This window comes from Mycobacterium alsense (assembly GCF_002086635.1).
GTDB lineage: Bacteria > Actinomycetota > Actinomycetes > Mycobacteriales > Mycobacteriaceae > Mycobacterium > Mycobacterium alsense.
Genome location: NZ_MVHD01000017.1, coordinates 1 through 56,289, shown reverse-complemented (window position 1 = coordinate 56,289; position 56,289 = coordinate 1). Strand labels below are relative to the sequence as shown.

The following is a 56,289-nucleotide window of genomic DNA, read 5'->3' as shown; positions in this document are numbered from 1 at the left end:
CGCGCTCGTTCCCGACGTGATGCTCGGCGTCGTCGAGATGCTGCGCCTGGTCACCGACCGCGGCGACGCCGTCGTCGTCAACCCGCCCGTGTACGCCCCGTTCTACGCGTTCGTGTCGCACGACGGGCGCCGCGTGGTCGAGGCGCCGCTGGGCCCCGACGGCCGAATCGACTTGGGCGCCTTGGAAGAGGCGTTCGCGCGCGCCGGCGCGCCGGGCGGCAGGGTCGCCTACCTGTTGTGCAACCCGCACAACCCGACGGGCGCGGTGCACACGGCCGACGAGCTGCGCGGGGTGGCCGGGCTGGCCCGGCGGTTCGGGGTGCGGGTGGTCTCCGACGAGATCCACGCGCCCGTCGTCCTGGCGGGCTCGCGGTTCGTCCCGTACCTGACCGTGCCCGGCGCGGAGGACGCCCTGGCGCTGACGTCGGGATCGAAGGCGTGGAACCTGTCCGGGCTGAAGGCGGCGTTGGCGATCGCCGGCCCGGACGCGGCCGCGGACCTGCGCCGGATGCCCGAGGAGGTCGGCCACGGCCCGAGTCACCTGGGCGTCATCGCGCACGCCGAGGCGTTCCGCGGCGGTGGCGACTGGCTCGACGCGCTGCTACGCGGCCTCGACGCCAACCGCGCCCTGCTGGGCGACCTGGTCGACGAGCACCTCCCCGGCGTGAAATACCTGTGGCCGCAGGGCACTTACCTGGCGTGGCTGGATTGCCGCGCGCTCGGTTTGGCAGAGGAGGCGGCCGACGGGCTGGCGGTGGTCGCCGACCTGGCCGGGCCGGCGCGCTGGTTCCTCGACCACGCCCGCGTCGCGCTCAGCTCCGGCCACGTCTTCGGCACCGGCGGGGCCGGGCACGTGCGGTTGAACTTCGCCACCTCGACGGCGATCCTCGGCGAGGCCGTCGCGCGCATGGGCCGAGCACTCGAGCGCGCCCGCTAGCGCAATTGCCCTCGAAAATCTCGCTTTTCGGCTAGGTGGAATTCAAGCGGGAATGTCCTCGGCGCCGCGGTCGAGGTTGCGGAAGCCCGCCGCGGGTTTCTTGAGGCCCAGCAGGAACGGCAGCGAGTTCAGCTCGAACTTCGCCGTCGCCCCGACCCGGCCGAGGAAGCCCCGCCCGGGCAGCACCGGGGGCACCTCCGACGTGGCCAGGTCGATGTAGTGGGTCGACGTTTCCCCGATGCCCTCGAAGTGGTGGGTCAGCGGCTTGCACATCCCGCGCACCGGGTCGTCCAGACACGCCGCGACCGGGTCGGTCATCAGCACGTATTCGGGCACCGGCACCGAATTCTTCAGCATCCGGTGCAGCAGGATGACGTCGAAACCGGCCAGTTCGGCGTGCCGCTTGACCCGTTGCTCCGCCACGTCGCCCAGGTGGACGACGAACTTGAGCGACAGGTTGTCCAGCTGCGAACAGCTGGCGCACTCGCAGGCGATGTCGCGCTTGAACCGCTCGCGCTTCGCGAGGAACGACTGCCGCATCCGTGACAGCCGGTCGCACACCAGCACTTTGGCGTTTCCGTCGGGCTCCCAGAAGAACGCGGCGTCGCCCTCGAGTTTGGCCAATTTCAGACCTTTGCCGGCGTCGATGACCGACTCCAGCAAGCCGGCCACCGTCTGCTGCGCGTGCGCCAGGTGGGTCCGGTTCCACTGCATGTAATGCGTGTATCCGCCGATGTCGGCGATGAGCAGAACGGCGCGCCGGATGGCCATGATGTGCGCAGTCTAGTGGTTGCCGATCAGCGTCTCAATGAATCTGCCTCTGGACGAAATCGTTCCGCCGCGAGAGGCTTGCAGGCGAGCCACCCCTGAGGAGCCGAATATGGATGTGCTGCGAACCCCGGACTCCCGATTCGAAAACCTGGAGGGCTATCCGTTCGTAGCGAATTACGTTGACGTGGCGGCAAGCGACACCCCGCCGTTGCGCATGCACTTCCTCGATGAGGGTCCGTTCGACGGCCCGCCGATCGTGCTGCTGCACGGGGAGCCCACGTGGAGCTACTTGTACCGCACGATGATTTCGCCGCTGACCGACGCCGGGCACCGCGTGCTGGCGCCCGACCTGATCGGCTTCGGCCGCTCCGACAAGCCCCGCCGGGTCGAGGATTACACCTACCAGCGCCACGTCGACTGGGTGACCTCGTGGTTCGAGCGCCTCAACCTGAAGGACGTCACGCTGGTCATGCAGGACTGGGGGTCGCTGATCGGCCTGCGCATCGCCGCCGAGCAGGGTGACCGCATCGCCCGGCTGGTGGTGGCGAACGGCTTTTTGCCCACGGCGTCGCGGCGCACGCCGCCGGCGTTCTACGCCTGGCGCGCCTTCGCGCGCTACTCCCCCGTGCTGCCCGCCGGACGCATCGTCTCGGTGGGCACGGTCCGCAGGGTCCCGGCCAAGGTGCGCGCCGGGTACGACGCCCCGTTCCCGGACAACACCTATCAGGCCGGTGCCCGCGCGTTCCCTCGGTTGGTGCCGACGTCGCCGTATGACCCGGCGATCCCGTCCAATCGGGCGGCCTGGAAGGCCTTGGGCGGCTGGGAAAAGCCCTTCCTGGCCATCTTCGGCGCGCGCGATCCCATCCTCGGGCACGCCGACCGCCCCCTGATCAAGCACATCCCCGGCGCGGCCGGCCAGCCGCACGCGCGCATCAACGCCAGCCACTTCATCCAGGAGGACGCCGGACCGGAGCTGGCCGAGCGCGTGCTGTCCTGGCAGCATTCCCACCACTAGCCCCGTTGCCCGGGCCGAGCGTCGAGTTGTTGTCGCGATCGCGGCCCGAACGGCACAACAACTCGACGTTGGGCGCTCAGCCGGTGACGGCGAGCACCGCCGCGGCCAGCTCCGGGCGGCACACCACCAGGTCGGGCAGCTTGGGGTCCGGCCGGTTGTAGGCCAGCGCCGACCCGTCGATGCGGGAGGTGTGCAGGCCGGCGGCCCGCGCCACGGCGACCGGGGCGGCCGAGTCCCACTCGAACTGGCCCCCGGCGTGGACGTAGACGTCCGACAGGCCCTGGACGATCGAGGCGACTTTGGCTCCGGCAGAACCCATTTCCACCAGGACGCCGTCCAGCGCGTCGCGGACGGAAAGCGCGATCGCGGGCGGGCGGGTGCGGGAGACCACGATGCGCGGCCGGTCGGGGGCGGCGGGCGGCGCGGCGACGACGGGCGTCGCCAGCGTGGCCCCCTGCGCCGGCAGCGCCACCGCACCGGCGACCAGCTCGCCGGCCTGCCAGAGCGCGACGTGCACGGCCCAGTCGTCGCGGCCGAGCTCGGAGAATTCGCGCGTCCCGTCCAGCGGATCGACGATCCACACCCGCTCCGAGCGCAGCCGCGCCGGGTCGTCGGCGCCCTCCTCCGACAGCACCGCGTCACCGGGCCGCTCCCGGGTCAGCGCCTCCATCAGGAAGTCGTGGGATCGCTTGTCGCCCGCCGCTTTTCGCTCGCCGGCGTCGGCGTCGGCGAATTCCTGCCGAACCGCCAGCAGCAGCCGCCCCGCCTCGGTGGCCAACCGCGCGGCCAGTTCGTGGTCGTCCATGAATCGTCAATCCTCAAGTCGGTAGTGTTGACCAAATTTACCGTGCTTGACTCGCGCGGCGACCCCCACCCGAGCACGCCGCTTCTGGCCTAATCTGGTGAATGTGAGCGGGGGCAGCGTCACATCGTCGAGTCGATTGCGGTTTCCGGGGGGAAACCGGGGAGTGGCCGGTGCCGTCGTCGTGGTGCTGCTGATCGGCGCGGCGGCGTTCGCGGGGTTCAAGCTGACCCACCGCAACGACGGCGCGGCCGCGCCGACGACCCCGCCTGCCCCGCCGACGTACTTCGCCATTCCGGGTTGTTACAACCCGTCGGTGCCGCCGGTCGAGCGCCCGAAGAAGCTCAACGTCCTGGGTTGCGCCAGCGTAGCCGTTGCGCTGCAAGACATGTCGTGGACGTCATGGGGCCCGGACGGCGCCGACGGCAGCGGTACGGCCGTCTTCAAGATCTGCGACCCGAATTGCGCGACCGGGTATCAACTGACCGACCCGGTCGTGGTGCACGCGTGGAATCCGCAGCCGCCGCGCCCCGACGCGATCTGCCCGAGCGGGCTGAAGATCTTCGCCGACATGGTCCTGGCGTTTCCCAAGGCGCTCCCGCCGCCGTCCGCGCAGAAGACGAACGCGCAGTACAACGGGATGCCCGCCGCGCACTACGTCGACTACTCGGGCGCCCGCGACGCCCAGTTCATCGGCTACACGTTCTGCAACTAGGCGGCCGTCAGACCTCGATCACGACGGCGCCGCCCTGACCGCCGCCCGCGCACATCGCGGCGACGCCGATGCCGCCGCCGCGGCGGGCCAGCTCGTAGGTCAGCGTGGTGACCATCCGCGCGCCCGATGCGGCGATGGGGTGGCCGAGGCTGCAGCCGCTGCCGGAGAAGTTCACCTTCTCCTCGTCGAGGCCGTGCTCGCGGCACGCGGCGATCGGCACGGAGGCGAACGCCTCGTTGATCTCCCACAGCGCAACGTCATTGACCGACAGCCCGGCCCGCTGCAGCACCTTGCCGATCACCTTGACCGCGCCCAGGCCGGTGTCCCTCGGCGGCACGCCCGCGGCGGCCCACGCCCTGACCGTGCCCATCACGTTCAGCTTCTCGGCCACGGCGTAGTCACGGTCGACGAGCGCGACGGCCGCGGCCGCGTCGTTGGTGCCGCTGCTGTTGCCCGCCGTGATCGAGAATCCCTCGATCTCGGGGTGCAGCACCTTGAGCGCGGCCAGCTTCTCGACGGTGGTGTCGCGGCGGGGATGCTCGTCGACGGAGAACTCGGTGACCGAACCGTCGGGCTGGGTGATCTTCAGCGGGACGATCTCGTCGAGGAACTTGCCGGCATCGATGGCCGCGATGGCGCGCTGGTGCGACCGGGCGGCCCAGGCGTCCAGCTCCTCGCGGGTGATGCCGACCTCCTGCGCGGTGTTCCACCCGACCGTGATCGACATGTCCTTGGTCGGGGCGTCCGGCGCCTCGACGTGGGTGGGCGGCAGCCAGCGTTCCTCGAACTTCAGCTCGGGGCCGGGGATGCGCTGGTTCATCAGCGGCGTCATCGACAGCGACTGGACCCCGCCGGCGATGAGGACGCGTTCCATCCCGGAGCCGATCTGGGCCGCGGCGTTGCCGATGGCGGTGAGGCTGCCCGCGCAGTGCCGGTTCACCGACTGACCGGGGATGTCCTCCAGTCCCGTCGCCGCGGCCGCGTAGCGGGCCAAATCCCCTCCGCCGTAGTGGGATTCGGCGAAGATCAGGTCGTCGATCGCGGCGGGGTCGATGCCGCTCCTGCGCACGACCTCGGGAAGCAACGTGGTGATCAGCGTCTCGGGCGGCGTGTTGACCAGGGTCCCCTTGAAGGAGCGGCCGATCGCCGTCCTGGCGGCTCCGACGATCACGGGTGTAGCCATGTTCTCAACCTCGCTGGGGTCTTGGGACTCGCGGTTTTGGGACTTCGTCGCTGCGAATCGTAACAAATACCGTATGGGCAATAGTAAATGCCCTAAGTTCACTCGGGAGGGCCGTGCGAGGAACGGGAGGCGGACCGTGAAAACCAAGGGCGCCCTGGTCTGGGAAGTGAACCGGCCGTGGTCGGTCGAGGAGATCGAGATCGGTGATCCCCGCCGTGGCGAGGTGACGGTCCAGCTGGAGACCGCCGGCCTGTGCCATTCCGACCACCACCTGCTGACCGGCGACTTCCCCATCCCCAGCTTTCCGGTCCTGGGCGGTCACGAGGGCGCGGGGATCGTCATCGAGGTCGGCGAGGGCGTCGAGCACCTCGCCGTCGGCGACCACGTGGTGATGTCGTTCATCCCGTCGTGCGGCACGTGCATTCCGTGCCAGACCGACCGGCGCAACCTCTGCGACCTCGGCATGGGCCTGCTGTCGGGTGCCTCGGTCTCCGACGGGTCGTTCCGGGTGACGGCCGGCGGCCGCGACGTCATTCCGATGTCGCTGCTGGGGACCTTCGCGCCCTATGTGGTGGTGCACCACACCTCGGTGGTCAAGGTCGACCCGGCGATCCCCTTCGAGGTGGCCTGCCTGGTGGGCTGCGGGGTGACGACGGGCTACGGCTCCGCGGTGCGCAGCGCGGGGGTGGCGCCCGGCCAGGACGTGGCCGTCATCGGCATCGGCGGCGTCGGCGTGGCCGCGCTGCAGGGCGCCCGGATCGCCGGAGCCCGGCGGGTGTTCGCCGTCGATCCGGTGGAATGGAAGCGCGAACAGGCGCTCAACTTCGGCGCCACGGAGGCGTTCGCGGATGTCGCCGGCGCCTTCGCCGGCATCGCCGAGGCCACCGCCGGCCGCATGTGCCACAAGGTGATCGTCACCGTCGGTCGTTGCGAGGGCGCCGAGGTCGAGTCGTGGCTGGGGCTGACCGCCAAGGGCGGGGTGTGCGTGCTCACCTCGATGGGCAGCGTGCTGGCCACCGACGTCACCCTCAACCTCGCGGGGCTGTCGCTGCTGCAGAAAAGCCTGCAGGGCAGCCTGTTTGGCGGTGGCAACCCGCAGTACGACATTCCCGAGATCCTCGAGCTCTACCAGCTGGGTCAGCTCGAGCTGGACGCCATGGTCACCCGCGAGTACACGCTCGAGCAGATCAACGACGGCTACCGCGACATGCTCGAGGGACGCAACATCCGCGGCGTCATCCGGTTCACCGACGCCGACCGCTGACGGGCCGCGGTCGATCCCGATGATCACCACCGCACTCAAAATCCGGCGCGACAGCTAGCGGCAGGTTCCGATGGGGAGGACGAGCCGGCCGCCGGTCAGCCGCGTCGTGAGCCGATGCGGTGTAGCGTCCCATCCGGATCGATATAGGCGAATTCCCTTAGACCGTAGGATGTCCCGTGCGGCGCGATCAAGCGCCCGCCCAGATCGTCCAGCGCTTGCCATTGCGCGTGGAGGGCGTCGGCGTCGCTGACGTAGAGGTACACGCTGGCGGCCGTGCGCTTGGGATCATGCTCGGCCCATTCGGTGAGGTGCATCGAAACGGATCCGCGGTCGACGAACCCGTAGCGCTCGGGACCGTCATAGCCGCGGGCGTCAAAGCCGAGCTTGCGGTACCGGTCCAGCGCGCTGTCCAGGTCTCGGACGGGAACGATCGGTGACACGGAGGCGAACTCGATTTCGGGCACACCAGAGTTTCTCAGGTGCCGGGCATCGGCGGAAAGGTCGACAAGCAGTAGGGGTTCAGCGCCGCAACGGACGGTGGCTGGCCGGGGCGGTGAAGCCTTCGGTGTCGTCGAAGAAGGCCCAGTGCCCGTCGTCGTCGACCTCCATGCGCCAGCCCAGTTCGGTGCTGCCGGCGCTGGCCTCGGTGAACCACGCGTGGGCGGCCTCCGCGCTGTCGAAATCCTGCGTCGCCACGACCTCGCCGTGGGGGTCGAGGATCCTGAACTTGGCCATTGCGTGTGGGTATCCCTTCCACCCGGCATCTAATCCCATTTCGCGCCGGCCGGCTAGGACTCAGACGGTGCGGGCCAGGCGGTCGGCGAGCAGCTCGGCGAACCGCGCCGGATCCTCGAGCGCGCCGCCCTCGGCGAGAAGCGCTGTGCCGTAAAGCAGCTCGGCGGTCTCGGCGACCGCCGCCAGCGCCGCATCGTCGGCCGCGTTCTTGTGCGCGTCCCGCAGGCGCGTGACGAGCGGATGGGTGGCGTTGAGTTCGAGGATCCGCTTGCCGACCGGAATGTCCTGACCCGACGCGCGATAAAGGCGCGCGAGCGCCGGGGTGATGCCGAAGGCGTCGGTGATCAGGCAGGCCGGCGAGTCGGTGAGCCGGGTCGACAGCCGCACCTCCTTGACGTGCTCGCTCAGCGTCTCGGTCAGCCAGGTCAGCAGGTCGGCGAACTCCTTCTGCCGCTCCTCGCGCTCGGCCTCGCTGGTGTCCTCGTCGGAGCCGAGGTCGACCTCCCCCTTGGCCACCGACTGCAGCGGCTTGCCGTCGAACTCGGTCACGGTCCCCACCCACACCTCGTCGACCGGGTCGGTGAGCAGCAGAACCTCGTAGCCCTTGGCCTTGAACGCCTCGAGGTGCGGTGACTTGAGCAGCTGCTGCCGGGTTTCGCCGGTGGCGTAGAAGATCTGCGTCTGGCCGTCCTTCATGCGTTCGACGTACTCGGCCAGGGTGGTGGGCTCCTCGTCGCTGTGCGTCGAGGCGAACGACGCCACCCGCAGCAGGGTGTCCTGGTTGTCGAAGTCGCTCAGCAGGCCCTCCTTGAGGACCCGGCCGAATTGGGTCCAGAACGTGCGGTAGTCGTCCGGGCGCTCGGCCTGCAGTTCCTTGATCGTGGACAGGACCTTCTTGGTCAGCCGGCGGCGGATCGCCTTGATCTGCCGGTCCTGTTGCAGCATCTCCCGAGACACGTTGAGCGACAAGTCTTGCGCGTCGACGACACCCTTGATGAAGCGCAGGTACTCGGGGATCAGCTCGTCGCAGTCGCCCATGATGAACACGCGCTTGACGTAGAGCTGGATTCCGGTCGCGGCGTCGCGGTTGAACAGGTCGAACGGGGCGCGCGACGGGATGAACAGCAGGGCCTGGTATTCGAAGGTGCCCTCGGCCTTCATCGCGATGACCTCGAGGGGGTCGTCCCAGGCGTGCGCGATGTGCTTGTAGAACTCCTTGTACTCCTCGTCGGAGACCTCGTCCTTGGGCCGGGCCCACAGCGCCTTCATCGAGTTGAGGGTCTCGATTTCGGTGGTGACCGTCTCCTCGCCACCCGCCCCTTCAGCATCCGAGCCGGCCGGTTCCCGCTTTTCGACCTCCATCCGGATGGGCCAGGCGATGAAGTCGGAGTACTTCTTGACCAGGTTCCGGATCTTCCACTCCGCGGTGTAGTCGTGCAGCTCGTCCTCGGCGTCTTCGGGCTTCAGGTGCAGGGTGACCGACGTTCCCTGCGGGGCGCCCTCGACGGATTCGATGGTGTAGGTGCCCTCGCCGCTGGATTCCCACCGGGTCGCCTCGCTCTCGCCGGCCTTGCGCGTCAGCAGCTCGACCTTGTCGGCGACCATGAAGCTCGAGTAGAAGCCGATGCCGAACTGGCCGATCAACTCCTCCGAGGCAGCAGCGTTCTTGGCCTCCCTGAGTTGCTGGCGCAGCTCGGCGGTGCCCGACTTGGCCAGCGTGCCGATCAGGTCGACCACCTCGTCGCGCGTCATGCCGATGCCGTTGTCGCGGACCGTCAGGGTGCGCGCGTCCTTGTCGGTCTCGATCTCGATGTGCAGATCGGACGTGTCGACGTCGAGGTCCTTGTTGCGGAACGCTTCCAGCCGCAGCTTGTCCAGCGCGTCGGAGGCGTTCGAGATCAGCTCCCGCAGAAACGAATCCTTGTTGGAGTAGACCGAGTGAACCATCAGATCCAGCAGTTGCCGGGCCTCCGCCTGGAACTCCAACTGCTCGACACGTGCGTTCATGACACTCCCTGCACTTTCCTTCCGGACACGACACCTCAAATTTACCGAGATGCCCGTGGCCCACGTCCCGGGGCTGGCCCTACGCTGAACGCATGTCCGTTGCGCAACGCGAACGCGCCGCCCTGGTCGAGACCCTGCGCGCGGTCGGGCCGGACGCCCCCACCCTCTGCGAGGGCTGGACGGCGCGAGACCTGGCCGCCCACCTGGTGATCCGCGAGTACCGCCCCGACGCCGCGCCGGGCATCCTGGTCCCGTTCCTCGCCGCCCACACCGAAAGGGTGCAGAACGAGGTGGCCGGGAACGACTGGGACGCGCTGGTCGACAAGGTCGGGTCCGGGCCCCCGGTCTACTCGCCGCTCAAGCTGCTCGACTCGGTGGCCAACGTCGCCGAGATGTTCATCCACCACGAGGACCTGCGCCGCGCCCAGCCGGGCTGGCAGCCGCGCGTGCTCGAACGCGCGCTGGCCTCCTCGCTGCGCCGCACGCTGTCGCTGATGGCGCGGATGACGCTCCGCAAAGCCCCCGGCCGGGTGGCGCTGCGCACCCCGGAGGGCAAGACGGTGCTGACCGCGGGCAAGGGGCCGGCGGTGGTGGTGACCGGTCCCCCCGAGGAGCTGCTGCTGTTCGCCGTCGGGCGGCAGGCGCGCGTCGAGTTCGACGGCGACGCGGCGGCGGTGCAGGCGGTCCGCGACGCCCCGAAGGCGCTGTAGGTCAGGACCGCCGGCCGAAGGCCTCGCGGAGGTCCTTCTTGACGACCTTGCCGAATTGGTTGCGCGGCAGCGCATCGACGACCACCAGGCGCTCGGGGTGCTTGTAGCGGCTCAGCCCGCGCGAGCGGCAATGCTGCACCAGCGATTCCAGTGAAACCACAGCGGCCGAGGCGGGGACGACCACGGCGCAGACGCGCTCGCCGGTGCGCGGATCGGGTACCCCGATCACCGCGACGTCGGCGACGGCGGGGTGGGTGGCCAGCGCGTTTTCGACCTCCAGGGCCGAGACGTTCTCCGCGTTGCGGATGATCGCGTCCTTGATCCGGCCCGTGACGCGGACGTTGCCGTCGGCGTCGACCGTGCCCAGGTCGCCGGTGCGCAGCCACCCGTCCTCGTCGAACCCGTCGGCGTCGAGGCTGGCGTCGGCGTAGCCGAGGAAGCACTGGGGTCCTTTGAGCCGCAGCTCCCCGTCGACCACCCGCACGCTGACCCCGGGTCCCGGCGCGCCGACGGTGTGGTCGAGCACCTCCGGCGCGGCGGTCAGCGAGGGCGAGGCCGCCACCGGAAACTCGGTGAGCCCCCACGCGTTGCAGATGCCGGGCAGGCCGAGGGTTTCGCGGACCTGCTGACCGAGCTCGGCGGTGATCGGGGCACCGCCCGCCAGGCAGCCCCGCACGCGCGGGAACAGCGGCGTATCCCGGTGTGCGCGTTGGGCTTCGAGAAACCCGACGAAGAACGGGGTCGCCGTGCCCAGGAACGTCGGGTCGTGCGCCGCGATGGCCAGCGGTGTCGTGGCCGGATCGAATACCTCGAACAGCGCCAGTCGCATGCCGGTCAGCAACGCGGTCGCCAGCATCACGGCCCCACCGATGTGCGCGATCGGAAAGGCGATCGGGTCCACGTCGCTGCTGGTGATGTCGATCATCTCGGCCAGCCCCGCTGCGGGGGCGATCACCGAGGCGTCGGTGTGGCGAATGCCCTTGGGCGCCGCGGTGGTTCCCGACGAGTAGTAGATCCACCGGGTGCCGGCCGCCGGTCCCGGCGGCGGCCCGAGCCCGGCGACGTCCCCGCGCGGCAGCCGGAGCTCGCCCGAGCGCGGCGGTGTCGCCAGGTCGACGGTGACGACCTCGAAGCTCGCTGCCGAAGACAGCCCACGCGCGAGCCCCTCGTAGTCGAACCCGTGCCAAAACCGCGGCACCACAAGGAATTCCGATGACAGCTGTGCGGTGATGAAGCCGACCTCGTGCTCTCGCAGGATCGGGATGATCGGGTTTTGCACCGCGCCCAGGCGCGCGAGCGCCGCCATGACGACCGTGGTTTCCAGCGTGGTCGGCAACTGCCACGACACGACGGTGCCCGCCGCGATCCCGCGCTGGGCGAACGCCGCGGCCGTCGCGCGGGCCGCATCGTGGAGCTGGCGCGCGGTCAGGGCGCGCCCGTACTCGTCGGCGAGCAACGGCCGGCCCGACCCCCGCCGGGCCGCGTCGGCGATCAGCCCCCAGTAGGTGACGTCGCTGCCGATCTTCATCCCGCCGGCGGCTTGGTGTGCGGCCGGAATCCGGAGTGGGCGATCGCGACGGACACCGCGCTGCCGATCGGGCCCATGCGGTCGACGAGCACCGCCGACCCGGTGGCCACGCCGTCGTGGCTGTGGTGCGTCAGCGAGGCCAGCCCGATGTGGGCCCCCTCGGGCAGCCGGGTCAGCGTGAGGGTGTAGTCGACGTTGATGAACTGCAATCCGTTTGTGCCCCAATTGGCCAGCGAGGCGGTGATGTCGGCGGACATCGCCGCGCGGGTGAACGCGCTGACCGGTTCGCCGTCGATCAGCGCGCGCGTGTCGTGCAGCCAGGTGTATTTCGGCCCGGGGGTATCGGCCCATCCGGGATCGGGGTTCTGCATCTCGGTGCCCCAGCCGTAGGTCCGCAGGAACAGCGAGGGCTCGGGACCCTCCCCGGCGGGCAGCGGCGGCATCCGCACCGGTGGTGACCACACCTTCCCGTCGGGCTGCGGGCCGCGCCGCAGAAACAGCGCGCTGGCCCGCGCGACCGGGGTGCCGCCCTGGGTGAGGACGGCCTCGACGAGCCGCAGCCGCTTGCGGTCGTGGTGCACCTGCGTGCGCACCTCGACCGGCTCGAGCGCGACCGGCGCGGGAAGGTCGACGGTCAGCCGCGTGGGCTGGAATTCGGGGTCGTCGACCGCGCGTTCGGCCGCCCAGCCCAACAGCCCGCCGACGACGTGACCGCTGAGCGACGGGCCCCACCCGCCGCGGCCGGTTTCGTTTGGCACGAAACGGCTTTCGTCGCGTCGGAAGTAGGGTGCGGGCGTCGCCGAATCGGCGTCCTCCGGCACGACGTTCGTTTGGGTCAAGGCACGGCTCTTTCCGGGTGAGGGCAGCAACAGTAGATATTACAGTTCCCGTTCCAGTCCCGACGCGGTCGGGCGATCTCAGGCGATCGCGACGCCCACGAGATGGCCGATTCCGTAGGTGACCGTCAACGCCAACCCGCCGCCGACGACGTTGCGGAGCACCGCCCGGCCCCGCGGCGCGCCGCCCACTCCCGCCGACACCGCGCCCGTGAGCACCAGGGCCAGCAGCACGGCCACGACGGTGGCCGGGATCCTCCACGTCGTCGGCGGCGCCAGGATCACGACCAACGGCAGCAGCGCGCCCAAGGTGAACGACAGCGCCGAGGACAACGCCGCCTGCCAGGGGTTGGTGAGCTCCTCGGGATCGATGCCGAGCTCGACCTCGGCGTGGGCCAGAAAAGGATTGTGGTCGGTGAGCTCCTCGGCCACCGTGCGCGCGGTCGCCGGCGACAGACCCTTGCCCTCGTACAGTTCGGCGAGCTCGTCCAGTTCCGCGGCAGGGTCGTCGCGCAGCTCCCGGCGCTCCTTGGCCAGCAGCGCTTCCTCGGTGTCGCGCTGGGTGCTGACGGAGACGTATTCGCCCAGCGCCATCGACACGGCCCCGGCGGTGAGCCCGGCGACGCCGGCGGTCAGGATCGGGCCGCGCTGCACCGTCGCCGCCGCGACGCCGACGACGATGCCCGCCACGGACACGATCCCGTCGTTGGCGCCCAGCACTCCGGCGCGCAACCAGTTCAGCTTCGACCACACCGACCCCGCATGGGGCTCGTGGGGATGAAAGGCAGTCGACACGGCCGCAACGATATACCCCAAAACCGCACGCGACCAGCAAATATGGCCTCTACCCGGGCGGAGGCCGGGTGGTCCGCAAAAGCTGCGCACGGGCCACACACAGCGGATCCATAGGTTTGCTAATTAGCTTGTAAGTCGTCGGGGGGTCGAGCTGACTGATGCAATCGATAGGTAAATAACCATGAATTTGAAGAAACTCATCGCGGGGGGAACCATCGCCGGCGCCCTGGGCGCCGCTGCACTAGGTGTGGGTTCCGGTTCGGCGTTCGCCGCGCCGGGGCCGGGTCCCGGCGGGAACCACGGCGGCCCCCACGCCCCGACCGGGCCCAACCATCCGGGCGGCCCGGGTGGTCCAGGTGGACCCGGCGGCCCGGGCGGGCCCGGACATCCCGGCGGACCCGGCGGCCCGGGCGGGCCCGGACATCCCGGCGGACCCGGCGGCCCGGGCGGAGCGCCGCACGGTCACCCGGGCGGACCCGGTGGACCCGGTGGTCCGGGCGGCCCGTGGCGCGGCGATCCGCACCGCGGCTACTTCCACGGCGCGCCGTGGGGCGACGGGCCCGGGCCGTGGGGGTACGGTCCACCGCCGCGGCCCGCGTGGAACAGGCCGCTGCCACCGCCCGGCGGACATTGGGGGTACGGCCCGATCAACTACTACGGCTACCACGAAACCCCGGTCTGGGATCCCGGCTTCCACCAGTGGGGCTTCTGGTTCTTCGGGGTCTGGATTCCGCTGTAAACCTCAACCGGAACGACGCCCGCCTCGTCATGCGACGGGCGGGCGTCGTCGCCGTGAGCGGAACCGGCCGACAACCCTTGTCCCGATGCGGCGAATGTCGTCTACTGAATTAGATCAATCGCTAGCCACGCCCGTACCTGGAACCTGGATGTCGATTACCGCACGACGACTGACGGAGTTGACGTCCGCGCCGTGGGTGCCGAATCTGGCGTTCCCCGAAGCGCTTCGCTGGCGAGACGGGCGACTGTGGTTCTCGGACATGGTCGCCAGGCGCGTGTGCACGACGGACGCCGACGGCGACGTCCGCTCCGTCGCAGACTTCGACGAGATGCCCGGCGGCCTCGGATTCCTGCCCGATGGCACGCCGCTGGTTGCCGGCATGACATCGTCACGCCTCTACGCGATCCGGAACGGACGGCCCGAGGTGTACGCCGACCTCGCCGGACACGGTGGCGGGCATCTCGACGACATGCTGGTGGCCGACGACGGCACCGCGTATGCCGGCTCGATCGGGGACATGGCAGCGAGCACGCAGGGTGCCGCGCCGACGGGCGCGATCATCCGCGTCACGCCCGCCGGGGCCGTCGTCCGCGACGCGGAAAATGTCGCGTTCCCCAATGGCATGGCCACGCTCGCCGCGAACACGTTGCTGGTCAATGAGACGTTCGGCGAAGGAATAACGGCTTTCGACGTCGCCGTCGACGGGGAGCTGACGAATCGGCGGACCTGGGCGGCGCTACCGGCCATGCACCCCGACGGGCTTGCGGTCGACGCGGCCGGTGCCGCCTGGGTCGGCTGCTACGCGGAGGAGAAGTTCGTCCGGGTGCTGGAGGGCGGTCAGATCACCGACGTGATCTCGACGCCGGGCCGCTGGGCGACGGGCGTCGCCCTCGGCGGCCCGGACGGCCGCACGCTTTATATGGCGACCGCGGTGACCGATGAACGAAACTTCCTCCGCGGGAACTCGAGCGGTCGACTCGACGCCGTGCGGGTCGATGTCGGCGCGCCGAAGGGCGCAACTTCGCGAGGCTGGATGTGCTGAGGTGGCGGCCCTAGGCCGGCACGGTGTTCCTGCCGAGCGCCGCGCCGAGTTCGTTGTACACCGCCCGCAAGGCATCGGGCTCGAACGGGTGCTGGGTCACTTGCATGCCCACCAGGGTCGCGATCGCGATCGTGGCGTAGACGTCGGCCTTCTGCTTTGAAACCCCATGCCGGCGAAGCGACTCCGCCAGCCCGTCATGCCGCAGCTGATCGACCCTGCGCTGCGCGGACGCCACCCGCGGATTGATGGTTCCCCACGCGCGAAGCGCCGCCTCGGCGGCGTGCGGCAATCCGATGGCGAAGTCGGCCTGCATCCGGATCTGGGCGCGCAGGTCGCGCGACCGCGACCTGGCGATGAGGTCGCGACTGTAGTGCTCTTCCCAGTAGACCAGCAGCTGATCGACGAAATCGTCGAAATTGCGGAAGTGGTGGTAGAACGACCCCCGGGTGACACCCAGCCTGCTGCACAACCCGGCCGCGGTCAGCGCGGGGAACCCCGACTCCTGCAGGACCGCCATCCCCTCGACGAAGAAATCCGTGGCTGCGCGTTTCCCGTTGGCCGGCACCGTCATTGGGACACCCCTAGGACGGCGGCGGGCACGGCGGGTTCGGACCCAATCCACACATCTGGTTGTGAATGTAGCTGGGAACGTTCGCCGGCATGGTGTCCGCGTGCTGGTTGACCATGTTGAAGCCCATGTTGAAGACGAGCATGACCAGGTTGAAGACCGCCGTCAAGGCCAAGATGCGCACGATGGTGACCGCGCGCTTGCTGCGCAGCCGGTCGATGCCGGCATCGGTGATCATGTGGCCATGCTTGTCGCGGAAGCAGTAGACGATGATCGTCAACACGCTGACGATGCCGCCGAAAACCACGCCCTCGTAGAGGGGGAACTGGTTCATCGTTCCCGTGAAGATCGACCAGGTGTGGTTGACCCGCGGGTAGGCCCACAGACCCAGATGGATGAGCAGCTCCTCGAGCACGATGTCGAGGGTGGTGAACATGACGAACAGCAGCGCGATCACTCCCGCGGTGTTGATCCGGGGAGAGCGGCTGCGGATGGTGCGGATGAGCTTGTCGAGGCCCATCACGGAGAGCGGCATGAACAAGAAGTACGTGGCAAGCCAGTACCAGATCGGCTGGGGATTTTCGGCACCCTTGAAGATCCAGCCGGGAATGAAGTCCGCCCACGTCCCGCGATTGAAGAACCCGCTGTTGTAGCCGAAGACCGGGCGGATCCAGTTGACTCCGGGGTCCTGCCAGGCGGCCAGCGACCATGCGACCACGAACACCCCCATCGCGGGAAACGCGCGGTCCCGTAAGGTCTTTCGGATGAACCAGGCGATATAGATCAGCCCGCCGACGATGCAGACCGCTTCCGATACCCGGATCCCAACCATCGTCCCGCCGGGGATCTTGTCGGGACCCGTCGGGGCGGCGACGAACTGGTCCGAAGTGATCCAGCGGATGTACACGTAGGCCTGCAACGCCACGAAGACGGCGCCCAGACGCGCCAGCCACACGATCGGCGGGGAATCGTTCGACCGGCCGACCGCGCCGCCGGCAATGACATCCTCTCCCGCTCGTACCTTCGTATCCTGCTCGGCCGTCATCGGGCTCCTCGCCTCCATTCACCATACAGGGGTGTTTGGGCGAACATACACCTATGTATGTTGGATGTGAACCCCGCCGCCCGAACGAAACCGGCCGTGCAGGAATCCCATCGCTCCCTCGACGTAGCGGGCTCGCCGGCGCTCGCTCACCAGAAACCCTGGCGGGGAAAAGAATCCGGTTTCCGGCAGCCGACGGCGGGCGGCCAGCATCTCCGCCGCCTGCGCGGTGTCCCCGCAAAGCGCCATCGACCACAGCATCTCGTCGGTGACATGCCTTCCCAGCGCGCGGGGGTCACCGCCGGCGAACTCCGCACGGATCGCGGCGACTTCGTCCTGCCAACCGTGCAGCGCGACCAACGAGTCGTAGGTCTTGACCGTGAGGTAGAAGGCGATCTGCAACTTGGCGTCCTCGACGGCGCGCACGGGATCGGCGTCATCGACGGCCGTGATCACCCATCCCCACCGCAGCAATTCGGAGGCGTGGCGGCCCGCTTGTGCGGCGCCGGCCTCTAGCTGCGGGTCGACGACTTCATCCCACCAGCGGTCGGTGAAGATCCCGTGGCCCAGCACACCGTCGGCGGTGCGGCCGACCGTGCGCAGCATGTGAACGTTGAAAGCGCCCACCAGGATCGGCACCTCGAGGCGGCCCAGCACCGGCGCGCGGATTCGTGCGTCGATGGAGTAGAACTCGCCGTTGAACGTCACCGCCTCGCCGTTCTCCGCGTGCAGAAACGCGCGGATGCTCTCGACCAGCTCGCCCATCCTGCGGGCCGGATGCGAGGAGTCGACGCCGAACCAGTCGCGGTTCATCCGGGCGGTTCCCGCCCCCAGCCCGAGGAAGACCCTGCCCGGCGCGCGGCGAGCCAGGTGGCGCACCGCGGCCGCGTGGACAAACGGTGACCGCGCGAAGGCGTACGCGATCCCCGGACCGATCATCGCCGACGAACTCGCCCGCGCCATGTCGGCCGCCGTGACATACGCGCTCGCATCGGCGAATTCGCCCGCACAGAAGGCGACCGCGCCCGCCTGCTCACACCGGCGCGCGAGGTCGGCACCCGGCCAGGGCGTGCCCCATCTCATGGCGTTAGAACTTCAGGCACGCGCCGGCATCGATCTTGAGTTGCAGCCCGGTGACGTAGCGCGATTCGTCGGACGCCAGATAGCACACGGCGTGGGACACGTCGTCGGGCTCGATGAAAGGTATCGGCATGCCCTGCATCATCGGGAAGGTCAGCAGGGCGTCGTCGAGGCCCGGATGCTCGAGGTCGGGGCGGAACATCTTGTACATCGGCTCGTTGTGCAGCATCGGGGTGTTGACATTGGTCGGGTGGATGACGTTGACCCGAATGGACAGCGGCGCCAACTGCGCGGCCAGCGCCATCGTGTAGCGGTCGATGAACTGCTTGGCGACGTTGTAGCCCGCGCCGCCCGCGCCGTTGGGCCCCATGCCCGAGCCGGGGCCGGCCTTCTCGGCCAGCAGCCCCGCCACCGATCCCACGGTGACGATCGACGCGCCCGCCGTCAGGTGCGGAAGCGCAACGTGGAGCGTGTTGACCACGCCGACGAAATCGACGTCAAAGGCGTTGGTAAAGGCGCCGATCGGCTGATCGGCGCCCAGCGGGCAGATGCCGGCGTTGGCGACGACGACGTCGAGCTTGCCGGCGTCGGCGACCGCCGACGCCAGCGCGGCCTCCAGGGCGGCCCGGTCGCGGACGTCGACCTGCGCGGCGATGGCCCGCCGCCCGGTCTTTTCCACCTCCCGGCGCGCGTCGTCGAGATCGTGCTCGCCGGCCAGCGGATAGTCGTTGTGCTCGATGTCATGACAGACGTCGAACATGATGACGTCGGCGCCCTCCTCCGCCAGTCTCACCGCGTGGCTGCGCCCCTGGCCGCGCGCGGCCCCGGTGACCAAGACGACCTTGTCTTGAACCCTTCCCACGTCAACGCCTTTCGCTCGAAATTGGTTATTGATCGGCACTCAACTGCTGACGCAGCAGATGTTTTTGGACCTTGCCGCTGGCCGTTCTGGGTAGTTCATCGACGACCACGATGCGCTCCGGGGTTTTCTGCCGCGCCAACCCGCACCGCTGGAAGTGGTCGGCCGCTTCGGCCACGTCGAACCGCTGCCCGGGTTTGACCACGACGAAGACGCAGACACGTTCGCCGTATCGGCGGTCGGGCGCGCCGAGGGCGGCGGCCTCGGCCACCGCCGGGTGGCTGCTGACGACGTCCTCGACCTCCTTGGAGGAGATGTTCTCGCCGCCGCGGACGATGATGTCCTTCTTGCGGTCGGTGACCGTCAGATAGCCCTCGCGGTCGAGCCGGCCGACGTCGCCGGTGGCGAACCAGCCGTCCACGACACTGGCCCGCGTGTCGCCGGCGTCCGTGTATCCGGTGAACAGTTCCGGTCCGCGGGTGAGGATTTCGCCGTCGTGGCCCGTCGGGACGTCGCGCCCGTCGTCGTCCACCACCCGGACCTGGGTGCCGGGGCAGACTCGGCCGTCGGTGTCGGCGCGCTTGTCCAGCGGATCGTCGGCGGTGCTCGAGCTGATCGTCGGGTGCTCGGTCGACCCGTAGCAGCGAAACGCGCCGATCCCCCGGGTGTCCGCGCGCCGGATCAGCGCGCCGGCGACGCCGGCCGCGCCGGTGACGTAGTCGCGCAGGCTGGACAGGTCGAGGCGCTCGCGCTCGGCCGCGTCGAGGATGCCGCTCAAATGAATCGGGGCTCCGGCGGAGGCCTCCACGTGGTGCTCGGCGATCAGGCGGGCCGCGACGTTCGGATCCCACGCGTCCATGGCGACGGTCGTGCCGGCCCGGGTCAGCATGCGCAGGATCCCCAACACCCCGGCGATGTGTCCGGAGGGAAACACCGCGAGGGTCGTGGGCGCGGAATCGGTTCCCCGCAGCCGCTCCATCGCGCGCAATTCGCCGAGTAGCCCGGCGTGGCTGTGCTGAACCCCTTTGGGTTCGGCGGTGGTGCCCGATGTGTACACCAGGAGGCACCGCTGCCCCGGTCCGGATGCCCGAGGGCCGGCGAAACCGTCTGCGCCGCCACCGTTTAACTCATCGAATCCGAGGGTCCCGGGAAGGGGGTTGCCGACGACGACGCGGTGGGACAGGCCCGGTATCCCGTCCAGTGCGGCGAGGGTGGCGGCGCTGTCGCGGTTGCGCAGGCAGCGCGCGATGATCAGCGCCCGGGCGCCCGAGCGCCGCACGATGAACGCGACCTCGTGCGGGCCGTAGATGGGCACGATGGGCAGCAGCACCGCCCCGCAGAGCCACACCGCCGCGTGGGCGACGAAGCACTCTCGCCAGTTGGGGAGCTGGACCGCCACCACGTCGCCGGGGCGGACGCCCATTTCGCTCAAGCTCGCGGCGACCCGCCGGCCCTCGTCGACCAACTCTCCGAGTGTGGTGGTCGCCGGGTTGTCGTTGCTGTGCACGATTACCGCGGTGTCGGGGTGCTCCCGGGCGGCCGCGGCGATCGCGTCCGGGATGGTCGGTGCCGCCCGGATGTCGGTCGTGCTCATTTGGCGAGCGGGTCGCGCGGCAGGCCCAGGATGCGCTCCGCGATCTGGTTTCGGGTGATCTCGGAGGTACCACCGGCGATGGACATGCCCCGTGCGGCGAGAATCATGAATCCGGCCATCTTGGCCGGGCCCGACAGCGTCGCGACATCGGGCCCGAGCAGTTCGGCCGACAGCGTGGCCCGCTCGCTGAGGTGTTCTGCGAGCAGCAGTTTGGTGACGTTGCCCTCCGGGCCGGGCTCGCCGCCGGCGATGCTGCGCGCCGCCCGGCGCAGGTTGAGCAGCCGCAGCGCGTGGTCGTCGGCCAGGTAGCGCCCGGTCCGCTCCGCGGCCCCGGCCACCCGCTCCCCGAACCTTTCGGTGAGGTTCACCAGGGTCGCGGCCGAGCCCTGGCCACCGGGCAGGCCGCCGCCGATGCTGACGCGTTCGTTACCCAGCGTGGCGCGGGCGACCGTCCATCCCTTGTTGGGTTCGCCCACCACGTCGTGGTCCGGGACGAACACGTCGGAGAAGAACACCTCGTTGAACTCCGATCCGCCGGTGATCTGCCGCAGCGGGCGCACCTCGACCCCGTCTGCCGTCATGTCGATGATCACGGTGGTGATGCCGGCGTGCTTGGGGGCGTCGGGATCGGTCCGCACGGTGGCCAGGCCGAGTTGGCACTTCTGCGCGTTGCTGGTCCACACCTTCTGCCCGTTGATGACCCAACCGCCCTCGGCGCGAGTCGCTTTGGTGGCGACGGCGGCGGCGTCCGATCCGGCGCCCGGTTCGGAGAACAGCTGGCACCAGACCTGCTCGCCACGCAGCGCAGGCGTGACGAACCGCTCTATCTGTTCGGGTGAGCCGTGCTGGATCAGCGTCAGCACGACCCAGCCGGTGATGCCGAACTCGGGGCGCTTGATTGCCGCGGCGCCGAATTCCTCTTCGATGACGAGTTGTTCGACGGCGTCGGCGGCGCGGCCCCAGGGCCTGGGCCAGTGCGGCATCACATAGCCGGTGTCGATCATCCGCTGCCGCAACGACTTGTCGTCCAGGCCGTCCCACGTGCTGAGCTCGGCGCGCACCCGCTCGCGCAGCTGGTCGGCCTCCGGCGGCAGGTCGATCGAGTTGGCCCGGGTGACGCCCTCGGCGGACAGGCCGTACACGTCGGCCGGTGCGCCGGACCCGCCGAGCAGGGCGCGCAGCGTCGTCGCCCGGCGCAGGTGCAGATGCGCGTCGTGCTCCCACGTGAAGCCGATGCCGCCGTGCACCTGGATGTTGAGTTCGGCGTTCTTGACGTAGGCGGGCAGCGCCAACGTCGTTGCGCAGGCGGCCATCAGCGCGAATTCCTGATCGTCGCCGCCGACGGCGCGGGCGGCGTCCCACACGGTGGCCAGCGCCGCCTCGGCGGCGACCAACATGTTGGCCAGGTGATGCTTGACGGCCTGGAACGTGCCGATGGTGCGGCCGAACTGTTCGCGCACCTTGGCGTAGCCGACGGCCGCGTCCAGGCAGTCCTGCGCTCCGCCCACCGCCTCGGCGGCCACGATCGTCCGGGCCAGCGACAACGCCGGCGCGGCGGCACCGGGCAGCGCCTCGACCGCGGCGACCGGCACGTCGCGCAGGGTGACCCGGCCGCACCGCCGGGTGGGGTCGAGGTTGCCCGCCACGTCGACGTCGACGCCGGCTTGGCCCGCATCCACCACCAGGACGTCCGCGCCGGCCGCCAGCAGCAGCACGTCCGCCAGGCCGGCGCCCAGCACCGCCCCGGCCTCGCCGGCGACGGCGGTGTCGGTGAGCGTGAGCGAGCCGGCGAAACCCACTCCGGCGACGCGACTCCCGTCGACCAGGCCGGGCAGCAGGCGCGACTTCTGCTCGGGGCTGCCGCAGGCGGCGAGGACGGCCGACGCGATCACGGTCGGGACGAACGGCCCGGGCGCCACCGCGCGCCCGAATTCCTCGACGACCACGACCAGCTCGGGCAGGCCGTAGCCGGCGCCGCCGTACTCCTCGGGAACATGCAGCCCCAGCCAACCGATCTCGGCCACCGGGGCCCAGAATTCCGGCCGCTCCTCGGTGTCGGCATCCAATAGTTCGCGCGCGTGCGCGCGGGCCTTGTGCGCCAGCAGGAACGAGCGCGCGACCTTCGCTAGTTCGCGGTGGTCTTCGGTGATTGCGATGCCCACTGGGGTTCATCTCCTCGCGTGCTCAGAGGTGGCCAGGTTCGATTGCGCAGGGCGCCGGACGCCGCCCGCATGAGATAGTCGTCGCGTTTGATGCCGCGCCACAGCTGCGTGACATAGGCGCGGTCGTCCAGCTCGCCGCGGCCCGCCCGCTCGGCGAGCGCCGACCGGCCCGCCTCGAGCGACGCCGGTGTGCTGCCCAACAACGCGGCGAGTTCGGCGATCTCCTGCCGGTCGATCACCGCGCCGATGCGATCCACCTCGGCGAGGTACTTCACCAGGCGGGCGGCGCCTTTGACGTAGCGTTGCGCCAGCGCGTCCCCGCTGCGCTCGGCGGCGGCCCTGAGGGCGGACGCGGTGGCGTCGTACACCGCCTGGTAGGGCGAGGACTGCTCCGCGCCGGGCATCTCGACGCTCACGTCGGGCAGGCCGATCACGTGCGCCAGCGCCTCCACGAGCAGTCGCCGGTGCAACATGCCGTAGATCAGGCGGTTGCCCGCGTCCGGCGAGTCGGCCGGCAGGGCGGCGCGCGCGTCGATGCCGCTGGGATTCATTGACGCCAAACGGGTTTCGGCGAACAGCCGGTAGTACCAGACCCGGCTTCCGTCGATCTGGTGCCCCGACAGCTTTTCGTATTCGGCCAGCCGGGATGCGAAATCGGTGAACGTATCCTGCACGGTGCGCAGCGACAGCCAGGCGATGTCGTCCATCGGATCGCCGTAGTGGGCGAGTTCCCAGTCCACGATCGCGGTGACGCGGCCGGCGTCGTACATGAAGTTGCCCGGCCCGGTGTCGCCCTGCACGAGCACCGTGGGTCCGTCGTAGTCGGGCACGTTGCGTTCCAGCCAGTCGGCGCAGTACAACAGCAGCGGCGCGGGGCGCCGATGCTTGTTGAGCCGCCGGCGAATCGCGGCGATCTCGTCGTGCACGTGCTCCCGCACCGCGCGGACGGGTCCCAGAGCGGGAATGGCGAAGTCGTGCGGGTCCAGCCGGTGCAGATAGGCCAGCTTGGCGATGAAGTCCTGGGCGGTGCGGACCTGCTCGTCGGGATCGGCGATGAGGCGAAACCACGTCGCGCCGCCCACCCTCTCCAGCAGGACCGCCTGCTGCTCGGGGTGCACCGCCACCACCGCCGGCACCGTGACGCCGTGGCGATGCAGCTCGGCCATGATCTGCGCTTCCACGTGCAGCGGGTGAAAGGCGCTGTACGGGTCGGGCGCGCGACGGTCGTAGCGCAGGAACAGTTGGCGCACTTCGCCGTCGGTGTGCGCGTCGACGAACCAGGCCTCGCGGCTGGCGCCACCGGCGACCTGCCTGACGTCGACCGCCCGCGCCCCGGTCACCGCGGCGATCCACTGCTGCAGGTCGGGCGCGATCTCGCGCCCCGCCTCGCTCATCTGTCGCCCTTCGCGGCGGCTCGTCGGGTGGCGGCGTCCAGCCAGGCGCGTACCGCGGCGCGATGCTCGTCCGACGTCGCGCACCGGACCATTCGCTCGCTTTCGCCGAGAAGGGCCTGTGCCAGCGGAAGTTCTTGCGCCTCCGCGATGTTGGCCTTCACCCCGGCCCAGGCACCGGTGGGGCCGGCGGCGATCTCGGCGGCCCACTCCAGGGCGGCCGACCTCAGGTCGGCGTCGTCGACGACCCGGTTGAGCAGGCCGAGCCGCATCGCCAGATCGGTGTCGATGGGGCTGCCGTCGACGAGCAGCTGCAGGGCGACGGACGGCCCGACCAGCCGGGTCAAAAACCACGCCCCGCCGAAGTCGCCCGAGAACGCCAGCCTGCCCCAGCCGGGAATCAGGCGCGCCGAGCGGGCCGCGATGCGCAGGTCCGCCGACAGCGCGATGCTCATGCCCGCGCCGACCGCGGCGCCGGGCAGCGCCGCGATCGTCACCTTCGGAATCTCGTGCAGCAACTGCACCATCCGCGCGTTGCGGGCCAGCGCCGCGGCCCGGCTGCGCACGTCCGCCTCGGCGTCTTCGCCCACCGGGTCGGCGGGCCGCGATCCCCCGTCGCGCACGTCGCCGCCGGCGCAGAATGCCGATCCCGCACCGGTGATCAGGACGCTGCCGACGGCGTCGTCGCCGGCGTACCGCTCCAGCAGCCGGGGCACCGCCTCGTACATCTCGGCGTGCAGGGCGTTGCGCCGCTCGGGCCGGTTGAGGGTGATGACACCGACCCCGTCGGCGATCTCGGCGGTAACCGTGTCGGTCCCGGTGTCGAGGACCCGCGGGGCGCCGGCGCTCACCGGCCAGACTTGCCTGACAACTCGTTGTGGCGCTGCATCATCGCGACGGCCTTGCGGGCCAGGTCCTCGTCCGGCGTGGGCAGGCGCACCGGCCCGAGCTCGCGGCTGGGCAGGGCGACCGTCGCGGTCGCCGGCGCGGTGACTTCGCCGCGCTGGTTGGTGGCCCGGAACTCCAAATCGACCACCGCGTTGCCGTTTTCGACGCGCTTGGCGACGACCTCGCCGGTGATGAAGGACGTGTCCCCGATGTAGTTGAACTTGCGCATCTCGTCGTGCTGGCGGATCAGCCAGCCGTCGTCGCCCATCCAGTCGGTGACGTAGTGGGTCAGCCAGCACTCCCGCATCACCCCGTAGTCGTAGGCCATCGGGTTGCCGATCGACTGCGACCATTCGTTCTCCCAGTGCAGGCGCTGCGCGACGTCGGGTATGCCCGCGGCGTTCTTGATGTAGAACTTGGGGACGCGCTGGCGGTTCTTGTAGCCGATCCGCGCACCGGCGATGCCGTAAGGGCCGAATCCGTAACCGCCGGCGTGAAAGCAGATCACGTCGGTCAGGGTCAGCGGGCCCTTGACCATCTTCGGCAGCTGTTCGCCGACCTGAACGTCCTCGTAGTAGCGCGGCGTGCTGCCGCGGGGGCCCTCGGCGGCGTAGATCGCGTCGATCTCGGCGATCTGCTCGTCGGTGTAGGTCGCCGGCTGAATCTTCATGTACTTGCCACGCTCGCGCGATTGCTTTCGCTCGGTGGCGATGAGGATGACGCGGGCGATCGCGACGATTTCGGCGTGCTGGTTGACCCGCACCGAGCGCAGGATGCGGATGATCGACCGGCCGGCGAATTCGCTGGTCTTCTCCTCGATCGATTCCAGGCCACCGAACCCGAACAGTTCGTCGCCCGGGCGCACCGGCCGGAACCACTCGGTGTGCTGCCCGGAGACGAACATGTGCACGCCGGAGAACAGCCCCCTGGTGGCCTTGCGGATGTCGTCGGGAATCGGATCGCCCAGCATCTTGCGCGACAGCGCCGACATGATCATCGGCGGTGCGATCTGCCCGCCCCATCGCGTGTGCACCCCGTAGTCGGGATCGGCGAACAAGGGATTGTCGTCGCCGTAACCCCAGGCGAAGTTGCGGATATTGTCCGGCGTTGCCTGGCGGAGGAACTCGTCGATGCTGGTCGGTGCGTCCAGGCCGAGCAACAATTTGGCCCGTTCGATGTCGTCATCCTTGATGGCGTGATCGAAGTCTCTGGCGGAATCGGTCTGTGTCATGTCAGTACATCCGTATCGGTAGTGCCGTCAGTCCTCGCAGGGACACCGTGGGCTTGTAGTGCAGGCTTTCCCGCGGTGCCGCCAGCTCCCAGTTGCCGAAGCGTTGCATCAATGTCGCAATGGCGGTGCGGCCTTCCAATCGGGCCAGCTGATGGCCGAGGCAGTAGTGGACGCCGAAGGCGAACGCCAAGTGCTTGTTGGGTTTACGGGTCAGATCCATTGCATCGGGGTTGTCGAACACCGCTTCGTCCCGGTTGGCCGAGGTGATCGCGCCGAGGAGCTGCGATCCCCGCGGAATCGGCATCCCGCCGATCTCCAGGTCCTCGGTGGCGAACCGCGCCGCGCCGTCGGCCACGGGTGAGGTGAAGCGCAACAGCTCCTCGATCGCGGTGGTCTCCAACAGTTCCGGCTGACGGCGCAGCAGCTCCAGCTGATCGGGGTTCTCGATGAGCGCGAGCACGCTGCTGCCGATCAGGTTGGCCGTGGTGTCATGGCCGGCCAGCAGCAGCAGGAACACCATCGACACCAGCTCGCGGTGCGTCAGCCGGTCGGCGCCCTCGCTGGCGCGGACCAGTTCGGCGATCAGGCCCTCGTCCGGGTGCAGCCGGCGGTCCTCGATCAACGCCTCGAAAAGCTTGGCGAGCTTGCGCGCGGTCAGGTAGCTGCGCACCAGGTTGCCCTGCTGGTTGCCCATCTTCTCCACGAGCGCGTGGAACATGTCGCGGTCCTCGTCGGCGACCCCGAGCATGGTGGCGATCACCGCGAGCGGGAGCCGGATCGCGAACTCGTGGACCAGATCGACCTGACGCTTGGCGGCCACCTCGTCGGCGAGTTGCTCGGCGATCTTGGTGATGTCGGTCGACATGGTGGCGACCAGCTTCGGGGTGAAGGCCTTGTGCACCAGCGTGCGTAACCGCTTGTGGTCCGGATCGTCCTTGAACACCATGGTTTGGGCCAGCATCCGCAGACTCGGCGGCAACAACCAGATGAACTTGCCCGCCGGGGAGTTCTTCATCACGTCGGTGGAGAACCGCTCGTCGCTGTGGATCAGCATGACGTCGTCGTACCGGGTCAGCAGGTAGCCGCCCTTGCCCTGCAGCAGTCCCCGGGCCGTCGCCCAGGACACCGGTGCGTTCGCTCGCAGGTAGGCGAACCGGGCGTGCGGATCGTCGAGCATCTGTTGGGCGTCGAGATCGGTGGACTCCAATGCGCCAACGGCTTTGGACATCGTTACTCTCATCGGTGCCTACTTCCGCGAAGCCGGTCGCACCCGCGAACACGGCGCCGCACCCGCGAGCGCGCGGCCGCGCCCGACACCGGTCACCACGATGACACGCCCGTCCAGACGGCCCATATCGAACTTCCTCGCATTCACGTATCAGCGGTTCCGATTTATTAGTACACTGATTTCTATGATTTCCGCTACCCCTCAACATGGCGCGAACGACGGAACCCACGACGCAATCGCGCTCGGGGACATCGAGTTCGAGGTCGCCGAGCACGTCGCGACCATCACCCTGAACCGTCCGGATGCGATGAACGCCGTCAGTGGCCGCATGGCATCCGAGTTGGCCTGGGCCTGGCAGACCGTGCGCGACACCGACGACATTTTCGCGGTCGTGCTGCGGGCCAACGGCGATCGGGCGTTTTGCACGGGCGTCGACGTCAAGGGCGACCCCGGCTGGTTTCTCAAGCCCAACGTCTGGAACAGCATCGACCCCGGCGTGATCATCGCGCCCAAGCTCCATCACCACTGCTGGAAGCCGGTGGTGACCGCGGTGCAGGGGATGGTCGCCGGTGGCGGGCAGTACCTGCTCAACGAGTCCGACATCATCATCTGCGCCGAGGAGGCCGAGTTCTTCGATCCGCACGCCAACGGCGGCATCGTGTCGGCCCTCGAGCCGATCGGCATGCTCAAGCGCGGCGTGCCCCTCGGCGAGGTGCTGCGCTGGGCCCTGATGGGCACCGAAGAGCGCATCAGTGCGGCCACCGCCCTGCGCATCGGGCTGGTCTCCGAGGTGGTGGCCCGCGACGAACTGCGGGATCGCGCCCACCGGATCGCCGCCGACATCGCCGCGCGCAACCCGACGGCAATCCAGGGCACCATCCGCGCGATATGGGAATCTCTAGACATGACCCGCTCGATGGCCCTGCAGAACGGCATGGCCTACACCCACATCGGCAACCCGCCCCTCGCCGAGCGCCGCGCCGCCCCGCGCCGCAACGGGCCACCGGTTTACCGGTAGCACGGTGAACCCGCTAGCGATCGCCCCGCCGATCGATTCCCGCCGGGCCAAGCTCGCCGGTCGCGCCGCGGAGCAGATCATCACCGACGTCGTCGAGTTGGGTTGGCCGGTGGGCCAAATCCTCGGATCCGAGGCCGAACTGCTCGAACGCTACGGGGTCAGCCGGGCCGTGCTGCGCGAGGCCATCCGGCTCGTCGAGCACCAGCGCGTCGCGCGCATGCGCCGGGGACCGGGCGGCGGGCTGGTCATCGACGAGCCCGATATCGACACCGTGATCGGCCCGGTGATCCTCTATCTGCTCCGGGTCGATGCCACGCTCGACGCGGTGTTCGACACCCGCGAGGTGCTCGAGGCGCTCGTCGCCGAGATCGCGGCGAAGCGGCTCGACGAGAGCGCGATGGCGGCGATCCGCCAGACCCTGCGCGAAGAGTCGGCGGGCGAGCCGATCCACTACCGGCTGTTGCACGCGCGCCTCGCGGCGATGACCCACAACCCGGTCCTCGAGCTGTTCGTCGAGATCCTCAACCGCGTCAGCAACTACTACTTCAGCGACCCATCCGCGCTGTCCCCCAAGGTTCGTCGTGAATCGCATCGCGCCCACGAAGGCATCGCCGCCGCGGTGCTCGCCGCGAATCCGGGATTGGCGCGCGACCGGATGCGGCGCCACCTGGCCGCCGAGGCCGACTTCATCCGCGACCAGCCGGCGACCGTTCAGCGGCTCGATGCCTCGACGGCGCTGGCGGGCGCGATCGGAGACAAGCGGGGAGAGGCGCTGGCGCGCGACCTGTTCGCCGACATCATCGGCTCGGGTATGCGGCCCGGCGAATTCGTCGGCGCCGAAGCCACTTTGATGGCACGACATTCGGCGAGCCGCGCGGTGCTGCGCGAGGCGGTGCGCATCCTCGAATACCACCAGATCGCGTTGATGCGCCGCGGCCCGGGCGGCGGGCTGTTCGTCGCCGCCCCCGACGCGTCGGCGCTGACCGACATCATGGCGATCTACCTGCGGCGCCGCGGTGTGGGCCCGCAGCACATCGGCGAGGTCCGCACCGGGCTGGAGCTGGCGATCGTGGAACGCGTCGCGGGCGGTTCGGTGCCGGCGTCGGCCGACGCGATCGAGCGCTCCCTGCGCACCGAGTCGGAGATCGGGTTCTATCGGGCCTTCCAGCAGCGCAACGACTTCCACTCGCTGCTGGCCACCCTGACCGCCAACCCGGCGCTCGAGTTGGTGCACCGGGTGACGATGCGGCTGAGCTGGTTGTTCTTTTCCCAACTGGCCGAGGCGGACCCCGCCGTGCGCGAGCTGTCCCGGCCGACCGACGTCGAGCCCGCGCATCGCGGCATCGCCGACGCGCTGCTCACCGGCGACAGGGAACTGGCGGTGATCCGGATGCGGTCGCACCTGGAGGCCACGGCGCCGTCGACGAGGTAGGAGGACGGGCCTTCGGGCGCCCCGACTTCCGGCGCCGGGCCAATTCAGGATACTGTTATAGCGGTTTTGCCGGAGCGGGAGGAGGACTGCGTGCGTCACCCCTGGGACCGAAGGCTCGGTGTCTGGTGGATCGCCGACGACCACCCCGACAGCCCCGCGATCGTCGACTCGCCCACCGGACGCACCTTCAGCTACGGCGAGCTGGCCGCCGCCGCCCATCGCGTCGCCAACGCGCTGCGCTCCCGCGGACTGCGCGACGGCGACGTGGTGGCCTACGCGCTGCCGAACGGCGTCGACGCCGTCATCTGGCAGCTGGCCACCACCGAGGTCGGGATGCGCTATCTGTCGTTGAACCCGGCGCTGTCGACGGCCGAGTTCGCCGCGATCGTCGAACATTCCGGCGCCGCAACGCTGGTCACCCACGTCGACTACCTGGACCGGTTCACCCCCGCCACGTGCCCCGCCGCCACGCTGCGCGTCGTCGTCGGCACGGGCAACGGGGCCACCCGCGGCTTCGTCGCCGACGCGGACCTGATCGCCGATCAGCCCTCCTCTCCCCCGCCCGATCGCCGGCTCGGCGACTCCATCCGCTATTCGTCGGGAACGACGGGCAAGCCCAAGGGCATCGTGCGGCCGCTCAGCGGGCAGGACCCGTCCGTCGCCGCCAACGACATGTCGATCTTCGGCCGCGCGTTCGATTTCCTGCCCTTCGACGGCGTCCATCTGGTCTCGACCGGCATGCACCACGCCGGCTGCCAGAGCTTCTATCTCGGCGCGCTCAACGTCGGCCAGCCGCTGGCCATCATGGGGCGCTTCGATGCCGAGCAGACGCTCGCGATGATCGAAAAGCACTCGGTGACAACAGCTTACATGGTTCCCACGCAGTTCGTCCGGATGCTCAGGCTGCCCCCCGACGTGCGCGGCAAATACGACCTGTCGAGCCTGAAATCGGTGGTCCATTCGGCCGCCCCGTGCCCCTTGCAGGTCAAGAAGGACATGATGGCGTGGTGGGGGCCGGTGATCTGGGAGACCTACGGCGGCACCGAGGGCGCCGCGACGATCGCCAAGCCCCATCGCTGGCTGGAAAAGCCCGGCACGGTGGGCCGCACGGTGCGCGGCATGCGGGTAAAGATCCTCGACGACGAGGGCAACGTGCTGCCCGCCAACCAGGTTGGCAACGTCTACATGGAGCGCACCGATGGCGAGCGGTTCGAGTATCGCAACGATCCCGACCTGACCGCCTCGGTGTTTCGCGGCGCGGCGTTCACCATCGGCGACGTCGGATACCTCGACGACGATGGCTATCTGTTCATCTGCGATCGGGCCAAGGACATGATCATCAGCGGTGGGGTGAACATCTACCCGGCCGAGGTCGAGGGCGTGTTGTCGGGCCATCCGTCGGTGGCCGACGTGGCCGTCGTGGGCATTCCCGACCCCGAGTGGGGCGAGCAGGTGAAGGCGGTCGTCGAGGTGGTCGACGGGATCGAGCCGACCCAGCGGCTGGCGGACGAACTCGTCGCCTTCTGCCGAGAACGCCTGGCCGGGTTCAAATGTCCGCGATCGGTGGATTTCGAGGCGCAACTCCCCCGCACCGAAACCGGCAAGCTGCTCAAGCGCGACATCCGTGACCGGTACTGGTCCGCCGCGGGCCGGCGGGTCTGAATTCGAAGGAGCAACGACAACAATGACGACGTCGGTTCCCATCGTCGAGTACCTGGTGCTCGGCGACGACGGCTCCAGTCCCCACCTGATCGCGCAGCGCTGCAAGCACTGCGGGGCGCACTTCTTCGACCGCAGGGACGCGTGCGCGGCGTGCTTCGGCACGGAGTTCACCACCACCGGGGTCAGCCCGACCGGGACGCTGGAGACGTTCACCATCGTCGCCGTCGCCGCCCCGGGGGTCGAGGTGCCCTTCGTCGCCGGGCTCGTCGACTGCGACGGAATCTCGGTGCGGGCCAACATCGTCAACGTGGAGCCGTCCGCCGAGGCGGTGCGGATGGGGATGCCGCTGCGGCTCACCACATTTCCCATCGGCACCGACGACGACGGGGTAACCGCGGTCGGCTTCGGCTTCGAGCCGGCCGCCACCGGGAAGGAAAAGTAGATGGACGGCGATATCTGGATCCTCGGCATCAACATGACCAAGTTCGGCAAGCGCCCCGACCGCGACGTCGTGGGCCTGGGCTTCGATGCCGCCCGCGCGGCCCTGCTCGACGCCGGCGTGTCCGTCGCCGACGTCGATGTGTTCGCCGCGGGGAATCTGCTCGGGCAGCCGGGATTCGGTCAGGCCGTGCAGAAACAGCTGGGCCAGACCGGCATCCCGGTCTACAACGTCACCAACGCCTGCGCCACCGGTGCCACGGCCCTGCGCACGGCGATCCTGGCGATCAAGGCCGGCGAAGCCGAGATCGGACTCGCCGTCGGCGCGGAAAAGCTTGCGGGAGCCGGGCTTATGGGGGCGGGAGGCAAACCCCGCTCGGGCCCCACGACCTGGACGCCACAGGGCCGCCTCGGCGCCGTCACCGGCCTGGAAGGGCAGGTCGGCACCGACCTGATGCCGGGGGTCTTCGCCCAGATCGGCATGCAGTACCTGCACCGCCACGACTACCGCGACGCCCCGCTGGACCTGTTCGCCAAGATCAGCGAAAAGAACCATTTCCACTCCACGCTCAATCCGCTGGCCGCTTATACCAAGCCGATGTCGGCCGAGCAGATCAAGGCCGACGTCATGATCGCCTACCCCAACACCCGCCCGATGTGCTCGGCGAACTGCGACGGGGCGGCGGCGGCGGTGGTCGTCAGCGACGCGCGGCTGAAGGCGCTCTCGGCCGAGCAACGGCGGCGCGCCGTCAAGGTCAGCGCGTCGGTGCTGACCACCGATCCGTGGGAAGAGGCCTGCCAGGTGCTGCCGAACGTCAACACGCTGACCCGCAACGCCGCGAAGCGCGCCTACGAGCAAGCCGGCATCGGGCCCGGCGACCTCGATCTCGTCGAGCTGCACGACTGCTTCGCCACCGCCGAACTCGTCCACTACGACAACCTCGGCCTGTGCGAACCCGGCGGCGCCGTCGACTTCTTTGCCAGCGGGGCGCCGTGGCGCGATGGCAGGCTGCCCGTCAACGTCTCCGGCGGCCTGCAGTCCAAGGGCCACCCGATCGCCGCCACCGGCATCGCCAACGTGTGGGAGATCTGTCAGCACCTGCGCGGGGAGGCCGGCGACCGTCAGATCGAGGGCGCGCGGGTCGGGTTGGCGCACGTCATCGGCCTGGGGTCGGCCTGCGGAATCCACGTGCTCGAGAGGGCAGCGTGAGCGGGCACCGAGCGCGCGACTGACGACTTCGCGCGGCACAGTGACGATCGAGGAAGAGTGCGACCGGCGCGCCGTCGCCGAGCTGCTGCGGCTGACTCCCGTGGCGGCCGACCGATTTCTCGCGCCCGCGCTCGGCGGGGCGGGAAGGCGCCCACTCTACGGCGGACAGGTCGCGGCGCAGGCGCTGCGCGCGGCCAGCCTGACGGTCCCCGACGGCCGCGTCGCCCACTCCATGCACGGCTACTTCCTGCAGCCGGGCGATGCGAGCCGGCCGGTCGCGCTGCGCGTCGAACGCGACCGCGACGGCGGCAGCTACTCGGCACGCCGGGTGACGGCGACGCAAGGTGACGCCGCGCTCTTTTCGATGGCGTGTTCGTTCGCCCGCGCCAAAAACGGTGCCGGCTTCCAGGCCACGACGATGCCGGCGGTACCGATGCCCGCGCGGCTGACGCCCTATCGACTCGACGTGGCAAGGGCTTTCGACGTGGAGGCGCGCGTCCCATCGGACGACCAACCCTGGTACCGATGGCCGGCGCGGCTGTGGCTTCGGATCCGCGAACCCCTCGACGACGACCCGAACGTTCAGGCCTGCGGCGTCGTCTTCTTGTCCGACCTGTGCACCGGGCTGTCGCGGGCACCGCGGGTGGAGCAGGCGGGGTTGCTGCCCAGCCTGGATCACGCCGTGTGGCTGCACCGCGGCGGGCGCGCGGACGACTGGCTATTGGTGGACCTGGCGCCACTGGCGACCGGCGGTGGCCGGGGCGTCTACACCGGCCGGATCTACGACCAGTCCGGGACGCTGGTGGCCAGCGTGGCCCAGGAATCGCTGTTCGACACCGAGCGCGGACGGGCGAAGGCGTTGCGGCGGCAGTGAATTCGCCTACCAAAGCCGCACGGCGCAAAGCCGGGGTGCCCACCGGACCGGGGGCGCCCCGCACCGGCCAATTCAGTAAATGAGTGTCCTTTATGTTAGCATGCGGCCTATGGCGACTCCCGCTACCGAACCCTCGGCGGGCATCACCGCCGACACGCCATTCGGCCCCGACGACGACTCGTTTCACACTCCCCGCGACGACAATCCGTACTGGGCCGAGACGACGTGGTGGTCGTTCAACGTCCCGGAACGCAAGATCGGTTGTTGGCTGCATGCCACCTGTCACACCAACCGCGCCGCGGTCACCTGGCGGGTGTACCTGTGGGATCCGACCGGCACCCGGCCGAACAACCTTGCCTACTACCGCATTTCGCCCGACACCCCGATGGACTTCGCGGATGCCGACCTGCGCGACATCACGTTCCCGGGTGGTGGCTTCAGCGTGCAGGCGCTTCGCCCGTTGACGGAATACCGCATCGGCTACGCCGACGCCGCCGCGGATTTCGCCGTACGGTTCGATTTTCGCGCCGTACACCCGCCACGCCGGTACACCCCCGGCGAGCCGCCGATCATGTTCAGCCCGCACCTCGACCAGTTGGGCCACATCGCCGGCGAGGTGGTCCTGCGCGGCGAGCGCATCCCGCTGGACTGCTATTCGGTCCGCGACCGCACCTGGGGCCCGCGCGGGGGCCCCGCCCCGGCTGGGGCCAAGCCGAACGGGCGCAGCGACTTCGAACGCGTCCGCGACCCGCACGGACCGCGCTGGCGGCAGGTCGAGCGGCAGCGCGGCCGCGGCCGCATCCAGTACATCTTCGGCCATTCCGGGCCGAGGACGGGCTTCCTGTCGTATGTCCGCCCGCAGGATGGCCACGCGAGCGGCTGGTCGCCGCTCAACCACGGTTGGCTGCTCAAGGACGGGCGCTTCGAGCGGCTGGACAAGTCGGCCAGCGCGATGAAGAACTTTCGCGACCCGGTCACCGGATGGAGCTCGCACATGGACGTTCGCCTCACCGACGTGACCGGGCGCAGCATGGATGCCGAGGGGTTCAGCGTCAGCCACGCCTGCGAGCACGGCGGGGGCAGCACCGCGCTCATGAGGTGGGAATTCGACGGCGAAATCGGTTGGGGCGAGGACCAAGACGTATGGCACCCCAAACACTTCGCCGAAATGCTCGACGCGCTACGCGCGGTCCGCGATGCGGGACCCGACTAGGCCGGAGGTGCAGATGGATCGACCGTTCGACGGTGTGCGCGTCATCGAGGTGGCGGCGTGGACCTTCGTCCCGGGCGCCGGCGCCATCATGGCCGACCTGGGGGCCGACGTGGTGAAAGTCGAGCCGCCGACGGGCGATCCGCAGCGCGGCCTGCGCAACGCGCTCAACGCCGACGACTCGTCCCCCAACCCGTTTTTGGAGGTTCCCAACCGCGGCAAGCGCAGCGTCACACTCGACCTCACGACGCCCGACGGGTTGGGCATCCTGCGCCGCCTGGTTGGAGGGGCCGACGTGTTTCTCACCAGCTACCTGCCCAAGGTGCGCGCCAAACTGGGCATCGACGTCGACGAACTGTGCGCTGCCAACCCGCAACTGGTCTATGTGCGCGGCTCCGGCTGGGGAAGCAAGGGACCGATGGCCGGGGTCGGCGGGTTCGACGCCGCGGCGGCGTGGTCGGCGGCGGGCACCCAGTACAAGCTGACCGCGCCGGGGGCGGCCGAACCCGTCCCCCAGCCGGCCGCCTTCTACGACCTGCAGGGCTCCAGCGCGATCGCGGGGGCGGTGGCGATGGCGCTGTTCCGCCGCGAACGAACGGGGCGCGGCGCGGTGGTCGACGTGTCCCTCCTCAACACGGGGATGTGGACGATGGGCCCCGACCTCGCCTCGTCGGCGACGGGCTCCGGCGAGCTGCCGCGCATGAATCGGCGCGATGCCCCCAACCCGATCGTCAACAGCTACCGCACCAAAGACGACCGCTGGGTCAACCTGGTCTGCCTGCAATCCGACCGGTTCTGGCCGGAGTTGTGCGGCCTCGTCGGGCGGGACGACCTCGCGCACGACCAGCGTTTCGCGGATGCGGTACGCCGGTTCGTCAACCGCGCGGAGTGCATCGGCGAGCTCGACGCCGTGTTCTCGTCACGCACCCTGTCCGAGTGGCAGGCGGCGCTGGCCGACTTCTCCGGGGTGTGGTCGGCGGCGGCGACGTTCGACGAGGTCCGCAACAGCGCGCAGGTAGCGGCCAACGGATACCTGCCCACGGTGGTCGGCGACGACGGCAGATCCTTCCAGTTGGTCGCCCCTCCCTACCAATTCGACGGTGCCGCAATGACTCCGCGCGGCCCGGCGCCGGAGGTGGGCCAGCACACCGAGGAGGTCCTCGTCGAGTACGGATATTCGTGGGACGAGGTCGGCGAGTACCGCGAGCGCGGCGCACTTGGCTGACGGGCCGCCCTAGACGAACAGGTCGATGACGGTCTCGGTGGCCAGGTCGCCCCAGAGCATCCCCTTGGTGGCGCGGGCCATGTGAGCGGACCAGAACTGTTCGGCCGCATCGGGATCGCCGGCCTCGATCAAGGAGGTCACCTTGGTGAACGCGCGGATGGTCCGGCGGAACTGGCTTTCGATTCCGGCGTGATCGGTGGCCGTGGCGACCGCGCGCGACATGTGGCGGGCGATGACCTCCCGCAGCACCGCGCCGATCAGGGCCATCGTGGTGTTACCGCAGCGCTCCATGATCACGTCATGGAACCGGAACGCGGCCGCCGACCACTCGCTGAAGTCGGCGCCCTCGGTGCCCTCGTCGACCAGCGCGGCCACCGCGCCAACCGCCGCGGTCAGATCGGACACGTCGTCGGCGGCCCGCCGCTCGGCGAGCATGCGCACCGCGGCGGGCTCCAGCACCTTGCGGGCCTCGTACACGTCGGCCAACGTCGCTCCGGACATCTGCAGCAAAAGACCGAAATCCCGTGCCGCCACCGATGTTTGCGGCGACGACACCAAAACGCCACCGCGCGAGCCACGCCGCACCACGATCAGCGATTCGCTTTCCAGAATCCGAAACGCCTCGCGCAGCGTGGGCCGCGAAACGCCGAACTGCTTGACGAGCTCCACCTCGGTGGGCAATGCGTCACCCTGCTTGAGCACACCGCGCACGATCTGACTGCGCAACTGCTCGGCGATCAACTCGGCGGTCTTCGGCGCGCGCACCAACCGGGTGGATCCGTGCGGTGGCGTCGGGTCGGTCATCTCGCTCCTCGCGCATTGTCGGGACCTTCGCCGGCCGCGGCGGCGGGTGGGTGGTCGGCAGGGATTCTCACCGCATCGGACGGATCGGCCCTTGCCTTGGTGACGCCATTACCTAAATAATAGTACTTTATTTCCCGGGCGGAGGGTGATGCGGTAATGGCGGACGTGACGACCCGAGGGCTCTACATCGACGGCGGCTGGGTCGGCGGCAGTGGCGATGCCACGCTGCAGGTGATCAATCCGGCCACCGAAGAACTCATCGCAACGGTCCCGCAGGCGACTCCGGCCGATATCGACCTCGCGGTGGGCGCGGCGCGCCGGGCGTTCGACGAGGGACCGTGGCCGACGACGTCGCCCGCGGAGCGCGCGGCGGTGCTGGGCCGGATGGCCGAGGAGTTCGACCGGCGGCGCGCCGAACTGGTCGAGCTCAACATCGCCGAGGCCGGTTCCACCCGGTTTCTGGCCGAGTTTCTTCAGGTCGGCACCCCGATCGACCATTTTTACAACATGGCGCGGCACGTGGTGCCGGGTTTCTGCTTCGAGCAACCGGTGCTTCCGGTGCTGGGCAACGGAATCGGGCAGGGCGTGGCCGTGCGCGAACCGTACGGCGTCGCCGCGCTCATCACCCCGTTCAACTTCCCGTTGCTGCTGAACTTGGCCAAACTGGGCCCGGCGCTGGCCGCCGGGTGCACGGCGGTGCTGAAGTGCTCGCCGTATACGCCGCTGGAGGCCCTGATCATCGGCGAGATCGCTGACGCCGCGGGGCTGCCGCCCGGGGTGCTCAACATCGTGACCGGGGACGTGGCGGCCGGTGAAGCGCTGACCCGGCATCCCGGCGTCGACATCATCAGCTTCACGGGGTCAGACACGGTGGGCCGCAAGGTTTATGCCCAGGGCGCGGAAACGTTGAAGAAGGTCGTGCTGGAGCTGGGTGGCAAGTCGGCCAACATCATCCTCGACGACACCAACCTCGACAACGTCATGGAAAGCGTGCTCGGTGGATTCATCACGCACGCCGGCCAGGGGTGCGCGCTGCTCACCCGGATCCTGGTGCACCAGTCGTTGCACGACGAATTGGTCGCCCGGATCACCGCCGCCCTGGGTTTCATCACCATTGGCGATCCCGCCGACCCGGGCACCGTCATGGGCCCGCTGATCCGTGACGCCCAGCGCCAGCGCGTGGAGTCGTTGATTCAGCTCGGCGTCGGCGAAGGCGCCCAGATCGCCTACGGGGGTGGCCGTCCCGCGCATCTGGACAAGGGGTTCTTCCTGGAGCCGACACTGTTTGTGGGGGTCGACAATTCGATGAAGATCGCCCGCACCGAGTTCTTCGGGCCGGTGGGTGTCGTGATCCCGTTCGCCGACGACGACGAAGCGGTGCGCATCGCCAACGACAGCGAGTACGGGCTGTCGGGAGGGGTCTGGTCGGCCGACCCGGTGCGCGCGGCCGGCGTCGCACGCCGGCTGCGCACCGGGACGGTCGTGATCAACGGGGGCGGCGGCGGCCTCAATCCCAACGCCCCGTTCGGCGGGTACAAAGCCAGCGGCATCGGACGTGAGTTCGGCGAGTTCGGGCTGTCGGAATTCCTGCAGCACAAAGCACTTCAGTGGCCGGTGCGCTAGGCACGGCGCCCCGATGCGCGTAGTGGTGGACCACCAGCGGTGCGAAGGCCATGGCCGGTGCTTCGCGGTCGCGCCGTCGGTTTACGACGTCGACGACGACGGCTACAGCACCATCGACGAGGTCACGGTCGCGGCGGGCGTGGAGGAGGCGGCGCGCGAGGGGGCGGCGGCGTGTCCGCGTCAGGCGATCGCCGTCATCGAATGACCATCCGTCGCCCGCTGACCGCGGTTGCATCGGTCGCCGCGGTGGCGGCGGTGCTGGCGCCCGCGCCCGCCCGCGCCGATCCCCCCGCGCGCCCGCCCGACGCCCCGCGCTACATCGACCACGTGCAGTGGGTGCGCCAGGGCGACAGGTCGACGTTGCGGATTTTCCCGACGCCGTGGGGGTGGGCGGGCGCCGGGATGTTCACCAACGGCGCACAGAGTTACGACGCCTGGAACGAGCTGCTCGAAAACGCGCCCGAGGCCGACTCCCAGACCATGCTCAATCAGTTCCTGTGCTATTGGCAACTGGCCTCGTTCACCAACCCGGCGAAGGTCGGCACCTGGAATCTCGAGCCGTGGCGGCCGGTCGTCAGCAACACCATCATGATCAATTCGGGCTGCAACCCCGGCGGCCCCGACGAAGCGTTCGACTGACGGCGCGCCGCCTCACTGCGTGATCGGAAGGAACTCCGGCGCGAAAAGGTCGCTCACCTGTCCCCACGGAATGGTGATCACCTTCAGCCCGCGCCCGAATTGATAGTCGGGGAAGTGCAATTCGATGCCTTTGGCGGTCGGCATCCAGTATTTGAAGTTGATTTCCAGCGGCGCCATCGCGTAGCCGTACTCCGCCCACCCGCCCGGAGGTGCCGGGTAGGCAGCCGGCAGGATGGTCTTGGTCAGGTCCGAAAGTCGCGTCAGGCCCGCACGCTTGTCGCGAAAAAGGTTTTCCCACACGATCTGACCGCCGCTGCGGGCATCGAACACTCGGGTCGCCACCGTGTCGAACGGCATGTTCGGCAACTCGGGGGCGTCGTATTGACCCACGAAGATCTCCGAAATCGTCAGCGGCCGAAACTGCAGGGTGCCGTCGGTCTGAAAGGTCCAGTTCTTCGTCTTGCTCGCGCTTGCCGCGTTCAACCAGACCTGGCCGTTGGCCTCATCGTCGAGGATGTGGTTGATCTGATCCGTGACGGCCGGATCGCCCCCGGAGAGCTTCTGATACTGCACCGTCCAGTCCCCCAGCCCATTGGGGCTGGGGCCGGCGACTTCGGCGGGCACGACCGCATAGGCGACGCCGTTGGAGACCGAGTCCGCCCGCGCGAGGAGCGGGAAACTCAGCAACAGGATCGCGGCGAGACCCGGTGCGAACGCGGCGCTACGAAACATGCTCAGTGCCATGGCATTCCCGATCAGGGTAGGTCGACCTTGCTGGCCAGCCAGCGCCCGTTGACCCGTTCCATGGTGACGATGATCCGGCTGCGGTCCATTCGGGGTTGGGGGTTGAGCGTGTTGGTGACGGATTGGTCGACGAACAGCATGACCTCGACCTTGTCCTTGGTGGCCGACTTGATGCCCGCCGCGACGACCGTACCGTGGCTGTTGGCCTTGTTGTCGAGCAAGAGTTGCTTCAACTGGGCGCTTGACTGGCTGTACATGTCCTTGAACTCGCCCGTCGCACCGTTGAGGACGGCGGCGAAGTTTTCGTCGAGCTTGCTGGAATCCACACTGGTCAGGGCCACGGCGTACTGCTGGGCCGCCACGAGGGCTTGTTGACCGGCATCGGCAACCGCCTGTTGGGTTTTCAGCTTCCACCCCAGCACCACGGCGGCGGTGGCCGACAGCGCCACCACCACGACCACGCCGGCCACCGCGAGCCACCGCACCACGGCGCGGCGGGTCCAGCGCCGTCCGCGCGCGGTCGGATCGTCGGATGTGGCTTCGGTTTTGGGCTCCGCGGTGTCGCCGTCGCCGGTGGGCTTGGCCTCGGCCGGGGTGTCACCGGAAACGCCGTCGGTGCGGTCGTCGGCCTTGTCGTCCGCGTCGGCCTCGCCGACCAGTTGCAGGGCTCGGTTGAGTTTCGTCATGGCGCGTTCTCCTTTTCGACGGTCAGGGTCCGCTCGGTGGTGGCGGCATCGGGAAGTCCGGTCCGGCGTAGGGTGTCGGGATCGTGAAGGGCCCCTTGGGGGTCGGGTCGGTCCGCTGCAGCGGGTTGGCTCCCGGCGGGGGCCCCGCGGTGTCGTCGCCGGGCGGGCGTGGCGCGTTGCGGGCGCCGCGGACCAGGTACCTGGGGTCGGGGTTGGGGCAGTAGGTGTACAGGTACGGCTCGGGGAAGTCGGCCACCGAGGGCGGCTGGTGCGGGAGGTTGTAGTCGCAGGAGTAGCGCTGGTAGAGGCTCACCGCGCCCCACACCCCCCCGTCGTGGAACGTGGCGCCCACCGCGTCGAGGGCCGATCCCGCGCGGTTCAGCGGAAAGAACAGCTCCTGCAGGGCGGGCACGCGCAGATAGGTGAGCTGGGAGACGGTCGCCAGGTCGCCCAGCAGTTGCACCATGGTGGGCGAGTTGTCGTCGACCAGGTTGTCCAGGCCGTGCAGGGTGGCCGGGGCTCGATCGAGCAGGGTGCGATAGCCCCGGTCCATCTTCTGCGCCCCGCCGAGGATCGCCGACATGTTGTTCGAGGTGTGTTGCAGCCCGGGGCTGATATCGCGGGCGGTCGCGAGGACGACCTTGCTGTTGTGCAGGAGGCTGACCGTCTGCGGGAGCACGGAGTCCAGCGTCGATGCCAAAAACGTGCCGCTGTCGAGCAGCGTCCGGAGTTTGGTCGGCCCGTTGGGACCGACGCCCAGTTCGGTGATGACCGTGTGCAGTTTGGCGGGGTCGATCTGCGCCAGCGTGCCGTCGAGGTCCGAAAGCAGCGTCCCCAGCGTGACCGGGGTTTTCGTTCGGCGGCTAGAGATTTCGGCCCCGTCACGCAAGTAGGGGCCGGCATTGGCGCCGGCATAGAAGTTCAGGTATTGCTCGCCGGCCGGTGACAGCGCCGACACCTGCACGTCGCTGTCGACGGGGATCGCGTGGTCGGAGTTCAGCGCCGCCACCGCGACCACCCCGTCGCGGGTGAGCTCGATCGAGCGCACCCGGCCCACCGAAACACCGCGCAGCGTCACGTCTTGCCCGGGCAGCAGCCCCCCGGACTGCGCGAGGTGCACCCGGACGAGTTTCACGGAATCCGTCGGATCCACCCGCAGCGTGCCGAACAGAAGATAGGCGATGCCCACCACGAGGATGGCGCCCAGCGCGCCCGCGGACAACCAGAGCCGCCTTTCGCGCACGGCGGCGACGGTGGTGACGATCCGCCGCGCGGCCCGCTCGATCATCGGGCCGTTCACGGCGGCCCCCCTTCGGGCGGGCCCGGCGCGAAGGCGGGCGGCGCGTCCGGCGGCGGTGGCGTCCCTGGCGGCGGCTGGGGTGGCCCCAAGAACTTGTCGCGCAGCTTGATCAGCTCGTAGGTGAGGCTGCCGACGAAGTTGCGGAAGTCGGTCCAGTTGGGTCCGCGGCTGCCGGGATCCGCCGGATGGTGCAAATCGGCAAACGCCCCGATCGCCACGTCCTGCAGGTCGATGTCGACGTGTGCGGAGGTGGCGTTGGTGAGCTTGAGCATCGGCCCCAACATCGAGTTGAGCGCCGGCAACGAGGCCCCGGGGTTGTTGGCGGCGTCGTTCAACTCGGCCGACAGCCGATTGAGGTCCGCCATCATGCTGCGCGATTGGACGCCGCGCACCGACGGAAACTTGACCAGCTGCAACGTGATCCGGTTGACCTGCACGATGAGGTCGATGATGTGGTTCGTGTTGGCGGCGATGGTGCCCATCGCGGGACCGGCGGCGGCGATCGCGTCGTCGATCGCGCGTTGCTGGGCGGCCAGAGTGCCCGCAAGATCCCCCGTTTGGGTCAGCGCCCTCTTGATCGCCACCGACCGCGCCGACAGGTTGCCGAGCAACCGGTTGGACTCGTCGAGCAGGTTGCCGAGTTTCTCGCCCTTGCCGCCCAGCGCCGCACCCAGCCCGTTGACGATTTTGGTCAGGTTGCGCACCGCGCCGCCGTTGACGAGCAGCGACGACGTCGACAGCACCTCCTCGATGGTCGCGGCCGACTTGGTGGACTGCAGCGGTATCCTGTCGCCGGCCCGCAGCACCGCACCGCCGGGAGCGCCGACGGCGGGCGGTTTGAGGGACACGAACACGTCGCCCAGCGGTGTGGCCGAACGCAATTCGGCGGTGGTGCCCACCGGGATGCGGACCGCGGAATCGATGCGCATGGTGACCACGGCGGTGTAGTTCTCGGCGGTCATGGATTCGACTTCGCCGACGTCGGCGCCGGATACCCGCACCTTGGCCTTGGCGGGGAGGTTGAGCGCGTTGGCGAACGTCGCGGTCAGCGGGTAGGTGTCCGTTCCGGCCGTCGGCGCGGGCAGCGGCAGGCTGTCCAGGCCGGCCGAACACGAGGTGGCAAGGCAGGTCGTGGCCGCCGCGGCGACGACCGCGAGCGCGGCGCGATTCGGCTTCCGGTTCGGCACCCTCACGGTTTCAGTCCCGCCAGACCCTGGAGCATGCTCGTCACGCCGAAATCGGGACCGAAGTCCTGGATCGTGCCGGTGGCGCAGCCCAGTTGGCGCATCCCCATCAGGTTGCACACCTCCTTCGTCAGCTGGCCGTTGAGAGTGATCTTGTCCAGCGTCGGGTGTGACCGGATGGCGCCCTTGCCGAAGTCGATCATGTTGTAGACGTTGTCCAGCAGCAGCGGCGCCAGGTCGAGCACCTCGGCGACCTCCCGGCGGTAGTCCGCGATCGCCTTGGTCACCGTTTCGGTGTTGGCAACCGCCGACCTGAGGTTGTCGCGGTTCTTGTCCAGCAGATCGGTTGTCGCGGAGAGTATCTGGTTCATGTTGGCGCCGGTCGAACCGCTACCCAGACGCTCGTCGGCCAGCACGTCGCTCACTTGGCGTACGGCGGTGCCCAGTTCGCGGATGGTCTTGTCGTTGTCCACCGCCGCCTGACTCAGGCTGTCCAGGCTCTTGACGATGGTGGTGATGGCATCCTTCGTCGGCGCCCCGCGCTCCTGGCTCAGCTTCAGCGCTTCGGAGAGCTTGCCGAGGGCGGACTTGATGGTCGCGCCGCGCCCGCTCGTCATCGCCGCGCCGGCATCCAGCAGCTCGGCGATGGGGCCCTGTCCGGCTCCGTCGCCCTGCAGCTGCACCGACAGCTTGTCGGCCATCGCCAGCACCCGGTCGAACTCGACCGGGGTCCTGGTCCGCGCCAGGCTCAGCGTGTCGTGGTCGGCCAGCGTCGGCCCGCCCTTGTACACGGGGGTGAACTCGATGTGCCGATCGGTCAGGATCGACGTGGACACCGTGACCGCCTGCGCGTTCGCGGGAATCTTGACCCCGCCGTCGATGTGCATGCTGACCTCGACGTAGGCGCCCTTCGGATCGATGCCGGTGACCTTCCCGACCGGCATGCCCAAAACCGCGACGGCGTTGCCGCTGTAAAGCCCGTTGGCGTTGTCGAATTGGGCCGTGATCGTCATCCCCCGATCGGCCAGCGTCGCGATCGGACCGCTCGAGCAGCCCGCCGCCGCCACGGCCAGGCCGACGATCGTCGCGGCTTTCAGCAGGCGCGCGAGGTTGGTCATTCGCAATCCTTGAAGTACTGGGGCAGGTTGAACTGCGGGGCCCGCGCGCTGATGCCGCACATGAACTCGTCCAGCAGGTCGCCGCCCGTGGAGGTGAAGTCGAACTCGTCGCCGTTGCCCGTGGCGTTGGTGAAGTTGCGCAGCGGCAACGGCATCACCTGCAAGATGTTGCGGAACAGGGCGTCGTTCTTGCCCAGCGACTGCACCATGCCGTTGACGTTGGCGATCAACTGGTCGATCTGATGCCTGTCGCCGATGAGGACGGGGCGCAATTGACTGACCAGCTTCGTGGTGGCGCCCAGCAGCCTGACGATGAGCTGACGTCGCGCGGCGAGGTCCCCCATCAGCAGGTGGCCCTGCTTGACCAGCACTCCGAGGCTCTGCTGCTGGCGCCCGATCAGACCCGTCACCTGTTGGGCATTCGTCAGCAGCGATCCGACCTGGTCACGCCGTTCGGCGATGACCGAGGACAGGCGCTCGACGTTGCGCAACGCCTCCGGCAGAATCTCCGGGGCGCCCCGCACCTGATCGGCGAGCGTCGTCAGGGACTGGGCGATCTTCTCGGCGTCGACGGCCTCGAATGTCGCGGTCGCGTCCTGCAGCGCCTGCTGCAGATCGTAGGGAACCTCGGTGTGGGACAACGCGATCCGGCGCTGCGGCAGGTCCCCCACGCCGCCGGGGCGCAATTCGACGTAGTGGGACCCGAGCAGGGTGGTCAACTTGATCGAGGCCTGCGTGCCCGGGCCGAGGTGGACGTTGCTGTCGACGTCCATCGTCACCTTGACGTGATCGCCCTCGAGCGCGAGCCCCGTGACGGTGCCGACGTGAACGCCCGCGACGGTCACCAGATCCCCCCGACTGAGCCCCGCCGCCTGCGCGAATTGCGCTTCGTAGGAGGTCTTTCCGATCCCGAGCGACGACAGTCCGAGCGCCGCGGCCAGCACGGCGACGATGGCGGTGATGGCCACCGCGCCGAGCCGCGCCTTGCCGTAGTTCTCGATCGGCCGGCGCAGAATGCGCGTGATCGTCTGCATATCCGTCCTCATCGGCATATCGGGCTGTGCATGATCCGGTTGCCCGGGGTGAGATGGCGGACCAGCCAGGGAATGAGGTTGGTCAGCCTCGGGAACAAGGTGATTCGCGCGTCGCAGGCGTAGACGTCGAGGTAGGAGCCGTTCTGGCTGAACCGCGCCATCCCCTTCAGCAGCAGCGGAATGTTGTAGCCCAGGTAGGCGAAGTCCTGCTTGTTCTCGGTGAAGTGCTGGGCGAACCCGGGTTCGCGTTGCAGCCACTGGTCGAGGTCCGGTTGCACGTCGCCCACGACGCCCGCAATGCGGCTCGCGACTATCGAGGCCTGGTCGAGCGAATTGACCAATTCCTCGCGGCGCTGCCCCAGCCCGGCGAACACCGCCCTGGTCTGGGTGATGGTGCTTTCCAGGTCGCCGTGGTTGGCGGCCATCGAGCGCAGCACCGTGTCGAGGTTGCCCAGCACCGCGTCGAGGATCTGATCGGTGCCCTCGAAAGACTCTGCCAGTTGGGTGGTTTCGGCGATCAGGGTGGTGATCGATCCGGTGTCCCCCTGCAGGGCCCGCACGATCGCGGTCGTGACGTTGTCGACCTGCTGCGGGTCGAGCAAGGTGAACAGCGGCTCGAAGCCGTTGAGCAGATGGGAGATGTCGAATGACGGTTCGGTGTGCTCGACGGGGATCTCCGCGCCCGCCCGCAACGTCTTCGGGTCACCGAAGTCGCCCAGCGACAAACCCACGTAGCGTTGGCCGATGATGTTCTGGTAGACGATCGAGGCTTTGGTATTTCCGTACAGCACCTGGCTGGACTGCACCCGGAAGCCGACGCGCGCCCGCGTTCCATCGAGTTTCACCGAGTCGACCCGGCCCACCCGCACCCCCGCCATGCGCACCTCGTCACCGGCTTTGAGGCCCGACGCGTCGGTGAACAACGCGGTGTACGACGTGGTGGCGCCGTTGACGGTGCGTTGCAGCGTGACGAACACCGTCCACGTCAGCGCGAAGCACACGGCCACGAAGGCGCACACGCCGATCAGCGGTTTGCGGTATCGCCTCATCTCTGCCCCTGTCCTGGGTCCGGTGGGCCCGCCTCGGCGGGCGGCGGTGGCGCGTCGGGCGCGGGCGCCGGGTCGGGAAGGACCTGTACCGTGGTGCCGCGCGCGAGCGGGCCGATCAGCAGTTCGGATGCGGGATTGGTGTCCGGCCCAAGGATTTTCGATAGTTGTTCGCGCTCCTGCGGGCTGCCGACGGGGCCGACGTTGCCGCCGGTCAGCTCCGGGGGCATCGGGTAGTTGCGCGGGTCGAGCGCCTGCGGCAGGGCCGGGGGGTCCGCGGTCTCGGGTGCGGTCCGGCAACTGGGACCCTCCATCTGGCCGTAGCGGGGGCAATCCTGGCGGGTGTACATGCGGTTGGGCGTGAACACCACCATGAACTTGCCGACGGCCCGGTGCGTCTCGGGTTTCCAGACCTCGCCGAGGAACTTATCGGTGACGTTCTTCATCCGGGTCCCTATGGCCGCGAACTGATTTCCGCCATCGGCGAACACCCCGATCACGGGGGACAGCTGCGTGGTGATCACGATCATCCGGTCGGTGTTGTTCTCGAACGCGGTTCCCAGGGTCGAGAAGGTCGTCAGCCCCGCCGACAGGAAACCGTTGAGCCCCAGTTGTTTTTCGGCGACCGTGCGCATCGGCGTCACGGCCTGATGCACGCTGTCGAGCAGGTCCGGCGCCGCGGTCTGCAGGCCTTGCAGCGCCTGAGACAGCGTCGACAGGGTGGTCAGCGTGGATTGCGTGTCGTCAGGGGCCATGACGGCGTTCAGTTCGTGTGCGATGCGGTTGGCGCCGGCCCCGGCGTCGGCGATCGAGTCACCGCGCCGGTCGGTCGCCTCGGCGACGGCCGCGAGGATGCCCAGGGTGTGGTTGTCCGCCGGGCGGCTCGCCGCGGCCACGATGTCGCGCAGCTTGGTCAACGCCGTCTGAAACTGCACGGTCGCCAGGCTTTTGTCCTCGAAGATCCTCCCGCCGCTACGCAGCGGGGGCCCGGGGCCGTTGTCGATCAACTGAATCGAGGACACGGCGAACACGTTGCTGGGCACGACCCGAGCGGTGACCGTCGCGGGAATGGCGTCCGCGTAGCGGGGTTCGAGCTTGACCTGCACCACGTTCGGCCTGCCGTCGGAGGCCGGGGTGACGCCGCCGACGGCGCCAACGAGGACACCGCGGAATTTCACGTCGGATTTGGTGGGCAGCCCGTCGCCGACGTCGTTGAGCAGAACCGTCACCTGGAACCTTTTGCCGAACGCGCCCTGGGACTTGGCGATCAACGCGATCGTCAGCAGCGTCGCCGCCGCCACCACGACGAGCCCGCGCAGCAGCAGTTGCGCATTGGAGATCTCCTTGCCCGCGGACTCGATTCGCTGCGCCATCCTCAACCACCGAGCCTTGCGCCGGAGCCGATGCCCCACAAACCCACGGTGAGCAGCAGGTTGACGATGATCATCACCGAGACGCTGGCGCGCATCGCGCGGCCGGCCGCGACCCCGACCCCTTGCGGGCCCCCGCCGGCGAAAAACCCGTAGTAGCACTGGATGGTCGAGGTGATGAGGACAAAGATTACCGCCTTCACCACCGAGTAGAAGATGTCGGTTCCGTTGAGCACCAGCCGGAAGTAGTGCTCGAAGGAACCGCCGGACAGCCCACCCGAGAAGGTCACAACGCTTTGCACGGCAATGTAATTCACGATCAGGCAGACGATGTAGAGCGGGATGATCGCGAGGACCGACGCCAGCAATCGGGTGGTCACCAGGTACGGAATCGGGCGGATCGCCAGCGATTCCACCGCGTCGATCTCCTCGGAGATGCGCATCGAACCCAACTGGGCGGTGTATCGGCAACCCGCCTGCGATGCGAAGGCCAGCGACGCCATGATCGGGGCAAGCTCACGGGTGCCCACGGTCGACGACACCAACCCCGTCGCCGGGGCCATCCCGAGCAGGTGCAGCGCTTGGTATCCCTCGATTCCGACGATCGCGCCGGCGGTCGCGCCCAGCAGGATGATCACCCACGCCGTGCCGCCACCCACCACGATGGACCCGTTGCCCCACGTGACGTCGGACAGGATGTGCAGAAACTCCTTGCGGTACCGGGTCAGTGCCACGGGTATCCCGGCCACGGCGCGCGTGAAGAACGTGAGCATGTGCCCGAGGCGGATGCCGATGTCGGCGACCGGTCGCGTCGCCGTGATGAGGGGCCGCACCCCCCTCGGGTAGTACCGGCTCGCCGCGGTCATCTACAGCGACGCCTTCGGGAACAGCAGCACATACATCTGGGTGAAGACCACGTTGGTGATCATCAGCAGCAGGATGGACGCCACCACGGTGGCGTTCACCGAGTTCGCCACCCCGGCCGGACCGCCCTTGGTGGTCAAGCCCTTGTCGCAGGCGACCACGACGACGATCGCCGCAAACACCACCGCCTTGATCAGCGTCAGGACGAGGTCGCCGACGGTCGCGAACGATGCGAACGTCGTCACGAAACTGCCGGGAGCGCCGCCCTGGGCGTAGGTGTTGAACAGGTAGCCGGCCAGAAAGCCGATGAAGCACACCAGCCCGGTCAGCGCCAGCCCGACCACCATCGCCGCGGCCAGCCGCGGGACCACCAGCCTGCGTATTGCCGAGATCCCCAGCACCTCCAGGGCATCGATCTCTTCCCGAATCGTGCGGGAGCCCAGGTCCGCGCAGACCGCCGAACCGACCGCCGCCGCCATCAGCAGCGCCGCGACCAGCGGGGCGCCCTGCCGGATGACCGCGATGCCGCTGGCCGCCCCCGCCAGCGATGTCGCGCCGACTTGGCCCGCCAGCAAGGCGAACTGGATTTGCAGGGTGACGCCGATGGGGATGGCCACGCACATCGTGGGCAGCACCGCCGTGGCCGCCATGAAGGCCGCCTGCTCCACGAATTCGGCGAAGGGGAAGCGCCACCGGGCGATGTCGAGGAACAAATACTGGAACGCCCGCACCGCCAGCACGCATTGGCCGCCAACGGTTTCCAGCGACGCGACCTGGTGGCGTCGGACATACCCCTGCGCCCAGTCGCCGATCAGTTCGACCGCCGATTCCGGCTGTTCCGTTTGTGGTGTCGCCATTGACCCTGCCCCCCGTTCGTTCCCGCTCAGGTCCACCGCGGCGCGTCCGCGTCGGGCGGCGCTAACCCGTTGGGCCCGAACCTTCGTGCGAATGGCTCGTTCGTGCGAGCGAGGTCTCGATAGCGCGTATCGCTGGACTCCAGCAGCGCGATGCGCTCCTTGAGCCGGCGCACCCGAGCGTCGTCGGGACCGGCCTGCCGAACGAGGCGAGCGAGCTCATCCTTTTCCACGGCCAGCAGCTCGGCCAGCCGCGCGCGGACCTCGCCGAAGGTCAGCAGGTCGTAGTCGTCACCTTCGCGGCGCTCGACGGTGCCGTCGTGGGACCCCTCCCCCGAGGTCACCGCGCGCCGTCTCCGAAATGCAGCAACTCGCGCGCGTTCAGCTCGACGATGCGGTGCGTGTCCTCGTCGGACACCTCGATCAGGTTCTCGGCGATGCGCTTGCGGCTGTTGGGCCAGTTGGAATCCGAATGGGGATAGTCGACTTCGATCAGGATCTTGTCGATGCCGATCGCGTCCCGCGAGGCCACCCCGTGGACGTCGTCGATGAAGCAGCCCCAGATGTGCCGCTTGAACAGGTCCGACGGCCGATCGACCCGGCTGATGTTCTGATACCAGCGGTGCCGCTCCCAGGTGTAGTCGAGGCGCTCGAGGATGTACGGGATCCAGCCGATGCCGCCCTCGGACAACATGAACTTCAGATTCGGGTGACGCTGCAGCAGGCCCGAGAACACGAGGTCGGCCGTCGACCACATCAGGTTCGTCGAAAAGGTCGCTATGGCAACGGCAAAGGGCGGGAAATCATCCGGTTGTGCCGGTGCGGCGAACGAATAGCCGGGCACGTAGCCGCCGGAACCGAAGTGCAGGCACACCGGCATGTCGGCCGCCTCCAGCGCATCCCACAGCACCTCCCAATGGGTCTTGTGATGGAACGACGGCAGCCCCAGCGGGACCGGGCTGTCCGGGAACGAAACGGCCTTGGTGCCGATGCCGGCCAGCCGTTCCACCTCGGCGGCCGCCAGCGCCGGATCCCACGTGGGCAGCAGCGCCAGTGGTATCAGCCGCTCGGGCGCGCTGGCACACCATTCGTCGACCTGGAAGTCGTTCCAGGCGCGAACGCACAGCAGCGCCAGCTCTTTGTCTTCGGCCCGCTGGAACACCCCGCCCCCGAAGCCGGGGAACGACGGGAAGCACAGCGCCGCGTGCACACCGTCGATGTCCATGTCTTTGACGCGTTCGACCGGGTCGTAGCAGCCCGGGATCATGTGGTCGTAGCGCACCGGTTCCATGCCGTACTCCGACGGGGGTTTTCCGGCGACCGCGTTCAGGCCGATCTGGGGGTACAGCTGGCCCTCGTAGCGCCAAACCTGGTGGCCCTCGGCCGTCTCGATGATCTGCGGCCCTGCGTCGTGGTATTTCGCGGGCAACCGGTCGCGCCAGACCCGGGGATGCTCGATCACGTGATCGTCGACCGAAATGATCTTCATCCAGTCCTGCAGTGGCATCCGATCCTCCTGCGTAATAGGCCGATCAGTTAATTCTTTGGACTTATTGGCCGGGTCATCCCCGCGGCAGCCCGAGGGCCCGTTCGGCGATGACGTTGCGCAGCACCTCGTTGGTACCGCCGGCGATGGTGAAGGCCCGCGCGTAGAGGAAGGCGTCCTGCCACCAGCCCTCGTCGAGGGCCTGCGGATCCCCCTCGGTGCGCACGCCGGCATGGTCCTGCAGCGTCATCCCGTACTCGTGCAGCGCGAGGTTGACCTCGCTGAAGAGGATCTTCGAGATCGCCGCGTCGCCGGCGTCACCCGACCCGTGCAGCAGCCGGGACTCACCGAACGCCGAAACCAGCGAATTGACATGGACATCGGCGACGAAACCGCCGATCGCCTGGCGGACGTCGTCACGTTCGATGACCGGTGTCCCGTCGCGGCGCACGTGGCGCGCCAGCCGCAGCAGCCGCTCGAGCGCGCCGAAGAGCGCCACGCCGCTGCCCGCCCCGGAGCGTTCCCGCGCGAGGCTCGCGGTGGTCACGGCCCATCCCCGGTTGACGGCGCCGATCGCGCGGTCGGCCGGTATCCGGACGGCGTCGAGGAACACTTCGTTGAAGTCGCAGGTGCCGGTGATTTCACGCAGGGGGCGCACGGTGACGCCCGGGGTGCGCATGTCCAGCGCGAATGCCGTGATGCCCCCGTGCTTTTCGGCTTCGGGGTCGGTGCGGGCCAGCAGGTAGCCCCAGTCGGCGTGCTGGCCGTTGGTGGTCCAGACCTTCTGGCCGTCGACGACCCAGCAGTCACCGTCGCGCCGGGCCCGGGTGCGCAGGCTGGCGAGATCGCTGCCGGCTTCCGGTTCGCTGAACAGCTGGCACCAGATGTCTTCGCCCGAGCGAATCCGCGGCAGGAAGAAATCCTTTTGCGCCGTGGTCCCGAAGTCGATGATCGCCGACGCGGCCAGCAGCCCGCCCCCCACGGGTCCCGGCGCCCCCGCACGGATCAGCTCCTCGCTCACCACCGACTCATGTAACGGGTGCGGGTCGGGCAGGCCGCCGTAGTCAACCGGCCAGTGCACCCCGAGGAGCCCTTCGGAAAACAGGCGGGCCGTCCATTCGCGCAACGCCGGAATTTCGTGTGCCTCCGGGGCGCGAACGCCGGTGCGGGTGTGAAGCCGCGGCGCGTGCTCGGCTGCCAGGGCGCGGACTCGCTGGCGTAGCAGGTCCAGCTCCGTGTCCTGGCTGAGACGCATCCCACCCCCTCCGACGACTAGGCCCTATCACCTTAATCAGTGTACTGTTATCTTGGCAATTGTCTTTTGTGGCTTTCCACCCGTCTTTGACCCGAGGAGTCGTGCGTGGACTTCGAGCTCAGCGACGAACAACGCGGACTCGTCGACTCGTCCCGCTCGTTGCTGGCGGCCAAGGCCCCGCTCGACGTCACGCGCAAAATCGCCGAGCAGGGCACCGGGTTCGACCCCGAACTGTGGCGGCTGGGCGCCGAACTCGGCTGGCCGGCCCTGGCGATACCCGAGGCCGACGGCGGGTTGGGGCAGCAGTTGGTCGACCTGGCGCTGGTGGCCGAAGAACACGGCCGCAGCCTGGCGCCGACTCCGTTCATCCCGACCGTGGTGGTCGCCGATGCCATCGTGCGGTCAAAGATCGCAGGCAGGCCGAAGATCCTCCAGTCGCTGGCCGAAGGGTCGGCAACCGCGGCCTGGGCGTTCGCCGAGCCAGGACAACCGTGGTCCGCGGCGGGGATCCGTGCGCGGGCGGAGGCGCATCCGGGTGGCTACGTCCTGAATGGCGTGAAAGCCACTGTGCAAGACGCGGATTCGGCGCAGTGGCTGTTGGTTGACGCCCTCCTCGACGGGCGGGCCGCGCGCTTCCTGGTACCCACCGACTCTGCCGGCCTGCGGATCGAGCGCCAGCGGACCCTCGACGTCACCCGCGCCTACTGCGACGTCACCTTCGCGGGCGTCAGCGTCGCCGGCGACGCGCTGTGCGCCGGCGAAGGGTCGGCGTCGGCCGAAATCGCGCGGTCGTCGCACCTCAACGTGGTGTTGGCCTGCGCGGAACTGACCGGGGTCGGTAAGCGCCTGCTGGAGATGACGCTGGACTACGTTGCCCAGCGCGTGCAATTCGGTCGGCCGGTGGGCAGCTACCAGGCGGTCAAACACAAGTGCGCCAACATCCGGATGTGGGTGCAGGCCGCGACGGCGGCGACGTATTACGCGGCGATGGCGGTCGACGCGCAGACCGCCGACCACGCGCGCGCGGTCAGCGTGGCCAAAGTCTGTGCCTCGGAGTCGATCTCGCGGGTCGCGGGGGAAGCCCTGCAGCTCCACGGTGGGGTCGGCTTCACCTGGGAGCACGATCTGCACCTGTATTTGAGGCGCGCCCGAACGAATGCGCTCCTCTGCGGCGACGCGACGCATCATCGCGAATTGCTGTGCCGGTCGCTGGAGGCCAGCGTCATGCCCTGACGGGTTGGCGTCAGGGCACTCGGGGCTTGATCTCCTCGATCACCCACTGGGCGTAGTCGAGGTACTCCTCGACATCCCGGACGGCGGGAACCGGCACGGCGCTGAAGGTCACCCCCTGCTCGGCGAGCCCGTTCAAGCGATCGACGATCTCCTGCGTGCTCGCGCCGGCACGCGCGCGCGGATCCCGCACGACGCGATGACCCTCACCGACGCGGGTGGTGCCCAGGCCGTGCATGACCTCGAACGGGCGCCCGTCGTAGCCGGGTTGACCCTTGATGAATTCGACACGCTCGCCGATCTTTTCGGGCGGGGTCAGAAAGGGCCACCAACCGGAGGCGAACCGCGCGGCGCGCTTGAGGGCGGCGTCGGCGTCGCCCCCGACCCAGATCGGGAGATGGGGTTTCTGGACGGGTTTGGGCTCGAAGGCCATGTCCCGAAACGACACATAGTGGCCCTCGAAGCGCGGCGATTCGCTGGTCCACAGTTCGATGATCGCCTCGAGATACTCGTCGGCGATCCGGCCCCGTTCGCGGAACGGCACCCCCAGCACGTCGAATTCGCGTTGTAGCCAACCGACTCCGAAGGTCACCATCATGCGACCGCTGCTCATCCAGTCGGCGGTGGCCAGCGCCTTGGCCAGCACGATGGGATGCTGCAGCGGCAACACCGTGACGCACGAATTGAGCCGGATCTTCTCGGTGGCCCCCGCGACGTAGGCCTGGGCGACGGTCGACTGCAGGTAATGCGGGCCGGACAGCTCGACGTGGTCGGTGGGGATGACGAAATGCTCGGGGATCGCGATCATGTCGTAGCCCATCGCTTCGGCCCGCTTGACCATTCGGGTCTGATCCGCGCCGGTGACTCCAGCCTCCCACGGCTGGGTGAGTGCCTTGAGGCGCAGCATGTGCGGGAGCGGAAAAGCGAACTTCAACGGGGTCAGGCCTTGGTGCCGACGGTGATGAGGTCGGACACGATGCGCGTCCACAGCGGCCGCGGAATGCGGTGCTGGTCGCTGACGGTGAATCCGGCGCCCTCGAACAGACTTCGCATCTCGGCCGGCGACGCGTTGTGCTGCGGCTTCCACCTGTTGGAGGAGGACGCCTGCAACAGCGGTCGCCGCGTGCTGAGCGCCGAGACGGTCACCAGCCCGCCGGGCGCCAAGACGCGATGGAATTCCCGCAGGGCCGCCGGCTGGTCGAAGAAGTGAAACGCCGAGGTCGTCACGACGGCGTCCAGCGCCCCGTCGTCGAAGGGCAGCTGCTCGGCCGGGGCGCGCATCCACTGCACCCGGGTGGACCTGGCGCGGGCCTGGGCGAGCATGCCGTCGGACATGTCGACGCCGTAGATCGCGTCGGGATGCAGTTCGCGTTCGATGCGGTCGCTGAGGATGCCTGTGCCGCAGGCGATGTCGGCGATCTTGCGCGCGTTGTGGTCGCGCAGCTGGGCGATCACCTCGTCGTGCGGCGGGCGGTACACCCACTGCTGCAAAAACGGGAGGTCGTAGGCCGGTGCGAGGAAGCTCCACATCCGGGTGATCGCGTCGTTGAGACCGCGACGTTGCGCAGACGTCATCGACTCAGTATGGACGTGTAGTAGACGGTGTCGGCCGCCGAGACCGAGTCATTGGTCTGCGGGATGGCCGACAGGCCGAAGTCGGCCAGAAGCTCGCGCATCGGGGTGCCCTCGGTGCGCCAGCCCAGGTCTCGCAGGTAGGTGGCCACGTCGTTGCGCTCGCCCTCGAAGCCAAGGTCGGCGAACTCCAGGTCCAGGCCGTGCTCACGCCATTTGGCGGCGGCTTCGCGCATCAGCTCCCGCGCGCGTTGGCGGTCGACATGCGGCAGATCCGGGACGGCCTCGCAGGCCAGGCGGCTGCCGTCGGCGCTGAGCGCGGTGACGTTGTCCAGCAGGCGGTCCTGAGCTTCCGGCGGTAGGTAGCCGAACAGGCCCTCGGCGATCCACGCGGTGGCCCGGCCGGGGTCAAAACCGGCGTCCTTCAACGCCTTCGGCCAATCCTGGCGCAAATCGATTGCCACGCTGCGCAAGTCGGCTCCCGGGGCCGCTCCCAACTTCTTCAGGGTCAATGCCTTGAACTCGACGACCTGAGGCTGGTCGATTTCGAACAGGGTCAGATCCGCGGGCCAGGCCAACCGGTAGGCGCGCGCGTCGAGGCCCGACGCCAGGATCACCGCCTGACGGATTCCGGCATCGGTGGCGCCCTTGAAGAACGCGTCGAAGAACCGGGTGCGCGCGGCCATCGCGTCGGGCATGTGGCCGAGCTTCCAGCCGGCCTCGTCGTGGTCGACGTCGGCGGCGTCGAGGTCGCCGTTGACCCAACGCGTGAAGAAATCCACGCCCACGGCGCGAACCAGCGGCTCGGCGAAACGGTCCTCGATCAACGGGGCGTCGGCCTTGGTGGCGATCGCCCGGGCCGCGGCGACCATCGTGGCCGTCACGCCCACGCTGGTCGCCAGGTCCCAGGTGTCGTTGTCAGTGCGGGGCATGCGCCTGCTTTCCAGTGTCGTAGCCAGCTTTATTTAGCCAGTATAACAACTGGTGGAGGCCCGCCCCGCTGGCGAGCGTCCTTAGCGCGGTCCCGGTCCCCCCGGGCCACCGGGACCGCCAGGCCCGCCGGGACCCCCGGGGCCCGCCGTTGCCACCGCTAAAGCCATTTTGTCCGGATGCACCGGCGTCGCCCGCCGTTCCGTTGCCGCCCATGCCCCCATTGCCGCCGAGGCCGCCAGCGCCCGCACCGCCGGGGTGGGCCAGGAAGTTCCAGAAGAAGGATTGGCCACTAGCCCCGCCGACGGAGTAACCGCCATTGCCGCCGGCCCCGCCCGCGCCCCCGACCGTGCCAAAGC

The 56,289-nt window shown here is 68.9% G+C and carries 55 protein-coding genes and 1 pseudogene (1 of these 56 only partly in view); 19 read left to right on the top strand and 37 right to left on the bottom strand.

From position 1 onward, the window contains the following. A protein-coding gene (locus BST11_RS12370) for a MalY/PatB family protein (RefSeq protein ID WP_083138254.1) crosses the window boundary here: on the top strand, positions 1–937 show its 3' portion. Its footprint begins 263 nt before the window's first position; 937 of the gene's 1,200 nt are visible here — the last part of the coding sequence; its start codon lies beyond the left edge, outside the window; the stop codon is at positions 935–937. Positions 938–979: 42 nt separating this feature from the next. Here BST11_RS12370 and BST11_RS12365 read toward each other — a convergent pair whose 3' ends face one another. Further along, a complete protein-coding gene (locus BST11_RS12365) occupies positions 980–1,708 on the bottom strand; it encodes a DUF2652 domain-containing protein (RefSeq protein ID WP_067320948.1) in 729 nt (242 codons plus the stop codon). 109 nt (positions 1,709–1,817) lie between these two features. On the opposite strand from BST11_RS12365, the gene BST11_RS12360 reads away from it, so the two are divergent. Then, positions 1,818–2,723: a haloalkane dehalogenase gene (locus BST11_RS12360; RefSeq protein WP_083138253.1), complete on the top strand. Its 906-nt coding sequence runs from the start codon at positions 1,818–1,820 to the stop codon at positions 2,721–2,723. 76 nt (positions 2,724–2,799) lie between these two features. Here BST11_RS12360 and BST11_RS12355 read toward each other — a convergent pair whose 3' ends face one another. Then, entirely contained in the window at positions 2,800–3,528 is a 729-nt protein-coding gene (locus tag BST11_RS12355) for a 3'(2'),5'-bisphosphate nucleotidase CysQ (protein ID WP_083138252.1), read from the bottom strand. Positions 3,529–3,691: 163 nt separating this feature from the next. Here BST11_RS12355 and BST11_RS12350 point away from each other — a divergent pair, with 163 nt between their 5' ends. Then, positions 3,692–4,240, top strand: a complete 549-nt coding sequence (locus tag BST11_RS12350) for a hypothetical protein (protein ID WP_169834904.1) — start codon at positions 3,692–3,694, stop codon at positions 4,238–4,240. 7 nt (positions 4,241–4,247) lie between these two features. Here BST11_RS12350 and BST11_RS12345 read toward each other — a convergent pair whose 3' ends face one another. Then, positions 4,248–5,423, bottom strand: a complete 1,176-nt coding sequence (locus BST11_RS12345) for a thiolase family protein (protein ID WP_083138250.1) — start codon at positions 5,421–5,423, stop codon at positions 4,248–4,250. A gap of 136 nt (positions 5,424–5,559) precedes the next feature. Here BST11_RS12345 and BST11_RS12340 point away from each other — a divergent pair, with 136 nt between their 5' ends. Next, the gene (locus BST11_RS12340) at positions 5,560–6,687 is read left to right on the top strand and encodes an NDMA-dependent alcohol dehydrogenase (RefSeq protein ID WP_083138249.1); all 1,128 of its coding nucleotides are present in this window, start codon (positions 5,560–5,562) and stop codon (positions 6,685–6,687) included. Between the two features lie 95 nt (positions 6,688–6,782). Here BST11_RS12340 and BST11_RS12335 read toward each other — a convergent pair whose 3' ends face one another. The 3 genes from BST11_RS12335 to htpG all read right to left on the bottom strand — a co-directional run bounded on the left by BST11_RS12335 (position 6,783) and on the right by htpG (position 9,429). Continuing rightward, entirely contained in the window at positions 6,783–7,142 is a 360-nt protein-coding gene (locus BST11_RS12335; protein ID WP_083138289.1) for a bleomycin resistance protein, read from the bottom strand. A gap of 64 nt (positions 7,143–7,206) precedes the next feature. Continuing rightward, the gene (locus BST11_RS12330) at positions 7,207–7,422 is read right to left on the bottom strand and encodes a hypothetical protein (protein WP_083138248.1); all 216 of its coding nucleotides are present in this window, start codon (positions 7,420–7,422) and stop codon (positions 7,207–7,209) included. A gap of 60 nt (positions 7,423–7,482) precedes the next feature. Next, the gene (gene htpG, locus BST11_RS12325; protein ID WP_083138247.1) at positions 7,483–9,429 is read right to left on the bottom strand and encodes a molecular chaperone HtpG; all 1,947 of its coding nucleotides are present in this window, start codon (positions 9,427–9,429) and stop codon (positions 7,483–7,485) included. A gap of 92 nt (positions 9,430–9,521) precedes the next feature. Between htpG and BST11_RS12320 the strand changes: the two genes are divergently transcribed. Further along, positions 9,522–10,139: a TIGR03085 family metal-binding protein gene (locus BST11_RS12320; protein WP_083138246.1), complete on the top strand. Its 618-nt coding sequence runs from the start codon at positions 9,522–9,524 to the stop codon at positions 10,137–10,139. 1 nt (position 10,140) lies between these two features. On the opposite strand, the gene BST11_RS12315 is transcribed toward BST11_RS12320, so the two are convergent. The 3 genes from BST11_RS12315 to BST11_RS12305 all read right to left on the bottom strand — a co-directional run bounded on the left by BST11_RS12315 (position 10,141) and on the right by BST11_RS12305 (position 13,298). Next, on the bottom strand, positions 10,141–11,667 hold the full coding sequence (locus BST11_RS12315; RefSeq protein WP_083138245.1) for a class I adenylate-forming enzyme family protein: 1,527 nt from the start codon (positions 11,665–11,667) through the stop codon (positions 10,141–10,143). Then, positions 11,664–12,488 carry a thioesterase family protein gene (locus tag BST11_RS12310; RefSeq protein ID WP_372509740.1) on the bottom strand — a complete coding sequence of 275 codons (825 nt, stop codon included), beginning with the start codon at positions 12,486–12,488 and terminating at the stop codon, positions 11,664–11,666. Before BST11_RS12310 ends, BST11_RS12315 begins: the two co-directional genes overlap by 4 nt. Before the next feature lie 96 nt (positions 12,489–12,584). After that, a complete protein-coding gene (locus tag BST11_RS12305; protein ID WP_083138243.1) occupies positions 12,585–13,298 on the bottom strand; it encodes a VIT1/CCC1 transporter family protein in 714 nt (237 codons plus the stop codon). Between the two features lie 181 nt (positions 13,299–13,479). Between BST11_RS12305 and BST11_RS28540 the strand changes: the two genes are divergently transcribed. Both BST11_RS28540 and BST11_RS12295 read left to right on the top strand, forming a co-directional pair. After that, positions 13,480–14,037 carry a chitin-binding protein gene (locus tag BST11_RS28540; RefSeq protein ID WP_142276314.1) on the top strand — a complete coding sequence of 186 codons (558 nt, stop codon included), beginning with the start codon at positions 13,480–13,482 and terminating at the stop codon, positions 14,035–14,037. A 148-nt stretch (positions 14,038–14,185) separates the two neighbouring features. Beyond that, a complete protein-coding gene (locus BST11_RS12295; protein WP_083138242.1) occupies positions 14,186–15,079 on the top strand; it encodes an SMP-30/gluconolactonase/LRE family protein in 894 nt (297 codons plus the stop codon). A gap of 10 nt (positions 15,080–15,089) precedes the next feature. On the opposite strand, the gene BST11_RS12290 is transcribed toward BST11_RS12295, so the two are convergent. From BST11_RS12290 to BST11_RS12245, 10 genes are read right to left on the bottom strand one after another with little or no spacing between them, the layout of a single operon-like run. Beyond that, positions 15,090–15,650, bottom strand: coding sequence for a TetR/AcrR family transcriptional regulator (locus BST11_RS12290; protein ID WP_083138241.1), 561 nt, complete (start codon positions 15,648–15,650; stop codon positions 15,090–15,092). A 10-nt stretch (positions 15,651–15,660) separates the two neighbouring features. Beyond that, positions 15,661–16,692: a spirocyclase AveC family protein gene (locus BST11_RS12285; protein WP_083138240.1), complete on the bottom strand. Its 1,032-nt coding sequence runs from the start codon at positions 16,690–16,692 to the stop codon at positions 15,661–15,663. 51 nt (positions 16,693–16,743) lie between these two features. Further along, on the bottom strand, positions 16,744–17,772 hold the full coding sequence (locus BST11_RS12280; RefSeq protein WP_083138239.1) for an LLM class flavin-dependent oxidoreductase: 1,029 nt from the start codon (positions 17,770–17,772) through the stop codon (positions 16,744–16,746). A gap of 4 nt (positions 17,773–17,776) precedes the next feature. Then, a complete protein-coding gene (locus tag BST11_RS12275; RefSeq protein WP_067321007.1) occupies positions 17,777–18,631 on the bottom strand; it encodes a mycofactocin-coupled SDR family oxidoreductase in 855 nt (284 codons plus the stop codon). Between the two features lie 25 nt (positions 18,632–18,656). Then, complete coding sequence (locus BST11_RS12270; protein WP_083138238.1) at positions 18,657–20,222, bottom strand: class I adenylate-forming enzyme family protein; 1,566 nt, start codon at positions 20,220–20,222, stop codon at positions 18,657–18,659. Next, positions 20,219–22,384 carry an acyl-CoA dehydrogenase family protein gene (locus BST11_RS12265; RefSeq protein WP_083138237.1) on the bottom strand — a complete coding sequence of 722 codons (2,166 nt, stop codon included), beginning with the start codon at positions 22,382–22,384 and terminating at the stop codon, positions 20,219–20,221. The genes BST11_RS12270 and BST11_RS12265 overlap by 4 nt, the downstream gene beginning before the upstream one ends. Further along, on the bottom strand, positions 22,348–23,778 hold the full coding sequence (locus tag BST11_RS12260) for a phosphotransferase family protein (protein ID WP_083138236.1): 1,431 nt from the start codon (positions 23,776–23,778) through the stop codon (positions 22,348–22,350). The genes BST11_RS12265 and BST11_RS12260 overlap by 37 nt, the downstream gene beginning before the upstream one ends. Next, entirely contained in the window at positions 23,775–24,626 is an 852-nt protein-coding gene (locus BST11_RS12255) for an enoyl-CoA hydratase/isomerase family protein (RefSeq protein WP_083138235.1), read from the bottom strand. Before BST11_RS12255 ends, BST11_RS12260 begins: the two co-directional genes overlap by 4 nt. Next, complete coding sequence (locus BST11_RS12250) at positions 24,623–25,894, bottom strand: FAS1-like dehydratase domain-containing protein (RefSeq protein ID WP_083138234.1); 1,272 nt, start codon at positions 25,892–25,894, stop codon at positions 24,623–24,625. The genes BST11_RS12255 and BST11_RS12250 overlap by 4 nt, the downstream gene beginning before the upstream one ends. A 1-nt stretch (position 25,895) precedes the next feature. Continuing rightward, the gene (locus tag BST11_RS12245) at positions 25,896–27,122 is read right to left on the bottom strand and encodes a cytochrome P450 family protein (protein WP_083138233.1); all 1,227 of its coding nucleotides are present in this window, start codon (positions 27,120–27,122) and stop codon (positions 25,896–25,898) included. 184 nt (positions 27,123–27,306) lie between these two features. Here BST11_RS12245 and BST11_RS12240 point away from each other — a divergent pair, with 184 nt between their 5' ends. The 8 genes from BST11_RS12240 to BST11_RS12205 all read left to right on the top strand — a co-directional run bounded on the left by BST11_RS12240 (position 27,307) and on the right by BST11_RS12205 (position 36,191). Next, positions 27,307–28,140, top strand: a complete 834-nt coding sequence (locus BST11_RS12240) for an enoyl-CoA hydratase/isomerase family protein (protein ID WP_083138232.1) — start codon at positions 27,307–27,309, stop codon at positions 28,138–28,140. Between the two features lie 4 nt (positions 28,141–28,144). Further along, entirely contained in the window at positions 28,145–29,572 is a 1,428-nt protein-coding gene (locus BST11_RS12235) for a FadR/GntR family transcriptional regulator (protein WP_083138231.1), read from the top strand. 90 nt (positions 29,573–29,662) lie between these two features. Next, positions 29,663–31,234 carry an AMP-binding protein gene (locus tag BST11_RS12230; RefSeq protein WP_083138230.1) on the top strand — a complete coding sequence of 524 codons (1,572 nt, stop codon included), beginning with the start codon at positions 29,663–29,665 and terminating at the stop codon, positions 31,232–31,234. 22 nt (positions 31,235–31,256) lie between these two features. Then, positions 31,257–31,676 carry a Zn-ribbon domain-containing OB-fold protein gene (locus BST11_RS12225; protein WP_083138229.1) on the top strand — a complete coding sequence of 140 codons (420 nt, stop codon included), beginning with the start codon at positions 31,257–31,259 and terminating at the stop codon, positions 31,674–31,676. Then, positions 31,677–32,882, top strand: a complete 1,206-nt coding sequence (locus BST11_RS12220; RefSeq protein WP_083138228.1) for a thiolase family protein — start codon at positions 31,677–31,679, stop codon at positions 32,880–32,882. Positions 32,883–32,922: 40 nt separating this feature from the next. After that, positions 32,923–33,756: an acyl-CoA thioesterase gene (locus BST11_RS12215; RefSeq protein ID WP_211284700.1), complete on the top strand. Its 834-nt coding sequence runs from the start codon at positions 32,923–32,925 to the stop codon at positions 33,754–33,756. Positions 33,757–33,865: 109 nt separating this feature from the next. Continuing rightward, positions 33,866–34,969 (top strand): DUF7065 domain-containing protein, encoded by a 1,104-nt coding sequence (locus BST11_RS12210; RefSeq protein WP_083138227.1) that lies wholly within the window; start codon positions 33,866–33,868, stop codon positions 34,967–34,969. Between the two features lie 13 nt (positions 34,970–34,982). Further along, positions 34,983–36,191 (top strand): CaiB/BaiF CoA transferase family protein, encoded by a 1,209-nt coding sequence (locus BST11_RS12205; protein ID WP_083138287.1) that lies wholly within the window; start codon positions 34,983–34,985, stop codon positions 36,189–36,191. Between the two features lie 9 nt (positions 36,192–36,200). Here BST11_RS12205 and BST11_RS12200 read toward each other — a convergent pair whose 3' ends face one another. After that, a complete protein-coding gene (locus tag BST11_RS12200) occupies positions 36,201–36,995 on the bottom strand; it encodes a FadR/GntR family transcriptional regulator (RefSeq protein ID WP_083138226.1) in 795 nt (264 codons plus the stop codon). A gap of 156 nt (positions 36,996–37,151) precedes the next feature. On the opposite strand from BST11_RS12200, the gene BST11_RS12195 reads away from it, so the two are divergent. From BST11_RS12195 to BST11_RS12185, 3 genes are read left to right on the top strand one after another with little or no spacing between them, the layout of a single operon-like run. Further along, on the top strand, positions 37,152–38,618 hold the full coding sequence (locus tag BST11_RS12195) for an aldehyde dehydrogenase family protein (RefSeq protein WP_083138225.1): 1,467 nt from the start codon (positions 37,152–37,154) through the stop codon (positions 38,616–38,618). A gap of 13 nt (positions 38,619–38,631) precedes the next feature. Beyond that, positions 38,632–38,823, top strand: coding sequence for a ferredoxin (locus BST11_RS12190; RefSeq protein ID WP_083138224.1), 192 nt, complete (start codon positions 38,632–38,634; stop codon positions 38,821–38,823). After that, the gene (locus BST11_RS12185; RefSeq protein ID WP_276033920.1) at positions 38,820–39,257 is read left to right on the top strand and encodes a DUF2599 domain-containing protein; all 438 of its coding nucleotides are present in this window, start codon (positions 38,820–38,822) and stop codon (positions 39,255–39,257) included. Before BST11_RS12190 ends, BST11_RS12185 begins: the two co-directional genes overlap by 4 nt. A 12-nt stretch (positions 39,258–39,269) precedes the next feature. Here the strand turns inward: BST11_RS12185 and BST11_RS12180 are convergent, their stop codons facing one another. The 13 genes from BST11_RS12180 to BST11_RS12120 are packed head-to-tail and all read right to left on the bottom strand — an operon-like array spanning position 39,270 to position 52,198. Next, complete coding sequence (locus BST11_RS12180; RefSeq protein WP_244897626.1) at positions 39,270–40,001, bottom strand: RsiV family protein; 732 nt, start codon at positions 39,999–40,001, stop codon at positions 39,270–39,272. An 11-nt stretch (positions 40,002–40,012) separates the two neighbouring features. Continuing rightward, positions 40,013–40,687, bottom strand: a complete 675-nt coding sequence (locus BST11_RS12175; RefSeq protein WP_083138223.1) for a hypothetical protein — start codon at positions 40,685–40,687, stop codon at positions 40,013–40,015. Positions 40,688–40,709: 22 nt separating this feature from the next. Next, on the bottom strand, positions 40,710–41,975 hold the full coding sequence (locus tag BST11_RS12170) for an MlaD family protein (protein WP_083138284.1): 1,266 nt from the start codon (positions 41,973–41,975) through the stop codon (positions 40,710–40,712). An 8-nt stretch (positions 41,976–41,983) separates the two neighbouring features. Next, positions 41,984–43,174 carry an MlaD family protein gene (locus BST11_RS12165; RefSeq protein ID WP_211284699.1) on the bottom strand — a complete coding sequence of 397 codons (1,191 nt, stop codon included), beginning with the start codon at positions 43,172–43,174 and terminating at the stop codon, positions 41,984–41,986. A 2-nt stretch (positions 43,175–43,176) separates the two neighbouring features. After that, positions 43,177–44,289, bottom strand: a complete 1,113-nt coding sequence (locus BST11_RS12160; protein WP_083138221.1) for an MCE family protein — start codon at positions 44,287–44,289, stop codon at positions 43,177–43,179. Continuing rightward, on the bottom strand, positions 44,286–45,323 hold the full coding sequence (locus BST11_RS12155) for an MCE family protein (RefSeq protein ID WP_083138220.1): 1,038 nt from the start codon (positions 45,321–45,323) through the stop codon (positions 44,286–44,288). Before BST11_RS12155 ends, BST11_RS12160 begins: the two co-directional genes overlap by 4 nt. Before the next feature lie 8 nt (positions 45,324–45,331). Beyond that, a complete protein-coding gene (locus BST11_RS12150; RefSeq protein WP_083138219.1) occupies positions 45,332–46,372 on the bottom strand; it encodes an MlaD family protein in 1,041 nt (346 codons plus the stop codon). Continuing rightward, entirely contained in the window at positions 46,369–47,742 is a 1,374-nt protein-coding gene (locus tag BST11_RS12145) for an MCE family protein (RefSeq protein ID WP_083138218.1), read from the bottom strand. Before BST11_RS12145 ends, BST11_RS12150 begins: the two co-directional genes overlap by 4 nt. Positions 47,743–47,744: 2 nt before the next feature. Further along, positions 47,745–48,605: an ABC transporter permease gene (locus tag BST11_RS12140; protein WP_083138217.1), complete on the bottom strand. Its 861-nt coding sequence runs from the start codon at positions 48,603–48,605 to the stop codon at positions 47,745–47,747. Further along, complete coding sequence (locus tag BST11_RS12135) at positions 48,606–49,460, bottom strand: MlaE family ABC transporter permease (RefSeq protein ID WP_083138216.1); 855 nt, start codon at positions 49,458–49,460, stop codon at positions 48,606–48,608. A gap of 26 nt (positions 49,461–49,486) precedes the next feature. Next, complete coding sequence (locus tag BST11_RS12130) at positions 49,487–49,801, bottom strand: hypothetical protein (protein WP_083138215.1); 315 nt, start codon at positions 49,799–49,801, stop codon at positions 49,487–49,489. After that, positions 49,798–50,964: an amidohydrolase family protein gene (locus tag BST11_RS12125; RefSeq protein WP_083138214.1), complete on the bottom strand. Its 1,167-nt coding sequence runs from the start codon at positions 50,962–50,964 to the stop codon at positions 49,798–49,800. Before BST11_RS12125 ends, BST11_RS12130 begins: the two co-directional genes overlap by 4 nt. A gap of 55 nt (positions 50,965–51,019) precedes the next feature. Then, positions 51,020–52,198 carry an acyl-CoA dehydrogenase family protein gene (locus BST11_RS12120; protein WP_083138213.1) on the bottom strand — a complete coding sequence of 393 codons (1,179 nt, stop codon included), beginning with the start codon at positions 52,196–52,198 and terminating at the stop codon, positions 51,020–51,022. Between the two features lie 105 nt (positions 52,199–52,303). Here BST11_RS12120 and BST11_RS12115 point away from each other — a divergent pair, with 105 nt between their 5' ends. Beyond that, entirely contained in the window at positions 52,304–53,431 is a 1,128-nt protein-coding gene (locus BST11_RS12115) for an acyl-CoA dehydrogenase family protein (protein WP_083138212.1), read from the top strand. Between the two features lie 10 nt (positions 53,432–53,441). On the opposite strand, the gene BST11_RS12110 is transcribed toward BST11_RS12115, so the two are convergent. From BST11_RS12110 to BST11_RS28945, 4 genes and pseudogenes are all read right to left on the bottom strand, one after another. Continuing rightward, positions 53,442–54,362 carry a TIGR03619 family F420-dependent LLM class oxidoreductase gene (locus tag BST11_RS12110; protein WP_083138211.1) on the bottom strand — a complete coding sequence of 307 codons (921 nt, stop codon included), beginning with the start codon at positions 54,360–54,362 and terminating at the stop codon, positions 53,442–53,444. A gap of 5 nt (positions 54,363–54,367) precedes the next feature. Next, positions 54,368–55,003 carry a class I SAM-dependent methyltransferase gene (locus BST11_RS12105; protein ID WP_067326085.1) on the bottom strand — a complete coding sequence of 212 codons (636 nt, stop codon included), beginning with the start codon at positions 55,001–55,003 and terminating at the stop codon, positions 54,368–54,370. Next, complete coding sequence (locus BST11_RS12100; protein ID WP_083138210.1) at positions 55,000–55,932, bottom strand: SAM-dependent methyltransferase; 933 nt, start codon at positions 55,930–55,932, stop codon at positions 55,000–55,002. The genes BST11_RS12105 and BST11_RS12100 overlap by 4 nt, the downstream gene beginning before the upstream one ends. Then, a pseudogene (locus BST11_RS28945) lies at positions 55,919–56,289 on the bottom strand (hypothetical protein); the annotation flags it as partial. The pseudogene BST11_RS28945 and the gene BST11_RS12100, both read right to left, overlap by 14 nt.

Coding starts and splice junctions, on each gene's coding strand:
- BST11_RS12135 (WP_083138216.1), bottom strand. CDS start 49,460: ATGGCGACACCACAAACGGAACAGCCGGAATCGGCGGTCGAACTGATC.
- BST11_RS12145 (WP_083138218.1), bottom strand. CDS start 47,742: ATGGCGCAGCGAATCGAGTCCGCGGGCAAGGAGATCTCCAATGCGCAA.
- BST11_RS28540 (WP_142276314.1), top strand. CDS start 13,480: ATGAATTTGAAGAAACTCATCGCGGGGGGAACCATCGCCGGCGCCCTG.
- BST11_RS12320 (WP_083138246.1), top strand. CDS start 9,522: ATGTCCGTTGCGCAACGCGAACGCGCCGCCCTGGTCGAGACCCTGCGC.
- BST11_RS12260 (WP_083138236.1), bottom strand. CDS start 23,778: ATGAGCGAGGCGGGGCGCGAGATCGCGCCCGACCTGCAGCAGTGGATC.
- BST11_RS12280 (WP_083138239.1), bottom strand. CDS start 17,772: ATGAGATGGGGCACGCCCTGGCCGGGTGCCGACCTCGCGCGCCGGTGT.
- BST11_RS12285 (WP_083138240.1), bottom strand. CDS start 16,692: ATGACGGCCGAGCAGGATACGAAGGTACGAGCGGGAGAGGATGTCATT.
- BST11_RS12155 (WP_083138220.1), bottom strand. CDS start 45,323: ATGCAGACGATCACGCGCATTCTGCGCCGGCCGATCGAGAACTACGGC.
- BST11_RS12160 (WP_083138221.1), bottom strand. CDS start 44,289: ATGACCAACCTCGCGCGCCTGCTGAAAGCCGCGACGATCGTCGGCCTG.
- BST11_RS12105 (WP_067326085.1), bottom strand. CDS start 55,003: ATGACGTCTGCGCAACGTCGCGGTCTCAACGACGCGATCACCCGGATG.
- BST11_RS12290 (WP_083138241.1), bottom strand. CDS start 15,650: ATGACGGTGCCGGCCAACGGGAAACGCGCAGCCACGGATTTCTTCGTC.
- BST11_RS12220 (WP_083138228.1), top strand. CDS start 31,677: ATGGACGGCGATATCTGGATCCTCGGCATCAACATGACCAAGTTCGGC.
- BST11_RS12365 (WP_067320948.1), bottom strand. CDS start 1,708: ATGGCCATCCGGCGCGCCGTTCTGCTCATCGCCGACATCGGCGGATAC.
- BST11_RS12175 (WP_083138223.1), bottom strand. CDS start 40,687: ATGACGAAACTCAACCGAGCCCTGCAACTGGTCGGCGAGGCCGACGCG.
- BST11_RS12125 (WP_083138214.1), bottom strand. CDS start 50,964: ATGCCACTGCAGGACTGGATGAAGATCATTTCGGTCGACGATCACGTG.
- BST11_RS12355 (WP_083138252.1), bottom strand. CDS start 3,528: ATGGACGACCACGAACTGGCCGCGCGGTTGGCCACCGAGGCGGGGCGG.
- BST11_RS12170 (WP_083138284.1), bottom strand. CDS start 41,975: ATGATCGAGCGGGCCGCGCGGCGGATCGTCACCACCGTCGCCGCCGTG.
- BST11_RS12120 (WP_083138213.1), bottom strand. CDS start 52,198: ATGCGTCTCAGCCAGGACACGGAGCTGGACCTGCTACGCCAGCGAGTC.
- BST11_RS12345 (WP_083138250.1), bottom strand. CDS start 5,423: ATGGCTACACCCGTGATCGTCGGAGCCGCCAGGACGGCGATCGGCCGC.
- BST11_RS12295 (WP_083138242.1), top strand. CDS start 14,186: ATGTCGATTACCGCACGACGACTGACGGAGTTGACGTCCGCGCCGTGG.
- BST11_RS12200 (WP_083138226.1), bottom strand. CDS start 36,995: ATGACCGACCCGACGCCACCGCACGGATCCACCCGGTTGGTGCGCGCG.
- BST11_RS12270 (WP_083138238.1), bottom strand. CDS start 20,222: ATGAGCACGACCGACATCCGGGCGGCACCGACCATCCCGGACGCGATC.
- BST11_RS12250 (WP_083138234.1), bottom strand. CDS start 25,894: ATGACACAGACCGATTCCGCCAGAGACTTCGATCACGCCATCAAGGAT.
- BST11_RS12240 (WP_083138232.1), top strand. CDS start 27,307: ATGATTTCCGCTACCCCTCAACATGGCGCGAACGACGGAACCCACGAC.
- BST11_RS12225 (WP_083138229.1), top strand. CDS start 31,257: ATGACGACGTCGGTTCCCATCGTCGAGTACCTGGTGCTCGGCGACGAC.
- BST11_RS12360 (WP_083138253.1), top strand. CDS start 1,818: ATGGATGTGCTGCGAACCCCGGACTCCCGATTCGAAAACCTGGAGGGC.
- BST11_RS12205 (WP_083138287.1), top strand. CDS start 34,983: ATGGATCGACCGTTCGACGGTGTGCGCGTCATCGAGGTGGCGGCGTGG.
- BST11_RS12210 (WP_083138227.1), top strand. CDS start 33,866: ATGGCGACTCCCGCTACCGAACCCTCGGCGGGCATCACCGCCGACACG.
- BST11_RS12180 (WP_244897626.1), bottom strand. CDS start 40,001: ATGGCACTGAGCATGTTTCGTAGCGCCGCGTTCGCACCGGGTCTCGCC.
- BST11_RS12330 (WP_083138248.1), bottom strand. CDS start 7,422: ATGGCCAAGTTCAGGATCCTCGACCCCCACGGCGAGGTCGTGGCGACG.
- BST11_RS12185 (WP_276033920.1), top strand. CDS start 38,820: ATGACCATCCGTCGCCCGCTGACCGCGGTTGCATCGGTCGCCGCGGTG.
- BST11_RS12100 (WP_083138210.1), bottom strand. CDS start 55,932: ATGCCCCGCACTGACAACGACACCTGGGACCTGGCGACCAGCGTGGGC.
- BST11_RS12245 (WP_083138233.1), bottom strand. CDS start 27,122: ATGTCCAAAGCCGTTGGCGCATTGGAGTCCACCGATCTCGACGCCCAA.
- BST11_RS12315 (WP_083138245.1), bottom strand. CDS start 11,667: ATGAAGATCGGCAGCGACGTCACCTACTGGGGGCTGATCGCCGACGCG.
- BST11_RS12140 (WP_083138217.1), bottom strand. CDS start 48,605: ATGACCGCGGCGAGCCGGTACTACCCGAGGGGGGTGCGGCCCCTCATC.
- htpG (WP_083138247.1), bottom strand. CDS start 9,429: ATGAACGCACGTGTCGAGCAGTTGGAGTTCCAGGCGGAGGCCCGGCAA.
- BST11_RS12195 (WP_083138225.1), top strand. CDS start 37,152: ATGGCGGACGTGACGACCCGAGGGCTCTACATCGACGGCGGCTGGGTC.
- BST11_RS12150 (WP_083138219.1), bottom strand. CDS start 46,372: ATGAGGCGATACCGCAAACCGCTGATCGGCGTGTGCGCCTTCGTGGCC.
- BST11_RS12190 (WP_083138224.1), top strand. CDS start 38,632: ATGCGCGTAGTGGTGGACCACCAGCGGTGCGAAGGCCATGGCCGGTGC.